The following is a 57,671-nucleotide window of genomic DNA, read 5'->3' as shown; positions in this document are numbered from 1 at the left end:
CGATACATCGCCTCTTGGAGTACTCATACACAGAAGAAGAAGGACGAGGCTTTGGCAAAGACGACAAGAATCCATTGACAGAAGATGTCATAATAGTGGACGAGGCTTCGATGATAGATATATTGCTTATGAATGCTCTACTTAAAGCTATCCCATTAAGCTCAAGGCTTATACTTGTAGGTGATGTCGATCAGCTTCCATCTGTTGGAGCTGGCAATGTGCTTAGGGATATCATAGATAGCGGCTTGGTAAAGGTGATAAGGCTTAATAAGATATACAGGCAAGGGAAGGAAAGTTTGATAGTAGTAAATGCCCACAAGATAAACAATGGCGAGTATCCTGTGCTAAACGATAAAGAAAATGACTTTTTCTTTATAAATGCTTCATCGCAAGACGAAATTTTAAATACTATATTGGATTTATGTAAAAGGCGGTTGCCTGAAGCGTATGGATTCAACCCATTTACGGATATTCAAGTTTTAAGCCCTATGAGAAAAGGCTTGATAGGCGTTATAAACATGAACAATGAACTGCAAAGGTGCTTAAATCCTTCAAAAAAAGGACTGGATGAAAGGCAGATGAAAGATTTTACTTTCAGAGTGGGAGACAAGGTGATGCAAATAAAAAATAACTACAAGATGAAGTGGACAAAAGGTGATGAAAAAGGCGAAGGTGTCTTTAATGGCGATATGGGTATCATAGAGTCTATCGATAATGATTCGCAGGAGCTTACTGTCTTATTTGATGATGATAAAAGAGTTGTTTACGATTTTGCAGATATAGATGAACTAAGCCTTTCTTACTGTGTGACTGTCCACAAAAGCCAAGGAAGTGAATTTCCGGCTGTCATCATGCCTATGAGCTTTGGACCGCCTATGCTTCTCACCAGAAACCTTCTTTACACTGCTGTAACGAGGGCTAAAAAACTCGTGGTAATAGTTGGACAGGAAAAATATTTAAAAAGCATGATCGACAACAATCTCATATCAAAGAGGTATTCAGGGCTTTTGCCTAAACTTAGGAAAGTCCTTAAATTTATGGTGGAAGAAAGTTGATTAATTTCACGAATGTTAAATAAATTTTAAGATATGCCGATATAAAGATTAAATAGATGGACGGAAGGATGTACTATGATATTTCTCGATTTGCTATTTCCACCAAAGACAAATTGCATACTGTGCGGAAAGGTGATAAGAGAAGGAAAGATATGCCTTGACTGTGAAAGCAATTTACCGTTTATTGTTGGTAATAGGTGCGTTGTTTGTGGAAAGCCTATCATAGATGGCGACAAATGCCCCGACTGCATGGAGACAAACCATGTTTTTACTCGCAGCATAAGTCCTTTTGAGTATGACGATACGATAAAATCGCTGATTGCCAGATTCAAATACTACAAAGAGAGAAGTTTATCTGAATTTTTTGCAGAATACATGTATAAGTATATTAAAGAAGATGGTGTAGAATTCGATACGATAGTGCCTGTTCCGCTTCACAGGACAAAGCTGGATGAACGTGGATACAACCAATCAGAGCTTTTGGCGAGAGAGCTTTCTTATAGATTCGATGTAATCATGTCAAAGCCTTTGAGACGTATAAAAAACACTAAATCTCAAACTGAACTTAAAAGAGAAGAGCGGATGAAAAACTTAAAAGGTGCTTTTAAAGTGGTTTACGCTGATCTTGTCAAAGACAAGACCGTACTTTTAGTGGATGATGTTTTGACAACAGGTTCTACCCTTGATGAATGCGCAAAAGTTTTAAGAGAGAGCGGTGCAAAAGATGTTTTTGCAGCTACAATAGCAACAGGAAGGAATGTGTGAGGTTCTATGAATATAAGGAATTGTAAAAGGTGTGGAAAACTTTATAACTATACTGGGTTCGATTTATGCCCAGAATGTTTCAACAAAGATGAAGAGGATTTTATGAAAATCAGAGATTACATTGATAGAAATCCGCAGGCGACGGTTTTAGAGGTGTCCAAAGCTACAGATGTTGAGGTGAAAAGAATATTAGACTTTTTAAAAGAAGGCAGACTCATATTGGGCTCTAAAAACACCAATATTTCATTGACTTGTGAAAGGTGCGGTAAAAAGATATTGTCAGGCAGATACTGTGAATCATGTTCAAGAGAACTTGAGAAATCTTTAAAAAGCGCATTAGATGTTGATAAAAGAGACGAAAGTTTTGAAAAACTTTATTTGAGAGACGATAAAAAAGACATTAAAAGAAAATATTAAGTGAAATTGAATTTAACCGATATAATATTGGGAAGGTGGGAATGGAATGAAAATATACAATAATATCAATGTTAACAATATTTACGACATGTATAAGTCTGCAAATGCCAATGCTTTAAATAAAAGTAAGGCAAACAAAGTTGACAAAGTGGAAATATCAGATAATGCTTCTAAGATCAACAAAAGTTTTGCAGAATATGACAAATTGAGAGAAGAAAAGGTGCAGGATATAAAGGCTAAGGTTGATAGTGGCAATTACAACATAAAATCTGATGATATCGCTGAGTCCATAATTAAAGGGGCTATTTTCGATAAAAAAGTTTAAAGGTGGTATAATTATGCCAAATCCGAATATAGATGAGCTTATTTCTATATTGAATGGGGAAATGCTTTTGTACAAAGATTTATACGACATAGCTGCTAAAAAGACCGATGTGATAGTGAGGGGAGAAATACATGAACTGGACAACATGACAAAAGTAGAGGGTAGTATAATAGGTAAGCTTATGGACTTGGAAGATGAAAGAGAAAAATTTTTAAACGACAATTTCGATAGTCAAATGACAATAAGTCAGCTTTGCGGTATACTGCCTGAAGATGACGCCGAAAAATTAAAAACAGTTCAAGAGGAATTTAATGATCTTTTAAGAGCGCTTAGCAATAGAAATGAGTTGAATAAATCACTTCTCAAACAATCAATCGAATTCGTAAACTATTCAATTGGTGTCATATCAAATAATTTGTTAGAGGACAATGGTATATACGGCGAAGGCGGAGTATCAAAAAAGATAAATAGAATCATCGATAAAAAAGCGTAAGAAATAATTATAGCTATGAAAGGAATGAAAGGCAGTGTCTACTTTTCAAGGATTGGAGATAGCAAAAACAGGTCTCTTTGCAAGCCAACAGGCGCTTAACTTGACGGGACATAATATCTCAAATGCAAACACGCCTGGGTATACGAGACAAGTCATAGATCTGTCTGCGATAGCACCTCCTACAACTTACGGTATGGCTGACCAATGGGGCAAAGCCATAGGAGGTGGCGTCAATGTTGATGGTTATCGACAGATAAGAGACCAATTTTTAGATCAGCAGTACAGGAGAGAAAATACTACACTTGGTGAATGGGAGACGAAATCAGATACATTGTCTTCTATAGAAGGCATCTTAAACGAGCCATCTGATACGGGAATCACAACCGTATTAGACAATTTTTTTAATTCACTTCAAGATTTGTCAAAAAACCCGGAAAGCCTTGAAGTAAGAGCTGAAGTTAGAGAAAATGGCATATCACTTACAGATACCATTAATACTATTTATCAGCATCTTGATGACCAAGAAAACCAAATAAATAGCACCATTCAAAGTCGAGTGCAGGAAATCAATTCATATGCAGAACAAATATCGAAACTGAACAATGAGATCTACAGATTTGAGCTTACAGGCCAGACTGCCAATGACTTGAGAGATCAGAGAAATTTACTTGTAGATAAGCTTTCTGAGATAGTCAACATAAATACTTATGAAGATTCAAATGGGAATTTCAGAGTAGATATAAGCGGACAAGCTCTTGTGGATGGGAACAATGCTTACACAATGAGCATAGACAATACAGGGACAATAAAGTGGGATCTTGCGGGAACACCTGTGAACCCGACAGGTGGTATATTAAGAGGACTTCTGGATATGAGAGATGGCGATGGCACAAATGGTGTGAAAGGGATACCTTACTATAAACAGCAATTGAATCAGTTTGCGTACAACCTTGCTACGGTTTTTAATGCACAGCATTCTAAAGGGTATGGGCTTGATGGAAGCACAGGCATCAATTTTTTCAACATAACAGATACTACATATAATCCAACTACTGAATATGCTAAAAATATACAAGTTTCATCAGACATACTTGCGGATGATGGGCTTCAAAAGATTGCCGCAGCATCAGATCCTAATTCATTGCCTGGAGACAATACAAATGTATTGAATCTCATAGCGCTTAGAGATGCGAAGATCAGCAGATTGAACAATGGAACGTTGGATGATTTTATAAGCTCTTTGATTTCCAACCTTGGTGTTGATGCACAGCAGGCAAATCAGATGCAGACAAATCAAAGCACAATGGTGAAACAGGTTGATTACAACAGACAATCTGTGTCTGGCGTTTCTCTGGATGAAGAGATGACGAATATGCTTAAATATCAAAAGTCTTATGAAGCATCAGCAAGGATGATAACCGTCATGGATGAGCTTTTAGATACGCTTATAAATAAAATGGGAGTAACGTAAAAGGCAGGTGTAGACAATGCGAGTAACCAATAACATGCTTGTTATGGATTTTATGAATGACTACAACAAAAATCTTGAAAGGCTTCAGAAAGATCAAAATATGCTGTCAACTGGTGAAAAAGTAAGTAAGCCATCAGACGATCCTGTTGCAGTGGCCAGTATTTTAAGGATAAAGACAGAAATTGCGAGAAATAACGCATATACGAAGAATACAGACGATGCAAAGTCGTGGCTTAGCCTTACTGATACGGCATTAGGGCAAATAGGAGATATGCTGCAAAATGCCAGAGAGTTAGCAGTGCAGGGTTCCAATGGTACGCTCACTCAAAGTGACATGCAAAACTTAGCGGCACAGGTAGATCAGTTAAAACAGCAAATTATACAAGTAGGCAATACACAGTACAATGGAAGATACATATTCGCCGGATACAAGACTGATACAAAGCCTTTTAACGATATAGACAATAGCTACGCTGGCGATGATGGCGCCATAAAGTTTGAGGTAGGCGCGGGTGGCAATACCATACAAGTGAATGTGACAGGCGATAAGGTATTTGATGTATCTGCTGGTTCATCGCAGCTTCTTGATGTGATGGACAAGCTTTCAGATAAATTAAAATCGGGAGATAACCAAGCTGTCAGCAACATAATAGGAGATATAGACAACCAATTGCAAAATATCCTATCAATCAGGGCTGATGCAGGGGCAAAAGCGAATAGGGTAGATCTTACCGCAAATAGATTAAGTGATGATAACTATAACTTTACGGCGCTACTCTCCAAAAATCAAGATGCAGACATAGCGCAGGTCATCACTAATTTAAAGATGGATGATAATGTGTACAGAGCATCATTAGCATCAGGTGCCATGATCATTCAGCCATCATTAGTAGATTTCCTGAGGTAAAGGAATGGTACTATGGATATAGCAATACATCAAACGTTCGGCAGGATAGGCATTGACACTATTCCTGCCGCAATTAATATACACAATCAGAATGCAGATCTTAATATACATCAGGAGATGCCAAAGGTAGAGATTGATCAGAAATTGCCACAGGTTCATATAGATCAGTATCAGTGCTTTTACGAGTCTGGACTTAAAAGCGTATTTGACCTTATACACGACGAAGCGGAAAGAAGCTACCAGATAGGCCTTGAAGCCATAGGGAAAATTGCTGAAGATGGGGATGCCTTGGCATCAATAGAAAACCATCAGAATGTCATACCAGAGTTAGCGTCTCAGGCAGGTGTTGAAAACATAGACTTCAATGTAGACCTTATGCCGAAATCAAGGCCTAAGATATGGTTTGACGGTTATCTCAACATAAACTGGCAGGATGGTAAAGCGTATATAGATGTTACACCAAAAAAACCTGAAATAGATGCGACAAGGGCAAATGTAAATATATATATGCTTCAGTATCCGTCTATAAAAATCGACTACATAGGTCAGAATGTGGATGCGATAGTTTGAATTTGAAAGAGAGGCATGAGCAATGGATATAGAGACAAGAAATTTTGGCGTTGTCAGCTACAGCGAAGAAGATGTAATTCACTTTGAGGAAGGTATACCAGGCTTCGAGGGACTTAAAAGCTTCATTCTTCTAAGCTCTGAAGAATTTACCCCCTTTAAGTGGCTTCAGTCCCTCGATGATACGGATATAGCATTTGTGATAATCGATCCTAAAGCTATAATAAAAGACTATAAAATCGAATTAGATGTGGAGACGGTAAAAGCGTTGGACATAAAAGACTTAAACCACATTCTCGTTTTTGCCATCGTCGTAATACCTGATGAAATCGAAAAAATGACTGCCAACCTAAAAGCCCCTATAATCATAAATGCAGAAAACAATAAAGGGATGCAGATACTTCTCGACAATGATGAGTACATGATAAAGCATCCTATACTTAAGGAGTTAAAAAATGCTGATACTTAGCCGTAAGACAGGGCAGTCTTTGATTATAGGGGATGATGTAGAGATAAAGATCGTTAGTATCGATGGCGACAATGTAAAAATAGGCATATCCGCTCCAAAGAATGTAACTGTCGTAAGAAAAGAGCTTTTAGAAGTAAAAGACGAAAATAAAAAGGCGATTAATATAGATAAATCATCGCTTGAGAAATTAGAAAAAATTATAAAAAAAGGCTAAAGTAAAAAAAAATAAAATCGATATATATAGTGTGAAACAAATGATAAGCAGTTGGCCAACTGTGAAAGATCTATGGTCAATATGGCATGGATGCCAAATAAAAATTCAAGGAGGAATAAAATATGGTAATCAACACAAACATAAGTGCTATAAACGCATGGAGAGCACTTGAGACAAACAACACAAACACACAAAAAGCATTGCAAAAATTATCATCAGGTTACAGAATCAACAGTGCAGCAGATGATGCAGCAGGACTTGCAATATCTGAGAAAATGAAAGCGCAGATAGCTGGCTTAGATCAAGCTCAAAGGAATGCGCAAGACGGTATATCACTTTTGCAGACAGCAGAAGGTGCATTAAATGAGACAACATCAATTCTTCAAAGGATGAGAGAATTAGTAGTTCAAGCATCAAATGATACAAATACTAATACAGACAAAGTTAATATTCAAAAGGAAATTGATCAGCTTAAACAAGAGATCAATAGAATAGCTACTACGACACAATTTAATCAAAAAAATCTCTTAGATGGCACTGCTAATGTTACATTGCAAATTGGGGCTAATGATAGTCAGACTATATCTATTACTATTGGCAAAATGAGTGCATCAGCCTTAAAAGCGTCAGCTGCTGCCATGAGTATAGCTTCTATATTTGTAGGTTCGGCAGGTGGTAGTGTTTCAGCAGCTAGTATATCAGCTCAAATTGATGTTATAGATAAAGCTATAAATCAAGTTTCAGGTCAGAGAGCTGATTTAGGTGCATATCAAAACAGACTTGAGCACACAATAAACAACCTTGGCACAGCATCAGAAAATTTGACGGCTGCAAATTCACGTATAAGAGACGTAGACATGGCTCAAGAGATGATGGAATTCACAAAGGACAACATACTAAACCAAGCAGCCACAGCAATGCTTGAGGGAATAGCTGCATAAGCTATTTCACACAGGCGTCCTGAAGAGTAATTTTCAGGATTACCACCGGGTGAATTGCTGGAAAACCCTTAAGCCTTATACCCTACAACATAATCCGAAAGGATAAATGTGACAGGTTAAAAAGTATAAGGATTGGGCAATCAGCAGCCAAGCCCCTGTACCGAAAGGTTGGGGAAGGTTCAACGATCAGGACATACCACCTAAAAGAAAAACTCATGGTGATGAAGTCCGTAGGGATGAATCCCGAAGTGCCCGGCTCCTATTTGATATAGGATGAAGATATGATCTATTCGATATCGAAAGATATCGGCCTGGAAGAGCTCAGGCAAATCAACAACCGCAGACAGTATTACAATTACTAAGATAATACAAAAGGGAGGCAGAGCCTCCCTTAAATCATATTCTTAGATTTTAGATCTCTTATTTTCCATACGATGCCCCAATACGATCTATTCAACCTATTAGCAATATCTTTGTCCTTATAGCCATTTTGCTTCATATCGATAATTTTATCGATATCTTCATCAGTGTACGATAAAAACTTCCTATTGTAAAAAGTTCTTGTGTTTATTCGCTTATCCTTTTTGCACTCATCGTCAATCCTTTTTTCTATATCCCATTTATAGTTCATACTTGCTATTTGACTAACATATGGTCTTACAATGTCTAAAAAATTAAATACTTCTTCTCTTTTTCCAATTGTTAAAATATATTTTTTGCCATCTGGATGCTTTTTTAAATTAAATTTAACATTGAAAGTTTTATAAATATGCTCCTGCATTATCATATTTTCTTCTTTACTAAAATTCAGTGTATATAATGTTATAATAGGATTTACAGTTATATTGTGTTTATTATTTTTTGAAATTACGAGGCTGCCATCATCCATATATAAACAGGCAATTCCAACAGGTTCATTAAGTAACTTAATATTATCATATGTTATGGTTTTATGCTTATTAATATAAAATTTCTCATATAAATCTGAAAATATTGGGTGCGATATTGATTGAAGAGTATTATTTCTGTTTATCTTAAAACCTAAATTCCTTAACTGTGCACATTTCCAGAATCTATATTCATATTGTTGCTGGCAAAAATGCTCTCTATAAAAAGCATTTCTACCTCTTGGCGCGTATGATAAATTTCCATCTCCCAGAATACTACCGACGATTATATTTAGCTGATAATTATTTGGATGGATATCTGGAATATTTGCAATATATTTTTCTTTACGAGCATTTGTTAGTGACTCATGCTGCTTTCTTATGTAATCAGGACTTTTTCTTATACCATATTTTGATGCTAATCGCCTCACGGATTGTTCAGTTATACCTAGTTTTTGTGCTAAAACTTTATTGTCCGTATTAGGATAATATTTTTGTATATATTCTAATTTATCCACAATAGCACCAACTTTCGAACGAATGTTTTGTTATATTATAATGTATTTTAAAAATGTAAGTCAAATATACATACGCCCATCATGGGTACGCGTCTGCCTTTTTACATTTCTTATATACCAAAAATTACAAATAGAAATATCGTGTGCGACTAATCTAAGTATAAAATAATATTGTTATAAGCTTAAACTTTCATTCTATTAAGCCGATAATTATTGTAGAAATGTAAAAATGTTAGGTGGGTTTATATGCTTAATGATATGATGAAAGAAACAGTAGAAGAGAGCCTTAAGTATGTGCCGAGGCTTATTAATGGTATAGATGATGTGATAAGGTTAATAGATGAAGGTAGGTACGCAGAAACAAATTCGTTGCTTATAAGTGTTATAGATGGGCTTAATTGGTCAATAAAAGCAATAACATTGACTATGCCTTTTCATGGCTTTGATTTGGATGTTGAAAAAGTGAATGAGAGTCTAAACGCATTAATGAATGGAATTGAAAACTCAGATTATCAATTAATATCTGATTCGCTGAATTATGAGATTAAGGATATATTATTTGGATATATGAATCACTGCAAAAAAGGAGAGCTTAACTGATGAGTTCATTCGAAATTTTAAAAGCCAAAGATGGTAATGACACTTTGGTATATATGGATGGAAGAAAAAGAAATTTTTTACATAGTTCTTATTATCCAGACAGAGAAGCAAAAGAATGGGCTGATGTCATTGAAATTAATGATGAATCTATATTGATTATCTATGGTATAGGATTAGGCTATCATGTTAATTATCTTTTAGGTAGATTATCACCCAATAATCGGCTGATATTGGTTGAACCATCAAATGAAATATTTCAATTTGCACTAAATAATGGATATTACGATAAATTTAAAAATAGACAGAATTTATATTTTATAAGTGAAGAATCAGAAGAAAAATTAAATGTAATACTGCAGGCTTATATACCGTGGGACAACTTCGAAAATGTTGTATATAAAGAATTTAAACAGTATCCTATCGTTTTTAGAGAATATTATGAAAAATTTAATAAATGCTTGCTGGAAACTATTAATTCTATGAGAATTAATAGGAATACGGCACTTTATTTTGCTGAACAATGGCAATCAAATTTTATGGAGAATTTGGAGTTTGTTTTTAGAAGTGTACCTGTTAAGTCTTTTTTTGATGTATTTAAAAATATTCCTGCAGTAATAGTTTCTGCTGGTCCTTCACTTGACAAAAACATTGATCAATTAAAAGAAGCAAAGGGTAAATGTGTCATAATATGTGTTGGGACAGCTTTAAAAGCGCTTTTGAAAAAAAATATTGAACCGGATTTTGTTGTATCAATAGATGGTGGAAAAAAGAATTTTGAGCATTTTGATGGACATAAAGTCAAATCTCCACTCGTGTACGATTTGACTTTATATCCTAAAATATTAAAAGAATATGAGGGGCCACTTATCATTGCAGAGATTGCATCAGAATATACGAAATTGCTTAGTGACAAATTATCGTTAGATTTTGGAAAATTAAGCACAGGGCCATCTGTAGCTAATTTATCTTTGGATTTTGCATATATGTTAGGATGCAACCCTATTATTTTTATGGGGCAAGATTTAGCGTATTCAGATCATAGGACACATGCATCTGGGACAACTTATGAAAAAGACAGAATAAAAGAGAATACTGACGGAAAAGAGTACATATATGTTAAAGGCAACTTTGAAGAAAAAGTTTTGACTGATCGTGTTTTGCTTTCGTTTAAGACATGGTTTGAAAATTATATATATGGGCATTCGGATAGGATATACATAAATGCTACAGAAGGTGGTGCTCTTATAAAAGGAACTAAAATAATAAGATTTAAAGAAGCAATCGAGCTGTTTATGAAAAGAGAAATAAATATAAGTGATGAGATAGACAGTACATTGAAAAACGGAAAGATTAAATTAGATAAAAGGCAGATCGATGGATTTATAAAAGAGTTTGAAGATGCAATTAAAAACTTAGAAAAAATTAAAAATGACTGTATTCGTGCTGCAAAGCTTTCAAAAAAAATGTATAATGAATATCAGAAGGATGTTAACGCAGACGTATCTCATATAGTATCAATATTAGATAAAATAGACAAAAGATTAAAAAACTCAAAAGATAGTTTTTTGTATATAACTTCTATATTAAACATAGTTACTACAAAAGTTCTAAAAGGTTTTAAACCTGAAAAGGATGAGACGGAAAAGCAAAAAAAATTAAGAATTGCAATGATGTCATATACACTTTATCAAGGAATATATGAAGCGATAGAGAAGTCATTGGAAGGTTTAAAGAAAGCATTAAAGACAGTTGACGAAATCAAACAATGATTAAGTTGAAGACTTTTTAGGAGGATATGTGATGAACTTAAAAAATAAAAAAGTTTTAGTTACAGGGGCAGGAGGATTTATTGGTTCCCATTTAGCAGAAAGATTAGTGGAAATAGGTGCAAAAGTAAAAGCGTTTGTTAGGTATAATTCTAATAATAATTGGGGTTGGTTAGAAAAGTCTAAGTATAAAGATGAGATCGAAATTTATAGAGGTGATATAAGAGATTATGATAGTGTTAGAGATGCTATGAAAGGAGTGGATGTTGTATTTCATCTGGCAGCGCTAATTGGAATTCCATATTCCTATGTATCACCTCTTGCCTATATAAAAACTAATATAGAAGGAACATACAATGTATTGCAATCTGCAAGAGAGCTTGATATAGAAAGAGTTATACATACTTCAACAAGTGAAGTTTATGGAACGGCAAGATACATACCAATTGATGAATTACATCCACTGCAACCGCAGTCACCATATTCAGCGACTAAAATAAGTGCTGATAATTTGGCTTTAAGTTTTTATAATTCATTTGATTTACCTGTAACAATTGTGAGACCTTTTAATACGTATGGGCCACGCCAATCAGCAAGAGCTGTTATTCCTACTATAATAACTCAGATATTAAATGGAGAAAAATATACAAAAATTGGCAATTTAAAACCTACAAGAGATTTGAATTTTGTTTTTGATACAGTTAATGGATTTATAAAAATTGCTGAATGTGATGAACTAGTTGGGAACATTACAAATGTTGGTTCTGGACATGAAATTTCGATAGGTTCTTTAGTAGAGATGATTTTAAAGTTAATGGATGCTAATATCGAAATAGTACAAGACGAACAAAGATTTAGACCAGAAAAAAGTGAAGTTGAAAGATTAGTATGTGATAGCTCTAAAATAAAGAAATATACTGATTGGAGACCCGAATATCAACTTGAAGATGGGCTAAAAGAAACGATTAGATGGATTAAGGATAATATCAGCTTATATAAATCGGAGGTATATAATGTATAATATACAACTTGATTCGCCTAATTTAGGCGATAAAGAAAAGGACTATTTAGTGAAATGCATTGAAAGTGGTTATGTATCTACTGCTGGTCCTTTTGTTCCTGAATTCGAAAGAAGATTTGCTGAATTTTTAAATGTAAATCATTGTGTTTCGGTTCAAAGTGGAACAGCAGCACTGCACATGGCACTTTATGAATTAGGCATTAAAGACGGTGATGAGGTTATAGTTCCTTCTATTACATTTGTTGCGACTGTTAATCCGATAGTTTACTGCGGAGCAACTCCTGTATTTGTTGATGTTGATAAAGACACATGGAACATAGATCCAAGAGAAATAGAAAAAGCGATTACACCTAAAACAAAAGCAATTATTCCTGTACATTTATATGGCAATCCATGTGATATGGATAAAATAATGGAGATAGCAATGGAGAACAATATTTATGTTATAGAAGATGCAACGGAAAGTCTTGGAGCTTCATATAAAGGAAGTATGACAGGGACAATAGGCCATGTAGGATGTTTTAGCTTTAATGGTAATAAAGTAATAACTACAGGAGGAGGGGGTATGGTATCTTCGAATAATGAAAAATGGGCCTCACATATAAGATTTTTGGTAAATCAGGCGAGGGATATGACTCAAGGCTATTTTCATACAGAAATAGGTTTTAATTATAGAATGACAAATTTAGAAGCATCTTTAGGAATTGCTCAACTTGACCGATTGGCAGGATTTTTAGAAAAAAAGCGGATGTATTTTGAGATTTACAAGGAAATTTTTGATGGGATTGAAGAAATTTCTTTGCAAAAAGAATATGAAAGTGCAGAAAGTTCTGCTTGGTTACCTTCAGTAAAAATTGATTGTAAAAAAGTAGGTATGGCTATACCTCAAATTCAAGATGAATTAAAAAGAAGGGGCATTCCAACAAGAAGAATATTTAATCCTATAGTAGATTTTCCTCCTTATAAAAAATACAAGAAAGGAAGCTATAGTAATTCTTATGAAATATATGAAAACGGCTTAAATTTACCTGGTTCAACATTAAATACTTATGAAGATATAAAATATGTTGCAAAAACTTTATTAGATATTTTAGGTATAAAAAAGAGGTGAGTATATGAAGAAGATTGCAGTTGTTACAGGTACAAGAGCAGAGTATGGTTTACTTTATCCTCTATTAAAAAAAATTAAAGAAACAAATTTATTTGATCTTCAAATAATAGTTACAGGAATGCATTTATCGCCTGAATTTGGATTAACTTTTAAAGAAATTATTGATGATGGATTTGAGATAAATGAAAAAATAGAAATGCTATTATCAAGTGATTCAGAAATAGGCATTACAAAATCAATAGGGTTAGGAATAATTGGTTTTGCAGATGCATTGAATAGATTAAGGCCTGATATAGTAATTTTATTGGGTGATAGATTTGAAACATTTGCTGCTGCTGTAGCATGTTTAGTTGCTAAAATACCAATAGCTCATCTTTATGGAGGAGAATTAACTGAAGGTCTAATTGATGATGCTATTAGACATTCGATAACAAAAATGAGTACATATCATTTTACATCTACCGAGGTTTATAAAAATAGAGTTATTCAACTTGGAGAGAATCCTGAAAGAGTTTTTAATGTGGGGGCTTTAGGAATTGACAATATAGAAAATATTAAGTTGCTTTCAAGGGAAGATTTACAAGAAGAATTGTCGTTTAAGTTAGGAGAAGTAAATATTTTAGTTACATATCATCCTGTTACACTTGAAAATAATACTTCACAGGCCCAATTTATTGAATTATTAAAGGCTTTGGATAGTTTTAAAAATGTAAAAATAATATTTACAAAACCTAATGCCGATACAGATGGTAGAATTATATCTATGCTTATAGATAACTATGTAAAAACTAATACAGATAGGGCAGCAAGTTTTACTTCGTTAGGACGCTTAAAGTATTTATCTTTGATGAAAAATGTTGATGTTATATTAGGGAATTCATCAAGTGGAATAATTGAGGCACCAACATTTAAAAAGCCAACAGTAAATATCGGAGACAGACAAAAGGGAAGAATAAAGGCGAAAAGTGTAATAGATTGTGAAGCGAATTCTGAAAAGATAGTATTGGCACTAAAAAAAGCATTGTCTACAGAATTTAAAAAATTATGTAAAACTATTGATAACCCATATGGTGATGGCAAATCATCAGAAAGAATAATAAATATACTTAAGAAGATTTTAGATACAAATATATCAATTAAGAAGACTTTTTATGATATGGTGATGTAAAGTGAGGATATTATTTATTGGAACTGTTGAATTTTCAAAGAGGATATTAGAAAAATTAATAGAATTAAACTGTAATATTGTGTCTGTATTAACAAAAGAAAAATCTAAGTATAATTCTGATTTTGTAAATTTATCTGAATTATGTATTCACAATAATTTGGAATATAAATATTTTAATAATATTAACGAATTTGAAACTATAAAGTATATAAAGAGTAAAGAACCAGATATTATATTTTGTTTTGGCTTATCACAGCTAATAGGAAAGGAACTATTGAATATACCTCCAATGGGAGTTTTAGGCTATCATCCAGCTTTGTTGCCGCAAAATAGAGGTAGACATCCGATAATATGGGCATTGGCGCTAGGCTTAAAGGAGACAGGATCTACATTCTTCTTTATGAATGAGGATGCAGATAGTGGTGATATCTTATCACAGGAGAAAATTGAAATAAATTATTCAGATGATGCCAAAAGTTTATATGAAAAGATTACATCCATTGCACTTAAACAAATTGAAAATTTTATTCCTTTATTGGAAAATGGAACTTATAAAACAATTAAACAAGATAATGTTATATCCAATTATTGGAGAAAGCGAAGCGAAAAAGACGGAGAGATAGACTGGAGAATGTCATCATATACAATTTATAATTTAGTCAGGGCTTTAACTAGGCCTTATCCTGGTGCATATTTTTTTTATAAGAATAAAAAAGTTAGGGTTTGGAAAGTAAATGAGGTAAGAACTAATAGATATGACAATTTAGAACCTGGCAAAGTTATTAAAAATAACAATGGTGTATTATTAATAAAAGCAGGAGATAATTGCATTGAGATTACGGATTGTGATTTAGGAGAAATAATTATGGAAGGTGAATATTTATGATTTTAATGGTAGTTTCTCCACATCCAGATGATGAAACACTTGGAGCCGGAGGCACAATACTTAGATATAAGAAGAATGGATATAAAATTGCTTGGTTAAATTTTACTGATAAGAAGGAGGAATATGGATATTCTATAACTGAAGTAGATAAGAGAACTAGTCAAATTAATAATGTGATTAAATCGTATGATTTTGATTACTTTTACAATTTAAAATTGCAACCATCCGGTTTAGATAAGTATCATAAAAAAGATTTAATAGAGGAGGTATCAAATATAATAAGACAAATTGAGCCTAATAGAATAATTTTACCGTATAGATACGATATTCATTCAGATCATAAAGTCGTTTTTGATGTTTTAAATTCGTGTACGAAAGTTTTTAGATTTCCTTTTATTAAATGTATTTTAATGATGGAAATTCCATCTGAATCTGATTATGCAAATTCTGATAATGGTTTTGTTCCAAATTACTTTATAGATATTAGTGATTTTATTGAGAAAAAGATTAAAATATTAAATATTTATGATGATGAGATTAAAGAGCACCCTTTTCCAAGAAGCGAAGATAGTGTAAAGTCTTTAGCTCTAATTAGAGGTTGTGCTTCAGGTTGTAGATATGCTGAAGGTTTTAGAATTTTAAAATTTATAGAAGATTAGATGTTGGAGCGTGATGATATAATGCTTAAAATAGCAAATAGAACAATATCAGAAAATTCTTCTGTATTTGTTATAGCTGAAGCAGGAGTGAATCATAATGGTGATTTAGAAACAGCTATGAAATTAGTTGATGCGGCGTCTAAAGCAGGTGCAGATGCAATAAAATTCCAAATATTTCAAACGGAAAATTTAGTAAATAAAGATGCAGAGAAAGCTGAATACCAGAAATTGACTACATCTCCAGATGAAACACAGTATGATATGTTAAAAAAGTTAGAATTGTCTTATGATGATCATATCAAAATAATGGAATATTGCAAAAGGCGAAATTTAATCTATTTAGCAACTCCTTTTGATTATGAAAGTGCCGATATGTTGGAACAAGCTGACGTACCTGCATTTAAAATTGGTTCTGGTGATATTACAAATATTCCCTTCTTAAAATACATTGCAAAAAAAAAGAAACCAATAATACTTTCCACGGGAATGTCTAATTTAGGTGAAATCGAAGAAGCGATAGAAGTGATTAAAAATACTGGTAATAAGAGTATAATCTTATTGCATTGTACATCAAATTATCCAACTGAATACAAAGATGTTAATTTAAATGCAATGATCACTATGAAAAATGCTTTTAAGCTACCTGTTGGTTATTCAGATCATACTCTTGGCATTGAAGTTGCAATAGCAGCAGTTTCGATGGGAGCATTGATTATTGAAAAACATTTTACTCTTGATAAAAGAATGATAGGCCCTGATCACAAGGCTTCACTTGAGCCAAGCGAACTTAAGCTTATGATTAAAAGCATTAGAAACATAGAGGCGGCATTAGGAAATGGGATAAAAAGATGTAGAGAGAATGAAAAAAATGTTAGAGATGTAGCAAGGAAGTCAATTATTGCAGCTAAAGATATACCCAGTGGCAGTGTCATAACGGAAGAGATGCTAATTACAAAAAGGCCAGGAACTGGTTTGCCTCCTAAGTTTTTTGATTATTTAATTGGTAAAAAAGCCAGAATTCATATTTTAAAGGATACAATTATTGACTTTTCTATGCTTGAATAATAATTATATGCTTTTTCCAAGGAGGAATTCTTTTGGATAAATTAATTTTAATTGGTGCAGGTGGTCATGCAAAAGCGGTGATAGATATACTGAAAAAAAATAATAAAATACATATTGAAGGACTAATAGGCAAATCTGATGAGATTGGCAAAAAAGTTTTAGGCGTACCGGTTATTGCAACTGATGAGCAATTAAATGATTTATTAAAACGTGAGATAAATTATGCACTAATAGTTGTTGGAAGTGTTGGAGATAATTATTTGCGAAAAAATTTGTATGAAAAAGTAAAGGAGATCGGCTTTACCTTTATTAATGCATTTCACCCATCAGCTATTATTTCAGAGCATGTAAAATTCGGGCGAGGAAATGTTGTAATGGCTGGTACTTTTATAGGTCCTGATACCCGAGTTGGAAATAACGTGATAGTAAATACAGGATCTATTATTGAACATGATTGCATAATAAGCGATCATGTTCATATTGCTCCAGGCGTTAAAATTGCAGGAGGAGTTAAAATAGGTGAAGCAAGTCATATTGGAATTGGGTCTGTTATTATTGAGGGAATAAAGATAGGTAAAAATTCTTTAGTTGGAGCTGGTACTGTTGTCTTAGATGATGTACCTGATAATGCTGTTGTTGTAGGTATTCCAGGGACAATAAAAAAATATAGGTATGATATGGGGAGAAATCAATAATGGAGAATAAGGTTAAATCCGTTGTTATTAGCGATAAATGTATTATTAAAAATGCTATAAAGCAGTTAAATGAAAATAGATTACAAATTCTTTTAGTTGTTGATGATGATGATAGGTTTGTTGGAACTGTTACAGATGGAGATATAAGAAGGGCGATATTGGATAATGTATCATTGGAACAGCCTGTTTCTACCATTATGAATAAGAAACCAAAATATGTTTATAGAGGACAAGAAGAAGTTGCTAAAGAGTTGATGATAAAGTATAAAATAAAAACTATTCCTGTAATAGATAATGAAAAAAGAGTTATCGATTTAATACTGATGGAAGAATTTATTGGAGTAAAATGTGAATATTCAAAGAAGAATAACAGTGTTTTTATTATGGCTGGCGGTAAGGGTACAAGGTTAGATCCGTTTACAAAAATACTTCCGAAACCATTGATACCTATAGGTGATAAGCCTATAATAGAGATTATAATGAAAAATTTTAAAAATTACGGTTTTAATGATTTCATAATTTCACTTAATTATAAAGCCGAAATTATAAAATTATATTTTGCAGAAAATCCAGACGGATATAATATAGATTTTGTTCATGAAAAAGAATTTCTCGGAACAGCAGGCTCATTAAGGCTTGCAATTGATAAGTTAAATAATACATTTATAGTATCGAACTGTGACGTAATCATAGATATTGATTTCGATGAACTTTTAAAATACCATGAGAAAAGTGGCAATGATGCTACAATAGTAGGTGTAGTTAAAAATATGCAGATTCCATATGGCGTTATGGATGTTAACAATGGTGAATTAATAAATATGATAGAAAAACCAGAGTATAATTTTGTAATAAATTCAGGTGTATATGTTTTAGAACCCGAATTGATCAGGTTGATTCCAGATGGACAATCTTTTAATATGCCGGATTTGTTATTAAAGTCAAAAGATTATGGATATAAAGTTGGTGTATATCCTGTAAGCTCGAAGTGGTTTGATGTTGGACAATGGGAAGAATATCGTAGTACATTGGAATATTTCAAAAAGGTGGATAGTGTATAAGATGTATAAAGGAAAATCAATATTAGCGATAATACCTGCAAGAGGCGGTTCAAAAGGGGTTAAAAGAAAAAATGTGAGACCTTTATTGAACAGGCCTCTAATAGCATATACTATTGAGGCTGCGTTGCAAGCGAATTTTTTAGATAAAATAATTGTTTCGACAGAAGATCCAGAAATAGCAAGTATATCAAAGGAATTTGGAGCAGAAATTCCTTTTATGAGGCCCGTTGAATTAGCTTCTGACGATGCAAAAGCGATAGATGTTATTTTTCATGCGATGAATTGGCTGGAAAAAAATCATGCTGTATATGATTTAGTTATGCTTTTACAACCAACATCACCGTTAAGAAAAGCGTATGACATAAAAAATGCGATTGACATTTTGTATGAAAAAAAAGCAAGGGCGGTGGTTTCGGTTTGTGAGGCTGAGCATTCTCCTTTATGGATGAACGTCTTAAACGAGGATTTGTGTATGAAAGATTTTCTAAGAAAAGATGTTTTAAATAAAAATAGGCAAGAAATAAGTAAATATTATAGAATAAATGGAGCAATATATGTATCGGATTGGAATTATTTAATACAAAATAAAGGCTTCTTTGGTGAAAAAACATATGCGTATATTATGCCTAATGAAAGATCTATAGATATTGATACAGAACTGGATTTAAAATTTGCTGAATTTTTGATGAATAATTTTCATATACAAAAATAGACATATATTAAAATTTTTATAATCATTAAATATCCATGGAGGTGTTCTATATTATACCCAATACAAAGTTAGAGATGCTTGATGCCGAATACTGGATAGAAAAGATACCCGATGCTGATAGCCTTATAATGACGCAAAATAATATTATGAAGTTCAATCAAAAGATTGTAGAAAAATGCGGTAGCGTATATGATTTAAAAAGCTATAGGGATAGTCTTACTTATGATGAATTGTTGTCTTTGATAAAAGAATATAAGTTGCCAGAAAAAGAGATGTATTTTAGAAATGGTGAAGTAGTGAAAAGAGATTTTTATTATCACATAAATGGCAATTTAAATATCACTGAAATAAAAGAAGTTAATCCAGTACAGTACGGTATCACCAGAAGAAAAACATCTCTTAGAAGCTTTCCTACGGAGATAGCGGTATACAGCAAGAAAGGCGATATCGAATTTGATAGATTTCAAGAGACATCGTGTCAAGCATTAGAGCCTGTTTTGGTGCTTCATGAAAGCAAGGATAAAAAATGGAATTTTGTACAGATATACAACTACAGAGGTTGGGTAAAGGCATGTGATATAGCAATCGCCAAAAATAAGGAAGAAGTGTTTGATTATGTTGATACAGATGACTTCATAATGGTGATTGGAAATCATGTCAAAACGCAGTTTAATCCTTATGATAGAAATGTATCTGAAATTCAGTTTGACATGGGGACGAAAATACCACTGGAAAAGAATATGATTTACAGTGTAGGTAATCAATCTACTTATGGCAATTATGTTGTTAAGCTTCCTTCAAAGGATGATAAAGGTAATTTAGTATTTAAAGATGGCCTTATATCGATAAAAGAAGATGTCCATTGGGGCTATGTCCCATACACGAGAGCCAATATTTTAAATCAGGCGTTTAAACTTATTGGCGATAGATATGGATGGGGAGATAGCTTCAATGGCAGGGATTGCTCCAGCTTTGTCATGTATGTATACAAGACATTTGGATTTAAGCTTCCAAGAAATGCTGATGAGCAGGAAAAATGTCCAGGAATAGTCTATAAATTTTCTGATGGATTATCATTAGATGAGAGAATAAAGGTTTTTGATAAGATTAAGCCTGGCGCAGCTTTATACATGCCGGGTCATGCTATGATGTACGTTGGAATGGATGGCGGAGTGCCTTACATCATACATGATTTTACTGGATATGGAGCAAAAAATGGAGATAAGTATGATTTTGTGCCTGTTAATGAAGTCATGGTCACATCATCACTTCTACCTACATCAAATGGCATGCCATTTATAGATAGATTTTCTTCTGCCATTCAGTTTGAGATGTAGTTATTGCTTTTCTGTAAGCATATCCCAGTATTTTTTAGGCATGTGTTGTCTTTGAAGCCTTAGGTTTTTTCTTTCTTCTATAGAGATGCTTTTATGATACATTTTCCATAGGATTTCGTAGTCTTCTGTGTCTTTCATATTAGATATATTTTCAAGAGGCATGTCGATGATTATCCATGCTTTTTTATCATATACAGCCGACAAGTTCCTCTTTTCGTCGTGTATTATGAAATACTGGTCTTGAAATCTTTCAGCAAAGTGAGGCATTATGATAGGCAGTACGTTGTAGTCTGGATGTATCTTTGCAATAAACAATCCTTTTTTGACTTCTTTAAATCTGATTAATTCTATCATCTTGTACGCTTCATGTTTTACTCTTTGGCTTAATTTTGTCACTTCATGGACTACGTCATTTTGAATGAAGTAGTCTATTTTTTTGCCTATTTTAAAGCCCAATCTGACATATTTATATATCAGCATGTAAGACGACTCCAACTCTGACAGATAAACATAGTAAATATTTCTGAGTGCTTCTTTTGATATTTTTGTCGTAATGGCATTTTGCACCTTATCTGATTTATCTATATCCGTTGCTACAAATACACCATGGCCAAGAAAGTTTATTTGATGATTGACTTCAGAAAAAATGTCATTGGGATGTTGGTGACTGTAATACGATTCGTATACAACAGTCATGAGGCCATCAAATGTCCCGTCGAATATGTAGTTTATCATATATCTACTCTCCTAACTAAGCTATACGATTATCGGCAAATTCTTAAATTTATTATTGATGTCGAATATGCTAAGCTGTCCATCTAAAATGCGATTCTTATTGGTAGTTAGTTTGTTTTTTATTTTGTCTTTTTCCATTTCGCATTCACCGTAGTACTTCCCATTGCATGTTATAAAATACTTTGCCCTTTTTAATACGACTCCCAGTTTTTTAAGTGAATCATAGTTAAGGTTAGCAGCTTTCCGCGCCTTCACAATCCGCTTTGCTGTCCTTAAACCTATGCCTGGTACTCGTAAAAGCATGTTGTAGTCTGCAGTGTTGACTTCGACAGGAAATAGGTTTAGATTTTTCATGGCCCAGTTGATTTTGGGGTCCAATGATACATCAAAATTTGGCTCTTCTTCAGTCAGCAATTCATCAGCTTTGAAATTGTAGTACCTTAAAAGCCAATCAGCTTGATACAAGCGGTGCTCCCTTAAAAGAGGAGGTGATGATACTCCCAAAAGATTGTTGCCATTAAAAACCGGAATGTATGCGGAGTAATACACTCTTTTAAGGTCATAATATTTATACAGATTCTCTGATAATTTTAATATAGTCCTATCGCTTTCTGGTGTTGCACCTATGATAAGCTGTGTCGTCTGTCCTGCAGGCACAAATTTATCTGTGTGGCGCATCAGCTTTTTTGACTCACTCTTTTCCAACAGTTGACTGTGTATGAAACTCATTGGCTTTATTATTGATTCTTTTGTCTTTTGAGGTGCCAATAATTTTAAAGACTTTTCTGATGGAAGCTCGATATTTACACTCATGCGATCTGCGTAAAGGCCGGCCAGCCTAATGAGATTTACGTCTGCACCTGGGATAGCCTTTAAATGTATGTATCCGTTAAAATTGTATTCCTCCCTCAGTTTTTTGACAGTCTTAATGAGAAGCTCCATCGTGTAGTCAGGGCTTTTGTATACAGCCGAGCTTAAAAACAATCCTTCTATGTAATTTCTGCGGTAAAAATTTATCGTAATGTCAGCAAGCTCGTCTGGGGTGAATATTGCTCTTTCTACGTCATTTGAACATCTGTTTACACAATATGAGCAGTCGTAGATGCAGATATTTGTAAAAAGTATTTTAAGAAGGGATATGCACCTGCCGTCTTCAGACCAACTGTGGCATATGCCATAGAAAGCTGCGTTCCCTATTCCGCCATTTTTGTTTTCTCTATCGCTTCCGCTGGATGAGCATGATACATCGTATTTTGCTGCATCAGCCAATATCCTTATCTTTTCGAGAAGATCCATATTAAAACACCTCAATGATATTATAACACAAACATATGTTCAGATAAAAGCGTTTATATAGTGTTTGAAAAAAATTTAATAAAAATTTCTTAAAGCCGATATATAAAAATGAAGTAAGTTACAATAGCTTATATGGAGGAGAAAATGGCGAAGATCATAAAAGAACATTACTATAAAAATGATTCAGTGGAGGAGAAGATAAAGCTATTGAAGAAAGAGCTTAATAAGAACATAGTAGATATGGCGAAAGCGCTGGAGATAAGTCAGGAATTAGATAAGCTTATTGTAGAATACATGTCTTGCGAAAAAAGCGCCAAATAAATTCACTAATTTTTTTAAATATTTTGCCGATATAGAAATTAACATGTGAGTTATTTTTAGGGAGGTATATAGATGATTCAAAATATATCATTAGAAGGAGGAAGTGGAAAGCTAAATAGCTTATTGACTGACAAGATTGATGACGTAAAAGAGATTTTCAAAAATCCGGTTGATGAGAAAACGGTAAAAGACGAAATAAACGACGTCAACAATAAAATCAAGAAAAATGACGGTACATATTTTGAATTTTCTGTTCACAAACCTACAAATACAATAGTGGTGAAAATTGTAGACAGCAAGACAAATGAAGTCATAGACGAGATCCCGCCAGAAAAAATATTGGATTTGGTGGCGGGATTGTGGAAAATAGCAGGGCTTTTTGTTGATAGAAAAATTTAGGAGGAGTGTAGTATGGATCCTATTACAATGCAAAACTCTACTACCAGCAACTTGCTTAGAATAAGCGGACTTGCATCAGGAATTAATACTGATCAAATCGTGAGTCAGCTTATGCAGGCTGCGAGTCAGCCCCTTTATCAATTGGAGCAGCAAAAGCAGTGGCTTCAGTGGCAGCAGCAGGATCTTCAAGACATAAATACAAAGCTTTTGACACTAAGGGACAATACACTGTTTAGCATGAAGTTACAAGGGACATATCTTGCAAAAACAGTTTCATCAAATACCTCAATTGCGACGGCTACAGCGGGTGTAAATGCTGTAAATGGGACATATCAATTAACTGTAAATCAACTGGCTACAGGAGCAACTTCTGCCAGCACTGCTGCCATTGGTGCTTACACGAAAAATTCTGATGGTAGTGTGACTTATAATCCTTTAATAAGCTCGGATGTCACAATTCGATTAAATAACAATAGTATTACATTCAAAGCAGGATCAACCATAAACGATATTGTTTCAACAATTAATAGCGTATCAAGTACAACCCACGTTAATGCGACTTATGATACGACCACAGATAGACTATTCTTAATAACAAATTCAACAGGTTCAAGTTCAAAGATTGATTTTAGCGGTACAGATTCTACAGGACTTACATTCTTGACAAGCACATTGAAATTAGGTTTCAATTCCAGTTCATACACTGGAACAGCAGCGTATACTACATATACTGGAAGTGGTACAAGCATATCAATAAATGGTACACAAATAAATATATCAACTAATGAAGATATTAATAGTATAATTAGTGATATAAACAACAATGTTTCTTCTGTAAATGCAAGTGTTGATAGCAATGGTGTTATAACAATAAGTAGCAAAAATGGTTCACAGGTTAGTATATCTGGAGATTATGATTTTTTGTTGAATAATCTTCATTTGCCATTTTCTCAAGGTACAGATGCTTCGTTTTCATTTAATGGAGTCAACATGACTACTTCGACAAACAATGTATCTGTTGCAGGTATCAATATAAATCTTACAGGTATAGGTTCAACAACCCTCTCTGTTCAGACGGATACAGATACCATATACAATAGCATAAAGAGTTTCGTTGATGCGTATAACGACGTGATCACAACTATAAATTCAAAATTGACAGAGCAAAGGTATTATGACTATCAGCCATTGACAGATGATCAGAAAAAGCAGATGACGCAAGACGACATTACCGCATGGCAACAGAAAGCCAGAAGCGGTGATTTAAGCGGAAATGACAACCTTACATCCATATATTACAGCATGAGAAATGCCATATCAGGCACTGTAACAGCTACTGACGGTACACAGATGACACTGAGTTCTATAGGGATAACTACAGGTCAATGGTATGAAGGCGGTAAGCTCTACATAGACGATACAAAACTTAAAAATGCGATACAAAATAATCCTCAAGAGGTAATGGATCTTTTCACAAAAATAACGGAATCTACTACGGATGTAAATGCTACACCTGGTTCAAGCTCAAACGATGGTATTGCTGCAAGGCTTTACTACATAGTAAATAATGGCATAAACTCTATAACGCAAGAAGCTGGTGGGGGGCAGTATCAGCTATATGACAACAGCTTTTTGGGTCAGCAGATTAACGATATAAACCAGAGGATGTCTGACATGCAAGATCAGCTAAATACATTAGAGCAACAGTATTATGATCAGTTTACGCAATTAGAGACGTACATGTCGCAGATGAATTCTCAAAGCCAGTGGCTAAGTCAGCAGCTTAATGGATAGAGATTATTTGTTTTATGTAGGAAGGGGAATTGATAAATGATCGATCCGTATATGGAGTACAAGCGAAATTCTGTCATGACGGCAAGTCCGGAAGAATTGGTCTTGATGCTCTACAATGGAATTATTCGCTTTGCAAATGAAGCGAAACAAGCGATAGATGATAAAAATATCGAAAAAGCTCATAATAGCATAACAAGAGCGCAGGACATAGTATTAGAGCTTATGGCGACTCTTGACATGCAGTATGATATATCGAAAAATCTTTACAGCATTTATGATTTTATTTCAAGAAGGCTGATAGATGCCAATTTAAAAAAAGATAAAAAGCCGTTAGACGAAGTGATATCCTTGATAACAGAGCTTAGAGATACATGGGGAGAAGCGATGGGAAAAGTTCGAGCAAAAGTTTATTCTAAAGGTTGATATAGTATGGTAAGCGATGTAAAAAAATTGATAGAGTTGGCTGAAAAAAAATTAAATTATTTAAATGAAATGCTTCAACTAAATAATCAGTTAAACATGGCCATAAATTCACAAAGGCTTGATGACATAAAAAACATATTGGAGAAAAAACAAGAAATCATAGCAAGCATTGATGAGATAGACAGTGAATTTTTGCCTATGTACAATCTGTACAAGAAAGTAAACAGGATTGACAGCATTTTTAATACGCCCAGCAATAGTGCAGATAAAAGCGTGTTAAAGGGAATACTGATAGATATAAAAGGTACATTAGAAAAAATAAAAGAAGTTGAGGATAAAAATTTAGAGGATATAAACTGTGCTTTTAAAAATCTTGAAGAAAAAATAAATGACGTAGCAAAAGGGAAAAAAGGATATATAGAGTATCTTAAGTATTACACACCTGGCAGCTATTTTGTGGATAAAAAGCGTTAAATGTTTATGCAGTAATAATTATACAATTTTTAAAATTTTAAAATTTATTGATAAAACTCTTAGCCGGTGGTATAATATTACTGTATAGTCTAATTGGCTATACAGTAAATAAATGTCAAAGTGAGGGGATTATTTATTATGTATCAAGACAAGACATTGGTCTGCAAAGACTGTGGGGCAGAATTCGTGTGGACTGCCGGTGAACAAGAATTTTATGCTCAGAAAGGCTTTCAAAATGCGCCAGTAAGGTGCAAATCATGCAGAGATGCTAAAAAGCAGAGAAACAATCAATTTAACTCCAGGAGAGGAAGAGTTGCTGGAGCAAATAAGTAATCCCCTTCACTTTTGCAAGAAGTAAAGAGGATTATTGAGGGCATTCCAAAAGGGATGCCCTTTAATCATTTTTCCACCAGAAAATTTTTTGATGCGTTAAAAAATATATTGCAATATTATGCATGTGATAGTATAATTATTTAGTAAATTATCTATTGTCGGGAGGAGAAAAAATTGAAAAAAAGATTGATAATATCTCTAATTCTTATCACTATTATGTCTATCGCATTAAGCGGTTGTTCGAAACAGACTACGCTAAGCAGAGTGAAAAAATCAGGGGTTATCGTCATGGGTACCAGTGCTGATTTTCCACCGTTTGAATTTCACAAAGTTGTCAATGGTAAAGACACTATAATGGGCTTTGATGTAGATCTGGCCAATGCAATTGCCAAAAAGTTAGGTGTAAAACTAGAGATAAAAGATATGGATTTTACAGGGCTTATTCCAGCTCTTCAAAGCGGACAGATTGACATGGCTATTGCAGGTATGAATGCCACACCAGAGAGAAAGAAAAACGTTGATTTTTCTGATGAGTATTATAATTCTGAGCAGGTTTTAGTCGTGAAAAATTCCAGTAGTATAAATAACTTAAATGACTTGAAAGGCAAGACGGTAGCTGTACAGCTTGGCACTACGTCTGATGATGCGGCTAAGAAGATAAAAGGAATAGACATAAAAGAGCTAAATAGATTAGGCGATGCATTTTTGTCATTAGAAAACGGCAGAGTAGACGCTATATTGATGGAAAGCACAATTGCGGATGCATACTTAAAAGAGTATAAAGACATGAAGATGCTTCACATAAAAGAGATAAATGAAGCTGTGCCAGGATACTCAGTCGCTGTCGCAAAAGGAAATCAGGATCTGGTAAACCAGATAAATAGCGTAATAAAAGAGCTTAAAGACAGCGGTGAATACGACAAGATGTTAAACAAATGGATGGGAAAATAAAGCCTCTTGAAAGGAGAAAAAAAGGTTAATGAATCTTGATTTTTCAAGTATGCCACAATACACACAGCTTTTTATAAATGGACTTATAATGACAATAGAGCTTACTATTATATCTGTGGCAATAGGCGCTGTATTGGGATTGATTGTTGCTTTAATGAAAATGTCCAGCGTGAAAATATTGAGCTTTATTGGTTCAGCATACGTTGAGATAATAAGAGGCACACCTCTTTTGGTGCAGATACTCATTATATACAACGGTTTGCCTCAATTTGGCATAAAATTCCCTGGATTTGTAGTAGGCATAATAGCCCTTTCTATGAACAGTGCAGGCTATGTGGCGGAGATAATACGCTCAGGCATTCAGGCAGTGGATCCGGGACAGATGGAAGCCTCTCGCTCTTTAGGCATGTCCCACAGCATGGCGATGAGGTACGTCATAATTCCCCAGGCAATAAAGAATATTTTGCCGGCTTTAGGCAACGAATTTGTCGTAATGTTGAAAGAATCGTCTATAGTGTCTGTCATAGGCTTTGCAGATCTTACAAGGCAAGCAGAGATAGTATCAAGTGTCACATACAGGGCATTTGAGCCGCTTATAATAATAGCAGCTATTTACTTTGTGATGACACTGGTATTCTCAAGGCTTTTAAGCAAGTTTGAAAGGAGGTTAAGGACAGGTGATACGCGTTGATAACCTCCATAAAAGATTTGGCAATTTAGAAGTCTTAAAAGGTGTAAGCTTAGAAGTAAAAAAAGGTGAAGTTTTGGTAATAATCGGTCCAAGTGGTTCTGGGAAAAGCACTATATTAAGGTGCATAAACCTTCTTGAGGAGCCGACAAAAGGTGACATATACATCGAAGGGGAAAAAATTAACGACAAAAAAGCTGATATAAATAAGATACGTCAAAAAGTCGGCATGGTTTTTCAGCACTTTAATTTATTTCCGAATATGACGGCTATCGGCAATATAACGCTGGCTCCTATCAAAGTAAAGAAGATGGACAAAAAAACTGCAGAGGATATTGCAATGAGATTGTTAAAGAAAGTTGGTCTGGAAGACAAAAGAGATGCATATCCTGTGAAGCTATCTGGAGGTCAAAAGCAAAGGCTTGCTATTGCCAGAGCACTGGCTATGCAGCCAGATGTGATGCTTTTTGATGAGCCTACATCTGCACTGGACCCAGAGATGGTTAAGGAAGTATTGAATGTCATGAAAGAGCTGGCAAATGAAGGCATGACGATGGTAGTAGTGACACATGAGATGGGTTTTGCAAGAGAGGTTGCAGATAGAGTCATTTTTGTAGATGACGGAGTGATTGTGGAGGAAGGTTCGCCTGAAGAGCTTTTTATCAATCCTAAAAGCCCAAGAACAAAAGAATTTTTCAGCAAAATACTGTAAGTTTTACCGGGTGCAGAAGCACCCTTTTTTATTTATCATTATATTTTGCAAAATTCGCAAAATATTAATAAGAATTTATGCAGGAATATTAGATTTCATGTAGAATTATAATAATATAGACATAAAGAAAGGAGTTGTATTGTATGAGGATTACAGTAAGCGGTAGAAATGGCATGGCTATAACAGATGGACTTAGAAATGCAGCTATAAAGAGTTTAAGCAAGATAGAGAAGTTTTTTGCGGATGACACAGAAGCACGTGTCGTCATGAGTGTTCAGAAAAATAACCAGATTGCAGAGGTTACGATACCTTTTAGAGGGATGATATTTAGAGCTGAAGAGGTAAGCGACGATATGTACGCTTCGATAGATAATGTCGTTGATAAGCTTGAAAAACAAATACTCAAGTACAAGACGAAACTGAAAAACAATTTTACACCAGATTCTATAAGATTTGATGTTCAACAGGATTACATAAAAAATGATGTTCAGGATGAATCGGAGTTTGAAGTTGTAAAGACTAAGAGATTTGCTGTAAAACCTATGTCGGTTCAGGAAGCTATACTTCAAATGAATCTTTTAGGACATAATTTCTTCGTATTTACGAATTCCGAGACAGACGATTTTACAGTAGTGTATAAGAGAAAAGACGGTAAATATGGATTGATAGAGCCGACAATGTGAAGATAAAATTGAGGGTTAAAAAAACCCTCAATTTTTTTATGCGATAAAGAAGGAAAATAGAATTTTTTGTAGAATATTATTCCTGTATGTGTAAAAGTTGATTGAAAAAATGGAGTGTGAGCACGTTGATTGAATTTACAAAAGAAGTTATCAATTCTATGGAAGAATTGATAAATAGGGTACAAAGTGTAATATCAAGTAGAGTTATAGCTGAAAACGGACAGATTGCGGAGATTCACGTTTTAGCTGATACATCAAGAAATGCGAAGCAGATTGCAAGAGATGTACAATCGGTTTTAATGGCTGAGTTCAAAGTAGATGTAAACTACAAGATAATTAGCGTTGCACAAGTGGAGACAAGTGGCAGATACTATAACGATGAGAGGATTGCTTTTACAAATTTAACGTTTGCCAACAATGGAGTGAACTTAGAAGCAACCGTTGTCCTTACAAAGGGTTCTGAAATGTATGAAGGTGTATATAAAGGTGTAAATACAGAGAGGAATAAAAACAGGATAATCGTGAATGCCACACTTGAGTGTGTATCCAAAATACTTCCAGATGATCACAATCTCATTTTAGAAGATGTTGATATATATTCTTTTGCCAAAAAGCGTATAGCCATAGTCGCAGTGACACATGCAACACCTCAAGGAGAGGAGCTTCTTGTAGGCTCCAGCATCGTAAAAAAAGATGAAGGTGAAGCACTTGTAAAAGCGACATTAGACGCTTTAAACAGGCGTGTCATTTCGACAGTTGATAATTAAATAGCTTATTTTTACCCAAACCTTTATTAAGCGTAGCGTTTCGCCTGAAGCTTGAGAAGCTTGAGAGCATCTTTGGTAAAGGAGGGTTTCAGGATGAAAAAAGCAACAATCATAAAAGTACTTCTTGCTTTATTGGCATTAGCACTTGCTGGAGGAGCAAACTTACAATGGAATTAAGGTTTGGGTGGTAATTTTTGAATTTTGGGGAGGATATAATGCTTAATAATAAAACAAAAGTGTATATTACATTAATAACAACAATAGGTATAACATTTATAATATATTCTATATTAAACATAAACTACAATTACATTGGAGAAATTATTGTTTTTGGACTAATTGCTGCAATAACAGAATCATTGCCTATATATATTAATAAGCAGGTAACTGTTTCGGTTGGATACGCTATTGATTTAATGGCGTTACTAATATTTGGTCCATATGAAGCAGCCATAATAGGGACATTAGGATATCTTTTAGAAATTGTAAAAAAAAGGGATAACAGTATTGAATGTGTTTTTAATAAACCATATTATAAGACTTTATTTAATATTTCTCAAATAGCTATTAGCGTTGGGTTAGGTGGTCTGATATATAAATATTTAGGTGGTAAAACAGGCACTTTGGTATATCCAAATTATATTTTGCAAGCTATTGTTGCTGCAATAGTATATTATTTTTTAAATAATATATTGGTAACTGTATTAGTTTCGTTACTATTAAGTAAATCTTTTATAAAGACGTGGCTCAAAGATTTTAGTTGGATGGTAACAAATTTCTTATTTTTAGCATTTATAGGTATTTTAATGGCATTTACATTTGTTGCTTATGGATATATTTCTTTGGTAATCTTTTTTGTACCACTGTTGATGGTTAGATATATGTTTAAACTATACATGGAGCTTAAACAGTCTTACTATGACACCATAAATGCTCTTACAAAGGCTTTGGAAGCCAAAGACAGGTACACTTTGGGACATTCTAAAAGTGTTGAGAAATTAGCCGTTTATCTTTGCAGGGAAGCTGGATTCAGCGAGGCACACACTGAAATGGTGCGTATAGCTGCGCTTTTGCATGACGTAGGCAAGATAGGCATTGTTGAAAATATTTTAAACAAACCTGGGAAACTATCGAAAGAAGAATACGATCATATCAAACAGCACCCTGTAAGCGGTTATGAGATATTGAAAGATGTGCCTTTTTTAAAAAACGTAAGGTATTGGGTTAGGTATCACCATGAATGGTACAATGGGAATGGATATCCTGATGGTATAAGCGGAAGGCAGATACCACTGGAGGCAGAGATACTGGCCATTGCAGATGTGTTTGATGCGCTTGTATCAGATAGGCCTTACAGAAACGCCTACACGAGAGAAGAAGCGTACAAGATAATAGTTGATAATGAAGGTACGCAGTTTAGCCCGAGAGTAATAAAGCTATTTAAAAAGGCATACGAAAAGAACAAGGAGGATTTCAAACATGATTTTTGATTCTCTTGGCGCTTCATTTATATACGGTTTTCTATTAAGGAGAGGGAAAATAAGCGGCATTGCCGACATAGATATAAAAATGCCTATTTTTTTTATACTTGGCTTTGGACTTGAGTTTGGAGTGCTTAATTTAACGGATAAATACCCAATCATAATGACGTATAGAGCGTACATACATTTTTTGGATTATTTGATGCTTTTTATAGGATTGTGGTACAATCGACATAACAAATACATGAGAATAATAGCCATAGGCATCATTTTAAATTTCATAGTCATTTTTGCAAATGGTGGAAGGATGCCTGTATCGGTTAATTCCCTTAAAGCGGCAGGTATCGGCTATTTAGTGCCTGAGCTTACAAAAAACATCATTCCGACTCATCAAGCCATGACTTCATCTACGAAGCTTAAATTTTTGTGTGATGTTCTATACCTGCCAAAGCCATATCCTCTTCCAAAGACTTTCAGCGTAGGTGACTTATTTATAGCAACTGGGATTTTTCTAATGGTTTCAAATGCCATGATAAATGCCTCTAAGAGAGTTAAAATATAAATGTGCATTTTGTAACTTTAAGAGGTGTAGATGGATGAATTCGGCAGAGAGAAGAGATAAGATATTAGAGATTTTAAAAGCGGAGAAAGAACCTGTAAAAGGCAATAGATTGGCGGATGTTTTGGGTGTCACGAGGCAGGTAATTGTGCAAGACATAGCCATATTAAGAGCAGAGGGCATAAAGATATTGTCTACTCCGCAAGGCTATATATTAAGCTCAAGCGATAAAGGCAAATATACAAGAGTAATTGCAAGCAAACATTATTTTGATAGAACTGAGGAAGAACTGAATACTATTGTGGATAACGGAGGAAAAGTCTTAGACGTGATTGTCGAACATCCACTTTATGGCGAAATAAGAGGACTATTGATGATTTCATCTCGGTATGATGTTGAAAGATTTATGGAAAGCGTGAAAAATGCAAAAGCAACCCTTTTGTCATCTTTGACAGAAGGCGTTCATCTGCATACTGTAGAAGCTGATTCAAAAGAAGTTTTAGATAGAATCGAGAGAAAACTTAAAGAAAAAGGATTTTTTGTCGAATAAATATATATTATAATTATTATGTAACAAGAATTTTCGAGAGGAGGATTTGAAGTGATAAAGTGGCAGCAGTCATTGTCTGTCGGCATAGACATGATAGATGAGGAACACAAAGAACTTTTCAATAGGGTTAACGATGTTTTTGACGCATGTATGAAACAGCAAGGTCAAGACAAAGTCTATGAGATACTGGGGTTTTTAAGAGAATACACAGTGAAACATTTTGGTGATGAAGAAAGACTTTTAGAAAAATACAAGTACCCAGAATTGCCTCAGCATAAAAAGCTTCATGAGAAATTTATAAGTGACATACAAGAAATAGAAAACGACGTTAAAAAGAATGGTGTCAGCGTATCAATAATAACCACTTTAAACCGCAAGTTAGTCGATTGGCTTATAAATCATATAAGCAAAGTGGACAAAAAATACGGTGAATACATAAAGGCACATCCGTTAAATTGAGATATTAAAGATCCATGTTAGACAATTAGAATAACATGGATCTTTTTATATTTAAGGACAATACCTCATTTCCTTGATATGGTCACGATATAATGATATAATATATACTTGAATGATAATAACCTTGAGAAGGTGAGTTAATGTTAGGAGTTTTGGAAAAGATATTTGGCAGTTACAGTGAGAGAGAAGTAAAGAGAATAGAACCTATAGCAGATGAGGTTTTGTCATACGAGGAAGAGATGTCAAAGCTTTCAGATGATGAGCTAAGAGGCAAGACTCAGGAATTTAAAGATAGGCTTAAAAATGGAGAAACCCTTGACGATATATTGCCGGAAGCTTTTGCGGTCGTTAGAGAGGCTGCATGGCGTACGCTTAAGATGAAGCATTTCAGAGTGCAGATAATAGGTGGTATTGTACTACATCAAGGCAGAATAGCTGAGATGAAGACTGGTGAAGGAAAGACGCTTGTTGCGACACTGCCAGCCTATTTAAATGCCTTGGAAGGAAAGGGAGTTCACATCGTCACAGTCAACGACTACCTTGCTAAGAGGGATCGTGACTGGATGGGTAAAATATATGAATTTCTGGGTTTAAGCGTTGGCGTCATACTTCACGATATGGACTCAGAGGAGAGAAAGAAAGCTTACGCTGCTGATATAACTTACGGTACAAACAATGAGTTTGGCTTTGACTACTTGAGAGACAACATGGTGATATATAAAGAGGAAATGGTGCAAAGGCATCTAAATTATGCAATCGTGGATGAGGTCGACAGCATATTGATAGATGAAGCCAGAACACCGCTTATCATTTCTGGTGTTGGCGAAAAGTCTACGGATCTATATAAAAGAGCCGATGCTTTTGTAAGAACTTTGAAAAATGAAGAAGATTATACAATAGATGAAAAGGCGAGAGCAGTAAGCTTGACTGAAAAAGGTGTGGAAAAAGCTGAGAAATTTTTCAACTTGGATAATCTGGCTGATCTTGGAAATATAGAGATTTCCCACAATATAAATCAGGCTTTAAAAGCACATGCCATAATGAAAAGGGATAAGGACTACGTTGTAAAGGACGGAGAAGTCATAATAGTAGATGAGTTTACTGGAAGGCTTATGTTTGGCAGGAGGTACAGCGAAGGTCTGCATCAGGCAATAGAGGCCAAAGAAGGCGTAAAAGTCGAGAGAGAAAGCAAGACTCTTGCCACAATCACTTTTCAGAATTATTTCAGGATGTACGATAAATTAGCAGGTATGACTGGTACTGCTCTTACCGAAGAACAGGAATTCAGAGCTATATATGGTCTTGATGTTGTGGTAATACCTACCAATAAAGAAATGATAAGGATAGATCATCCTGATGTCATATACAAGACGGAAGAAGCAAAATTTAAGGCTGTCGTTGAAGATATAGTGGAACATCATAAAAAGGGACAGCCTGTGCTTGTGGGTACTATTACCATTGAAAAATCAGAGAAATTAAGCAATATGCTTAAGAAACTGGGCATAAAGCATCAAGTTTTAAATGCTAAGTACCATGAAAAGGAAGCAGAGATTATAGCGCAAGCAGGACGAAAAGGCGCTGTTACGATAGCTACAAACATGGCTGGGCGTGGTACTGATATCATTTTAGGCGGCAATCCCGAATTTTTGGCAAAGAAAAAGATGATTGAAGAAGGATATTCTCCAGATGTCATAAACGAAGCATCTGGGTACGGGCCATTGCACAGCGAAGAACTTGTAAAGGCCAGAGAGAGATATCAGGAGCTTTTAAATGAGATAAAGAAGGAAACGGAAAAAGAGCATGAAGAAGTTGTTAAACTGGGTGGATTGTATATAATCGGCACAGAAAGGCACGAGTCCAGAAGAATAGACAATCAGTTGAGAGGGCGTTCTGGACGTCAAGGCGATCCTGGAGAGTCCCGTTTCTACATTTCTCTCGAGGATGACCTTATGAGGCTTTTTGGCTCTGAGAGAATAAAAAACATGATGAATACTTTAGGCATAGAAGACGATCAGCCTATCGAGCATAAGATATTGACAAAACAGATAGAACAAGCACAGAAGAAAGTTGAAGGCATAAACTTCGATGTTAGGAAAAATGTCCTTGAATACGATGATGTAATGAATAAACAAAGGGAAATAATATACAAAGAGAGAAGAAAGGTATTAGAAGGAGAAGACTTAAGGCAGTACATCCTTGACATGGTAAAAGACATCATAAGAAGGAATGTGGAAATCTACACTGCAGGTAGCAAATATCCTGAAGAGTGGGACATAGAGGGATTATTGAATCATCTTTACGATTTATTTTTGGAAAAAGATAGCGTAGTAATAGATGTTGATTTTGGTAGGCTCGATAAGGAGATGCTTACAGATATAATATATGAAGAAGCTGTAAGGCAGTATGAGAAAAAAGAGCAGCAAATAGGTCCACAGATGAGAGAGATAGAAAGGATAGTCCTCTTAAAAGTTGTGGATACGAGGTGGATGGATCACATCGACGAGATGGATCAGCTTCGCCAAGGCATAGGATTGAGAGCTTACGGACAAGTAGATCCTGTCATAGAGTACAAGAAAATAGGATATGAGATGTTTGAGGATCTTGTGAATTCTATACAGGAAGATACGGTGAAGTTCCTGTACCACATAGAGATAAGAAATGACAATATGCCACATAGAGAGCAGGTGGCTAAGCCTATCGCTACAAATCAAAGTGGCGATGAACCGAAGAAGCCTGTAGTCAAGAAAAAGAAAGTTGGAAGAAATGATCCATGCCCATGCGGCAGTGGTAAGAAGTACAAGAAATGCTGTGGAGCAAATCTTTAAAAATTTTAGAAGGAGATGATTGAGTGTTAGCAGATTATAAGACAGAAGTTTTGAACATGATAGATACTATAAAAGAAATGGGGGCTTCTCTTTGACATCGAAGGATTGAAAAGAGAAGTAGCAGAGATTGACAAAAAGATGTCGGAGCCTGATTTTTGGAGTGATTTAGAGAAATCTCAAGAGCTTTCGAAAAAGCAGAAAGATTTAAAAGAGATTATTTCAGAATACGAGGCTTTGGAAAAGCAGTGGGAAGATCTTCATACACTTATCGAATTGGGTTTGGAGGAAGGGGATGAATCCCTTTCACAGGAAGTCCACGAGGAGTACAAAGCTCTTTCCAAAAAGGTAAACGACATGAAGATAAAGACGCTGCTAAGCGGTCCTTACGATAAAAACAATGCCATCCTTTCTATACACGCAGGTGCAGGTGGTACAGAAGCGCAGGATTGGACTGAGATGCTTTTGCGGATGTATATGAGGTGGGCATCATCGAAAAATTACGATGTGGAGACGGTAGACTACTTGCCTGGTGATGATGCCGGTGTAAAAAGCGTGACGATTATGGTAAAAGGTCCTTTCGCGTATGGATATCTTAAAAGCGAAGCAGGTGTTCACAGGTTAGTCAGGATTTCCCCGTTTGATGCTGCCGGAAGGAGGCATACTTCATTTGCGCTTGTTGAAGTTTTGCCGGAGATAGACGATGATATTAAGGTGGATATAAGGCCTGAGGATTTGAAGATAGATACCTACAGGTCATCTGGTGCAGGTGGTCAGCACGTCAATAAGACAGAATCGGCTATCAGGATAACTCATATACCAACGGGCATTATCGTGCAGTGTCAGACAGAAAGATCGCAGATGCAAAACAGAGAAACTGCGATGAAGATGCTTAAGGCGAAATTGATGGATATGATGATAAAAGAGCAGAAGGAAAAAATAGAAGACTTAAAAGGCGAGCACAAAGAAGCAGGTTGGGGAAATCAGATAAGGTCCTACGTATTTCAACCTTACACGCTGGTTAAAGACCATAGGACGAATTTTGAGGTTGGCAATGTAAATGCTGTTATGGATGGGGAGATAGACGACTTTATCAACGCATATTTAAAGCAGAAGGTGTCATAAAGGGATATCGGAGGATATCCCTTATTTTAAATTTTAAAAATGAAGGGAAGGTTTTATGGATAAGATTGCATTAGCACTTAAGCAGGAATTTGGATTGAAAGATTTTCAGGTACTGAATACCATCAAACTCATTGACGACGGGAATACTATACCATTTATCGCAAGGTACAGGAAAGAAGCGACAGGAAGTTTGTCAGATGAAGTTTTAAGAAATTTTTACGATAGGCTTTTGTACCTAAGGAATTTAGAGGAGAAAAAAGCCGATACGATTCGCTTGATTGATGAACAGGGTAAGCTTACGGATGAGATAAGAGAAAAAATAGAAAACAGCAAGACACTGCAGGAAATAGATGATATCTACAGGCCTTTTAGACCAAAAAGAAGGACAAGGGCAACTGTGGCGAAAGAAAAAGGGCTTGAAGATCTGTCTAAGTTGATATCTGAAGGCAATGTCAAAGAAGGAAATCCAGATGACTATGCTTTGAAGTTTTTAAATGACAAAGTGGTAACTTTAGAAGAAGCTTATCAAGGCGCGATGGACATAGTGGCAGAGGACATATCTGATGATGCAGATACGAGAAAGTACATAAGGGATACCATTTGGGAAAATGGCAGTATTGTTACAGAAAAGCTTAAAGATGAAAAATCTCCTTATGAGATGTACTACAGCTACAGAGAGTCAATTAAAAAGATACCTCCTCACAGGATTCTAGCTATTAACAGAGCTGAGAGAGAAGGGTATATTTCTGTCAAGATAGACGTAGATGATGAAAAGATAGTGAATAGATTAATCGCAGAAAGTGTAAATAATCAATCGATTTTTAAAGAGTATCATGTAAGTGCAATAGTTGATTCATACAAAAGGCTTATCAAACCATCTATAGAGAGGGAAATAAGAAATAAGCTTACTGAGATTGCTGAAGATAAAGCTATAAAAGTGTTTAAGATGAACTTAAAGAGCCTCCTTTTAGAGCCACCTGTCAAAGGATATGTTGTGATGGGGTTTGACCCAGCGTATAGGACAGGGTGCAAGATTGCCGTTGTAGACGAAACAGGAAAACTTTTAGATACTGCCACTGTCTACCCTACGCCGCCTCAAAACGATGTAGATGGAGCAAAGGCGGTTTTGAAAGACTTGATAGAGAAGTACAATGTTGGTCTTATTTCATTAGGAAATGGAACTGCATCGAGAGAAAGCGAAATTTTTATAGCAGATCTAATCAAAGAGATGGACAGAGATTTGAAGTACGTCATAGTAAATGAGGCTGGTGCATCGGTGTACTCGGCGTCAGAGATAGGGACAGAGGAATTTCCTGACGTAAATGTAAGCTTAAGAGGGGCTATATCGATGGCGCGAAGGCTTCAAGACCCCCTTGCTGAGCTTGTAAAGATCGATCCTAAGTCTATTGGAGTAGGGCAGTACCAACACGATGTAAACCAGAAGATGTTGGGCGAAGCTTTAAATGGTGTTGTTGAAGACTGCGTAAATAGCGTAGGAGTTGACTTAAACACTGCATCTGTATCGCTTTTAAAGTACGTAGCAGGTATAAATGGGACCATAGCGAAAAACATAGTTGAGTATCGAAATACGGTTGGCAAGTTTAGAAACAGAAATGAGCTGAAAAAAGTCAAAAGGTTAGGTGAAGGGACTTTTACGCAATGTGCAGGCTTTTTAAGGATATTAAATGGTGACGACATATTCGACTCTACAGGTGTACATCCAGAGCGTTATGATGTATTAGAGAAGCTTCTTTTGAAGTTTGGTTATGTTAAGGATAAGTTAGATATTAAAAGCTTGAGGGATTTTGCTTACAAACTTGAGGAGTATGGACTTTTGAAGTTATCACAAGAATACGATATAGGAATTCCTACGCTTAATGACATTGTAAATGAATTGAAAAAGCCTGGCAGAGATCCCAGAGAAGACCTTCCAAAGCCAATCTTGAGATCTGATGTGATGACGATAGAGGAGCTTAAAGTTGGGATGGAATTGATGGGGACTGTAAGAAACGTCGTTGACTTTGGGTGCTTTGTAGATATAGGTGTTCATACTGATGGACTCGTCCACATATCTGAGATGTCTCAAAAGTACGTAAATCATCCTTTGGATGTGGTATCTGTAGGCGATGTAGTTAAGGTAAGAGTAATTGACGTCGATGTAGAAAGAAATAGAATATCACTTTCAATGAAATGATATATGTATGATATGAATAAATGGAAGTTGGGATACGGTTAAAATAAGTTTATAAAATTCTATAAATCTCTATATATGATTTATAGATTATGTACTATAATATTATATATAGAGGTGATAATGTGAAGTATTATAGCATAGGGAAATTTGCAAAATTAATAGGAAAAACAGAACAAACTTTAAGAAACTGGGATAAAAATAACAGATTAAAACCTGCTTATATTGCACCATCAGGATTCAGATATTATTCAGAAGAACAACTTAATCATTTTCTTGGCATAAACAAACAATTTTTAAAGAAGAAAATAATAGGATATTGCAGAGTATCAAGCCAAAAACAAAAAGATGATTTAGAAAGACAAATAAAATATGTTAAAGAATATATGATAGCAAAGGGCTATCAGTTTGAAATAATAACTGATATAGGAAGCGGAATTAATTACAACAAAAATGGCTTAAATAAACTTATTGATATGATAACTAATGGTGAGGTTGAGAAAATAGTAGTTTTATATAAAGACAGACTTGTTAGATTTGGCTACGAGCTCATAGAAAATATATGTAATAAATATGGGACTGTTATTGAAATAATAGATAACACAGAAAAAACTGAAGAACAAGAACTTGTAGAGGACTTGGTTCAAATAATAACTGTATTTAGTTGCAAACTTCAAAGCAAAAGAGCAAATAAAGCCAAGAAGATGATTAAGGAGCTGACTGAAAATGATTAAAACATATAAGGTTATGCTTCTTCCAAATAATAAGCAAAAAACTAAACTATTTGAATGTGCTGGAGTTGCAAGATGGGCGTATAATTGGGCCTTAGAACAAGAACAAATTAGTTATAAAAATAGTGGTAAGTTTATAAATGACAGAGAGTTAAGAAAAAGATTAACAGAGCTTAAACAAACAGAAGAATATAAATGGCTCAATAATTATTCAAACAATATTACAAAACAGGCAATAAAAGATGCCTGTACAGCTTATAAAAATTTCTTTGAAGGTAGAAATAACTTCCCAAAGTTTAAGTCAAAGAAAAGAAGTAAACAGAGTTTTTATCAGGATACAGTTAAAATAGTTATAACAGAAACTCAAATTAAATTAGAAAAATTAACTACTTCTAAAAAGAAAAATAAACAAAAACTAAATTGGATTAAGTTGGCTGAAAAAGGAAGAATACCGACAGGTAAAAACATTAAATATTCTAATCCAAGAGCAACATTTGACGGACTTAATTGGTGGTTAAGCATTGGGGTAGAAATACAACAAGAAGTCAATGAAAGTTTAACAGAGGGAATAGGTATAGATTTAGGTATAAAGGATTTAGCAGTAGTCAGCACAGGACAAAAGTTTAAAAATATAAATAAATCTAAAAAAGTAAAGAAACTTGAGAAAAGGCTTAAAAGATTACAAAGGAAACTATCTAAAAAATATGAACTAAATAAAATTCAAATAGAAGGAGGTGAAGCCCGTTACAGAAAAACTAAAAATATTAAGAAGTTAGAATCCCTTGTTTTAAAGATACGAAGAAGGCTTAAAAATATAAGACATAATTATATTCATCAAATAACTACATCTTTGGTGAGAACCAAGCCAAAATATGTAGTTATGGAGAGTTTAAACACCTGTGGAATGTTGAAGAACAGAAAGTTATCAAAATCAATACAAGAACAGCTATTCTATGAGTTTAAAAAGCAGATGGAATATAAGTGTGCGTGGAACAACATTAAGTTTATACTTGCAGATAGATTTTACCCTTCAAGCAAAACCTGTAGCAATTGCGGATATATAAAAGACAATATATCTTTATCAGAAAGAGTTTTTGTATGTGATGAATGTGGGTATGAAATAGATAGAGACTTAAATGCAAGTATAAATCTTAAGAATTATGGTAAATCAATAGCATAGCACTAAAAGCGACTATTGATATGTACCCATACGTTAGTGGGGAATTTAAGCCTTTGGAGTGTCAAATAAACATGAGTAGGTTTATCCGAAAGTGGACACGATGAACAAGGAAAGAAACATAAACTTTAATAAATGATTTATAAAAGTTTTATAAGTTTTCTGTAACGGTTTTATATTGACAGCTTATGACGTTATCGGAGATGTTCACGGCTGCTATAAAGAGCTTACAGAATTAATAGATTTATTGGGCTACACATTAAAAGACGGTGTATACTTCCATAAAGATGATAGAAAACTTGTGTTTTTAGGCGATATTACAGATAGAGGACCTAATTCTGTAGGTGTCATTGAGCTTGTGTACAGGAATGTTAAAGCTAAAAAAGCCCTTTACACCCCTGGCAACCACTGTAACAAGCTTTACCGCTATCTTTTAGGGCACAATGTGAAAATCATACACGGATTAGAGACGACTGTAGCGGAGCTAAATGACTTAAGGGAGAAACAAAAAAGAATTGTCGTTTCAAATTTTAAAGAGCTTTACGAAATGGCTCCAATGTACCTTGTTTTAGATGATGGCAAGCTTGTTGTGGCACATGCGGGAATTAAAGAAAAATACATAGGCTTTTACGGGAAATACGTAAGGCAATTTGTCTTATATGGAGATATAACAGGTGAAAAAAATCCAGATGGCACGCCAGTAAGGCTTGACTGGGCAAAGGACTATAAAGGCAAACCGATTGTCGTGTACGGCCATACGCCTGTGAAAGAGCCGAGGTTTTTAAATAATACGGTTAATATAGATACAGGGTGTGTATTTGGAGGGAAGCTTTCTGCTTTAAGGTATCCTGAAATGAAGGTATACAGCGTAAAATCTTCGATGCCTTACGATGAAAGCAGGTTTAGAAATCTTTAGGAGGAAAATAGATGAGGAGAAATAAAAATAAGCTTTTCGTAAATAGCTTGTTAATAGGGGCTTTTGTATTTTTGTTTTTTTGGGTACTGTTTCGGTATGGCGACTACCTTACGTACCTTTTAAAAGACCCTGCAAAGTTTGAAAAGTGGATTTTAGGCTTTGGTGCAAAAGGCGTGCTGGTGTTTATACTTATACAGGTGCTGCAGGTTGTAATATTTATAATACCTGGTGAAGTGGTGCAGGTAGCTGGTGGATACCTTTATGGTGCTGTTTTAGGTTCTCTCTATTCTTTGATCGGCATAACCATTGGCTCTGTTTTGTGCTTTGCCATAGCAAGGTTTTTGGGTTATGAGTTTGTGAGGGGAATGATTTCAGAGGATAAGCTAAAAAAGTTTGACTACATCATAAACAACAAAAAAGGCGAGATGGGGCTTTTTATTGTATTTTTGATGCCAGGGCTTCCAAAAGATGCTTTGTCTTATGTGGCAGGATTAACACCAGTCAAATTTGTAAACTATTTTCTCATAACGGCTTTAGCTCGACTTCCGGGAATAGTTATTTCTTCATATATTGGTTCAAACATTGAACATAAAAACTACATGGTTTCTGCCGTTGTTTCAGTGATAGCGGTTATTCTATTTGTCATAGGATTTTTAAATAAAGACAAGATAATCAAGAAGATAAATTAAACTTGCTACTCTGTTTACAATTTTTATCAGTGTAGTATAATATCTTTTAGGTTCTTTTCATTTGAAAAATTCTAAAGACGGGGGGTTTTACGGTGTATCTTTTAAAAGGCGGCAAAGTATTGACTATGGCAGGAAAAAACTATGAAAAGGCTGATGTACTTATAGGAGATGGAAAGATATTAGATGTAGGTGAGGAAATAATAGCACCGCTTGATGCGGAAGTCATAGATGTATCTGGGCTTACAGTGATGCCAGGCATGATAGATGCTCATTGCCACTTGGGCATGTGGGAAAATGCCGTAGGGTTTGAAGGGGCAGATGGAAATGAGGAGACAGATCCTATCACACCACAGTTGCGGGCTATTGACGGCATAAACCCTATGGATAAGTATTTTCAAGAAGCATACGAGACAGGCGTGACTACGGCTGTTACAGGCCCTGGCAGTGCTAATGTCATAGGTGGACAATTTGTAGCCATCAAGACTTATGGCAGACGCATCGACGATATGATAGTAAAAGAACCTGTGGCGGTTAAAGTGGCCTTTGGAGAAAACCCGAAATCTGTCTACAATGAACAGCACAAGATGCCTATGACCAGAATGGGCATTGCTGCACTGCTTAGACAGGAGCTTATAAAGGCCCAAGAGTACATGGAGGACATGGAGAAAGATCCTTCTGATGATGAGAAAAAGCCGTCAAGAGATCTGGGGCTTGAGATTTTGGTTAAAGTATTAAAAAGAGAGATACCTTTAAAGGCACATGCCCATAGGGCTGATGACATATTCACTGCTTTAAGGATAGCAAAGGAATTTAACGTGGACATAACCATTGACCATTGCACTGAAGGCCATCTTATAGCTGATTACCTTGTCATGGAAAAGGCAAAAGTCATCGTTGGTCCGTCATTATCTGAAAGATCAAAGGTGGAGCTTGCAAACCTTACTTTTAAGACGCCGGGGATTTTATCAAAAGCAGGGTTGGATGTAGCCATTATGACTGACCATCCTGTCATTCCGCTTAATTACTTGCCGATTTGTGCAGGTCTTGCAGTAAGAGAAGGTATGGATGAGATGGAGGCATTAAAGGCTATTACGATAAATCCAGCTAAGATCGTCGGAATAGACGATAGAGTTGGCAGCATAGAAAAGGGAAAAGATGCTGATATAGCCGTATTTGACGGAAATCCAATTGAGATAAAGACTAAGACAAAGTTTGTATTCATAAATGGACAATTGGTATTTAAAAGATAAATATAGTTTTGAAAGGAGTAAAGTAAATGGGATTTAATTTAAAAGGCAGGAGTTTATTATCTTTAAAAGACTATACACCGCAGGAGATAAGGTATCTTCTGGACATTTCAAAGCAGGTTAAAGCAGAAAGAAAGGCAGGAATAGTCCATCAAAGGTTTTTGGGAAAGACAATTGCACTGATATTTGAAAAGCGCTCAACAAGGACCAGGTGTGCATTTGAGACAGCATTTGGCGAAGAAGGAGGACACCCTGTCTTCTTGTCGACAGATGATATTCAGCTTGGGGCAAAAGAATCCATAGAAGACACTGCGAGAGTTCTTGGCAGGATGTTTGATGCCATCGAATTTAGAGGATACAATCAAAGCACTGTTGAAGCTCTTGTAAAGTATTCAGGCGTCCCTGTATACAATGGGCTTACAGACGAATACCATCCTACACAGGTTTTGGCTGATTTAATGACGATAGAAGAGGAGTTTGGACACTTAAAAGGCACAAAATTGGTGTTTGTCGGCGATGGAAGAAACAACATGGCAAATACGCTGGCTATCGGTTGTGCCAAGATGGGCATGGACTACGTGATTAATTCGCCAAAAGAGCTTTGGCCTCAAGAGGACTACATAAATGAGATTAGAGAAATGGCTGTCGAAAATGGAGGGACATTTACTCTGACAGATGTGCCTGGTGAAGGCTTAGAAGGCGCACATGCAATTTACACAGATGTATGGGCATCTATGGGAGAAGAATCAAAGCAAAAAGAGAGAGAAATGCTGTTAAGGCCATTCCAAGTGAACGACGAGCTTATGAAAAAGACAAATAGGCCTGACACGATATTTTTGCACTGCTTGCCTGCTGTAAAAGGACAGGAAGTAACGTACGAAGTGATCGAAGGAAAGCAGTCGAGGGTATGGGACGAGGCTGAAAACAGAAAGCATACCATTAAGGCTGTCATGATAGCGACGATTCTCTAAAAAAGTCAAGGCAATTTGCCTTGGCTTTTTCACATACTATTCAAATCGCGAATAAAATGATATAATGTAGAATGTCATTATTTGCGTAAGTAGGAGGATACGATGAAAGGAAAAGTAGTAATTGCGCTTGGGGGAAATGCACTGCAAGACAAGGATATGGTGCCTACAGCCGAATCACAATTGAATACAGTTAGAAAGACGGCTATGTACATTGCAGACATCATAAAAGAAGGGTATTCTGTCATTGTGACACATGGAAATGGGCCACAGGTAGGAAACATCATAATACAGAACGAGACAGCGTCTAACATAATACCAGCCATGCCCTTTGATGTGTGCGGCGCGGAAAGCCAGGGAATGATAGGCTATATGATTCAGCAATGTTTAGGCGAGGTTTTTAAAGAGAAGAATATACAAAAGGATGTTGCAACAATCGTTACACAGGTTGTTGTAGATAAAGATGATGCTGCATTTTCACATCCTACAAAGCCAATAGGACCGTTTTACTCTAAGGAAGATGCGGAGCTATTGGAAAAGGAAAAAGGATATCAGATGGTAGAGGACAGTGGAAGAGGATATAGGAGAGTCGTAGCATCACCAGAGCCTAAAGAGATAGTTGAATTAAACACAATAAAGCTTTTGGAGAGAAACGGTGTCGTTGTAATAACGGCGGGTGGCGGAGGAATACCTGTAGTAAGGAAAAATGGCAGCTTAAAAGGTGTGGCTGCTGTGATAGATAAAGATTTGGCATCTGAGAAATTGGCAGAAGATTTGGATGCAGATATTTTATTGATATTGACCGCTGTAGAAAAAGTGTACATCAACTACAAAAAGCCTGATGAAAAGCCTCTGGATGTGATTTCAAGCCATGATATAGAGATGTATTTAAACGAAGGTCATTTTGCAGAAGGCTCAATGATGCCGAAAGTCAAGGCTGCAATAAGGTTTGCCAGGTCAAGAAAAGGAAGGCGAGCCATAATAACGTCTTTAGAAAAGGCACATGATGCTTTATCAGGAAATACAGGCACTGTTGTGGTTGACGATTAAAAAATACTTGACAAATTGATATATTTGTGACATTATAATATTTAGAATTGAATAAACCAGTGGAGAATATCTTCAGGGCAGGGTGAAATTCCCGACCGGCGGTAAGCGTAAGCGAGCCCGCGACCCGCAGATGCGGTGGACTTGGTGAGATTCCAAGGCCGACAGTACAGTCTGGATGGAAGAAGATTTATTTTTGTTTGCTTTCATCCTGAAGATGTTTCTTCGGGATTTTTAAATTTGGAGGTGTCATTTATGGAACACAGCAAGACAAAAGTGATTGTGACTGTAGGGCTGCTTTCCGCAATAGCATTTGTACTGATGTACTTAGAATTTCAATTGCCACTATTTCCAAGCTTTTTAAAATTTGATTTTAGCGATATACCGCCTCTTTTAGCGGCATTTGCATTAGGGCCTGTATACGGCATCTTTGTGGAGATTGTAAAGAATGTGATACATCTTCCAGTTAGTCAATCTGCAGGTATAGGAGAAGTGGCCAATTTCGTTGTAGGCTCTATTTACGTATTTACTGTTGGCGTAATCTACATGAGAAACAAATCTAAAAAGTCAGCGTTATTTGCAATGATTTTAGGAACTATTGTCATGGCTATTGCGGGATCAGTATTAAACTACTATGTATTTTTGCCATTATATCAGAAGATAATGGGTTGGCCGTTAAGCGCCATCGTTGGAATGGGAAAAGCGGTAAATAGCCATATAGTTGATTTGAAGACATTGATAGCGTACGGTATTTTTCCTTTCAACATCTTGAAAGGCTTAGTAATATCTCTAATCACGTTCCTCATTTACAAGAAATTATCTCCAATGTTGAAGATGTAGTTACTTAAAATAACGGACAGTGTTCCGTTATTTTTTTGCGCTTTTTTATTCAGCCATTAGGCGTTTGTTTTATGGTATACTTGGTATATAATATTTGTATAAATTTCACGGTGGTGTTCTCAATGAAAATACATTTTAGGACAAAAAGCTCTGATGAAACGGAAAAGATAGGGTTTAAATTAGGCGGTTTGCTAAAAAGAGGAAGTATTGTGCTTATATCTGGAGATTTAGGTGTAGGCAAGACAGTTTTGACAAAAGGCATTGCTAAAGGCATGGGTATATGCGACTATGTCACAAGCCCTACATTCATGATTGTAAATGAGCATATGGGAGAAATTCCTCTTTACCATTTTGACGTGTATAGAATTGACGACTACATGGAATTGTACGATATAGGCTATGAGGAATATTTTTACGGTGATGGTGTTTGTGTCATTGAGTGGCCTGAAAAGATAATGCCTCTTATCCCGGAGGAAAATATATTTGTGCATATTTTCATGAGCGATTCTTTCGATGAGAGGATAATAGAGATAGAATCACATGGTGCAAAATACGATGAAGTGATTAAGGAGATGAAGTGATGAAGATACTTGCAATAGACTCATCGTCAAAGACGGCTACTGTCGCTTTAGTGGATGAAAGTGGCTTAATAGGTGAATTTTCTATAAATCATCTGAGACATTCTGTTATATTGATGCCAATGATGGATGAACTTTTAAAAATGGCGGAGGTAAAAAAGGAGGAAATAACCCATATAGCTGTATGTGAAGGACCAGGATCTTTTACAGGTTTAAGGATAGGTGCCGCTACTGCGAAGGGATTAGCTCAATCTTTTGATGTGCCAATTGTTGGCGTATCATCATTAGATGCCCTTGCCTATAACGTAGGAGAATTTAAAGGCATCATCTGCCCTATTATTGATGCGTTAAGAGGAAACGTCTATATGGCTTTTTATAAAGGTGGAAGTGAGTTAAATAGACTAAAAGATGTGTCACTGGAAGAAGTAGGCGTAGTTATGGACATAGTAAAGGGATACGGTGAAGAAGTTTTATTCGTCGGAGATGGTACTATTGCTTATAAAGACACATTAAAAAGTGCGTTGCCAGATGCCTTTTTTGCATCGCCGATTAACAACATATCAAGAGCGTCATCGGTTGGAATGATGGCACTTAAAAAAATATCAAAGGGCGAGATATGCACATATCTTGACTTTAAACCGTATTATATTAGAAAGCCTGCACCGTTGGAAAATTCTAAGTGATGTTTTGGAGGGTTTTATGGATATAAAGATTCGCCCTATGGTAAAAAGCGATATAGACAAAGTCATGGAAATTGAGTATTTAAGCTTTTCTGTGCCATGGTCTTTTGAATCATTTGTGATGGAAGTTACGAAAAATAGTTGTGCACACTACATTGTTGCTGAGGTAGATGGCAAGGTGGCTGGATACGGTGGTTTTTGGGTGGTTGTGGACGAAGGACATATAACAAACATTGCCGTTCATCCGGATTTTCGAGGGAAAGGTGTAGGTTCTGCCATTGTTGAAGGGCTTATTGAACTTGCAAAAAATAAAGGCATAACGTCTATGACGCTGGAAGTGAGAGAATCTAACCTTGTAGCACAATCGCTTTATAAAAAATACGGATTTAGACCTGTTGGCAAGAGAAGAGGGTATTATCAGGACAACAATGAAGATGCAGTTATAATGTGGAAATACGATATGTAAGGAGAGATTGTATGAGGGAAAACACGATAGTATTAGGGATTGAAACATCCTGCGATGAGACATCGGCAAGTGTCGTAAAAGATGGCAAAATCGTGATGTCTAATGTCATATATTCGCAGATAAATATACACAAGGAATTTGGCGGTGTTGTCCCTGAGATAGCATCAAGAAACCACATTGAAGCCATTGGAAATGTGGTGAAAGAGGCTCTTTTGAAGGCAGATGTGACGCTTGATGACGTTGATGTTGTTGCTGCTACATACGGTCCGGGACTTGTAGGTGCATTGTTGGTAGGGCTTTCGTACGGAAAGGCTTTGGCATACGGGAAAGGCGTGCCATTTGTTGGCGTAAACCACATTGAAGGGCATATATCTGCAAATTACCTTGACAGCGATTTTGAACCGCCATTTATTTGCCTTATAGCGTCAGGTGGACACAGTCACATCGTATTTGTAAAAGACTATGGACAGTATGAGGTTCTCGGTAGAACGATGGATGATGCTGCAGGAGAAGCATTTGACAAGGTGGCAAGAGCATTAGGTCTTGGATATCCTGGCGGTCCTAAAATAGATGAGATCTCAAAAAGCGGTGATCCATATCGCTATAACTTTCCAAAGTCTTTTATGGAAAAGGACAATTTTGATTTTAGCTTTAGTGGATTGAAGACAGCAGTCATAAATCAATTGCACAAAGAAAGGCAAAATGGCATTGAGATAAATGTGGCAGACTATGCTGCCAGCTTTCAGATGAATGTAGTCGATGTTTTGTCATCAAAGCTTATTGAGGCTGCTAAGTTTAAAAACATAAAAAAAATATCCATAGCAGGCGGTGTGGCTTCTAACAGCCTTCTTCGAGAAAGATTAAAAAAACTGGCAGATGAAGAAGGGTTTGTGATTCATTTTCCAAAACAAGTGTACTGCACAGACAATGGCGCTATGATAGCAAGTGCAGGGTATTTTGACTTTATTCGCGGAAAAGTTTCAGGATTAGACTTAAATGCTGTCCCGTATTTAAAACTTTTTTGATTGTTGGCGAAAAATCTGTGCATATTGTGGAAAATTGTCTTTAAATCTGCCATGATGCTGTTATGTGTCTGTGGATAACTTTGTGGATACTGTGATTAACTTTAATAGTTTGGATATTATGTAATCAAATGGAAAAAAGAAAGGGGCTTTCTATTATGAATAACATGCTTTTTCTGTCAAAGGTAGGCAAAAAGTATATTGAGGAGATACAAAGCATTGCGCCAAATTTTAATGTAATAAGCAAAGACGATGTAGAGGACATTTCCAAATATATTGAAGATGTGGAAGTGCTGGTTTGCTTTGATGGAGATGCTAAAAAGGAATTGATAGACGATGCCAAAAACTTAAAGTGGATTCACCTATTGAGTGCTGGTGCTGATGCGATGCCGTTTGATATACTTAAGCAGAGGAATATAATCTTGACCAATTCAAAAGGTGTTCACAAGTATCAGATATCTGAACAAGTTTTAGGGTATATGCTTTTATTTGAAAGAGGATTAAATTACTTCATAAGAAAGCAAATCAATAGAGAATGGGACAAATCTGTAAGGGTTTCTGAATTGTACGGAAAGACTGTTTGCATACTTGGCGTCGGAAGCATTGGAGAAGAAATAGCAAGGATTGCACGGGAATTTGGAATGAAAACCGTTGGAGTAAGAAAATCAGGCAAGTCAAGTCCCTTTATAGATGAGATGTACACAGATAAAAATATGATATATGCAGTTTCAAATGCTGATTACGTAATATGTGCGCTGCCTTTGACTGATGACACATACCATCTTTTAGATGCTGAGTTTTTTAAGAGCATGAAAAGCGACAGCGTATTTATAAACATCGGCAGAGGAAGCGTTGTCGATGAGGTATCCCTAATTGATGCGTTGAGGCAAAAAAACATAAGAGGCGCTGCATTGGATGTATTTGGAAATGAACCACTTTCAAAAGATAGTCCTCTGTGGGACATGGAAAATGTGGTGATCACACCGCATACGGCAGGCATATCGCCTCGATACATGGAAAGGGCAGTACAGATATTGAAACACAACCTTAAAGCATATATGGGCGATGGTGATTACATAAACGTCATCGATTTGAAGAAGCAATATTAAAGCGGGTATAATTTACCCGCTTAAAATTTCCCATTCTTCATACAGTTTTTCTAATTTTTCTTTTAACATATTGTATTTTGACTGTGTGTCGACGATTTCTCCAGTTTTGTATATATCGGGATTGCACATTTTTTCTTCCAGTTCTTTTATGGCGTCTTCAGTTTCTATTATCTCGTTTTCTATTCGTGCCATGTATTCCCTTTGCTTTTTGGCTTCTTTCTGCTTTAGCTTTTCTCGCATTTTTTCGTTCTTAAGCTGTGTCTTTGTCTTTTTTTCCTCTTCGTCTTCTTTTGTATTATTTTCATTTCTTTTTTCTACGTAGTACGAATAATTCCCATAGTATTCCTTAATAGAATCGCTGGACATTTCCAATACTTTTGTGGCTATTTTGTCTATAAAGTACCTGTCGTGTGACACGAATAGAAGTGTGCCACCAAAATCTAACAATGCCTTTTCCAGCACTTCCTTTGACTTCAGGTCGAGATGGTTTGTAGGCTCGTCTAAAAGTAGAAAGTTGGCTTTTGAAAGGATAAGCTTTAAAAGGGAAACTCTTGCTTTTTCCCCGCCACTTAACTTGCCTATTTGTTTAAACACATCATCGCCGCTGAACAAAAAAGAGCCCAGCATAGTCCTTACTTCTGTTTGAGTCAGATAAGGATTTTCATCCCATATTTCGTCGATTATTGTTTTCTCATCGTTTAGATTTGAAAACTCCTGTTGATAATAGCCTATCGATACATTTGTGCCTAAGCTTATGCTTCCTTCGTAATTTGCAATCTCGCCTACGATGGTTTTAAGGAGAGAAGTTTTTCCTACGCCATTAGGCCCTAAGATAGCTATTCTATCTCCTTTGTAGACTTCAAAGCTTATATTGTGAAATACAGGTTTATCGAAAGACAATGAGAGGTCAGATACCTTTAAAACATCATTTCCGCTTTTTTCTATAAAATCAAACGAAAGCTTAATTGTTTCATTGTTTATAGAAGGCTTATCTATTTTCTCCATCTTGTCCAGAAGTTTTTGCTTGCTTTCAGCCATTTTTACTGATTTTTCGCGGCGGCGATTTTTCTGTATCATTATCATTTCCTGTATTCTCTTGATTTCCTTTTGCTGTTCTTCATAAGCCTTCATCATTATGCTTATTTCTTCATTCTTTTTCTTTACGTACTCTGTGTAATTTCCATCGTAGGATTTCAATGTCTTATTTTCTATCTCAAATATTCGAGTTACGATTCTGTCGAGAAAAAATCTGTCATGTGATATGACCATTACAGTTCCTCTAAAAAATCTCAAATACTGCTCAAGCCACTCTATGGAAGGTATATCAAGATGATTTGTAGGCTCGTCTAAAAGAAGAAGGTCAGGATCTTTTAAAAGAGCCTTTGCCAGCATAAGCCTTGTCTTTTGGCCACCGCTTAAGGTAGAAACAGGTTTATCAAATTCTTCTTGGCTAAAGCCTAATCCTATAAGCACGCCTCGCACTTTGCTGTCAACCGAATAACCCTCTTTTTTGTTGTATTCATCTGTCAACTTTGAATATTCGTCAAGAAGCTTATATAATTTAGATTCATCTTTTGTATCTGCTATCAATTTTTCCAGCTTCTTTATTTCATTTTCAAGATTTTCAATGTCTTGAAAGACTGTCTTGACTTCATCGTAAATAGACTTGTTGCTTATTATATAGGCGTTTTGCTCAAGATATCCTACGCTTATTAGTGGCATCGATATGTTTCCGATGTCAGGCTGAAGATCTTTTACTATAAGCTTAAATAGAGTCGATTTTCCAGCTCCATTATCTCCTACAACACCTATTTTATCTCCTTCATTTACAATGAAAGATATATTTTCTAATATGCTATTTATTCCGTATGATAAATTTACGTTATTTGCTGATATTATAGCCATTTAATACTCCTCCTGTTATAATATAATATATCAAAGATTATGTCCTATTTAAAGTGCAATTGATATTTAATTTTTATGGTTTTGTTGCCGATATTATATATGTCAAAATTAACGAGGTGAATGTGTATGGATTTTTCGACGTTATTAGGGATTTTGTTAGGGTTTGGCTCTCTCATCTTAGCATTTGTCATGGAGGGTGGAAGCGTTGCATCTTTAATAGGTGTATCGGCAGCACTTATAGTTTTAGGTGGAACGATAGGCGCTACTATGACCTCTTTTTCGATGAAAGATATGTTGAAACTTCCGAAATTGATTGGGAAGGCTTTTAAAGAGGAAGGCAACAAATACGGTGATATAATCAGGTATTTTGTGTATCTCGCTCAAAAAGCCAGAAGCGAAGGACTTTTAAGCCTTGAACAGGAGTTGCAGTCAGATGAAATTAAAAACTACGATCCTATTTTAAAAGACTGCATTGAGCTTGTCATAGATGGTGCGGATATTGAGCTTATAAGGACTACTATGGAAAATAGGATATACATAGAAGATAAAGAGCTTAAAAGAGAAGCCAGCATCTTTGAAGCTGCTGGAGGATATTCCCCAACCATGGGTATCATAGGTACGGTTATGGGACTTGTTCACGTCTTGGGAAATCTCAGTGAACCAGATAAGTTGGGGCCTTCAATAGCTGTTGCTTTTATAGCTACACTTTATGGTGTAAGTATGGCTAACCTTGTATGGCTGCCTATAGGCAATAAGCTTAAGAACAAAGCGCAGATCAAAAAGACGGAAAAGGAGATAATCTTAGAAGGCAGCCTTTCACTGCAGGCTGGTGAGAATCCTAAGATCGTGGAGAAGAAGTTGCTGACATTTGTAGTTGAAAGGGAATCAGTTGCTAAAGCAAAAGAACAAAGTGTGAAAGGTGAAATTGCTGATGATAAGGCATGAAGAAGATGAAGGGAAAAAGGAAAACAGCGAAAGATGGTTGCTTACTTATTCTGACATGATAACGCTGCTTATGATATTTTTTATCGTGCTTTATACTATAAGTACGGTTAATTCTCAGAAATTTCAGCAAATTGCTGCATCACTTGGTAAAACTTTTGATGGGACGAATTACGTCATAGGTCAACAAAGTGGAAACAGCATACTTGACAGCATTAAGACTACAGGTACAAATGGCACTAACGACAATTCGATTGCATCACAGCTCGACAAGCTTATAAAGCAGTACAACCTTCAAAACATGGTGACTTACAAGGTGGACGAGAGAGGTTTTGTCATAAGCCTAAATGATACATTGCTATTTGATACTGGTTCAGCAGATGTCAAACCTGAGCAGAAAGAGACATTGATAAAAATAGGAAACATATTAAAATCGATGCCCAATTACATCCGCGTCGAGGGATATACAGATAATGTGCCCATAAACAATAATCAATTTCATTCAAACTGGGAGCTTTCTGTCATAAGAGCCACAAATGTGGTTGAGATTTTGGTGAATGACGTAAAGATGGATCCGGCAAAAATTTCGGCTGTAGGGTATGGTGAGTATCGTCCAATAGTGCCAAACGACAGCGATAAAAATAGGCAGCTTAACAGGAGAGTTGACATAGTGATAATGAACAGCGATTACAACAAGTGGGAACCTGCTCAGTAAAAAATAGATATTTCCAGGTTGACATATTATTTACAATGTAATATAATTTCTTTATTAGGATTTTGTCTGGGGTGATTTTATGACAAAAAAAACAATAGTGCCAATGCCTGTAATAAGGAGATTGCCGAGATACCATAGATATTTAGAAGAATTATTGAAAAATGATGTAAAAAGGATTTCATCCAGAGAGTTAAGCGAAAGGATGGGCGTGACTGCCTCGCAGATAAGGCAGGACCTCAATAATTACGGCGGATTTGGACAGCAAGGTTATGGTTACAACGTAGAAGAGCTTTACAATACTCTGACAAAGATTTTAGGCTTAGATAAGACATACAGCACTATTATCATTGGTGCAGGTAATCTTGGACAGGCCATAGCAAACTACACAAATTTTGAGAGAACTGGATTTAGCTTAAAGGGAATTTTTGATGTCAATCCAAGATTGTTTGGACTTAAAATAAGAGATATAGAGATAATGGATGTGGAGACATTAGAGGATTTTTTGTCTAAAAATAAGATAGACATTGCCATACTTTGCATACCAAAAGATAATTCGCAGATTATGGCCGATAGATTGGTGAAAGCAGGCATAAAAGCTATATGGAACTTTTCTCCTATAGATTTAAAGGTTCCCGATGACGTGATACTGGAAAATGTGCATTTAAGCGATAGCTTATTGACATTGTCGTATCGCATAAATGAAGAAAATCTGCTTAAAGCTAAAGTCGAAGAAAAATAAATGGTACAATCCATTTATTTTTTTGTATTGCTTTGGAGGCAAACATGAAAAGATTTATAAAAACCATTGGGGATTTTCTTAAGGAAGATAGAAGTGTCGTCCCTTTCGTCAATTTTCTGAAATACGTTGGACCAGGGATATTGGTTACGGTAGGCTTTATAGATCCGGGGAATTGGGCCACGAATGTCTCTGCAGGTTCAATATATGGGTATAAGCTGCTGTGGGTTATAACATTGTCAACAATAATGCTCATCATATTGCAGCACAATGCAGCGCACCTTGGAATCGTCACAGGCTACTGTTTGTCTGAAGCTACATCCATATTTATAGACAGCAGGCTTTCGAAATTTATTCTGCTGTCGGCTGTTGCTGCATCAGTATCTACATCTACAGCAGAACTATTAGGTACGGCTATAGCTCTAAAGATGCTTTTCAATATACCTGTAAAAATCGGGGCGGTTTTAGCGCTATTAGTCATATCTTTAGTGCTTTATACAAATTCTTACAAGCGCTTAGAAAAGATCATAATCGGGTTTGTGTCACTTATAGGACTTTCATTTTTGTTTGAGGTATACATGGTGAAGATAGATTGGAAAGCAGCAGCTATAAGTTGGATAAATCCATCAATACCTCATAGTTCCATGGTTGTAATCATGAGCGTTTTAGGTGCTGTCGTAATGCCACACAATTTGTTCCTCCACTCGGAAATCATTCAAAGCCGCCAATGGAACTTGCAGGATGAATCGGTTGTCAAAAAGCAGCTTAAATTTGAATTTCTTGATACATTGTTTTCGATGATTATAGGTTGGGCTATAAATAGTGCTATGATACTTCTTTCGGCTGCGGCATTTTACACTAAAGGCATTGCTGTGGACATGCTGGAGCAAGCAGGAGAGCTTTTGAAGCCTATTGTTGGAGGGAAGGCATCTTTGGTATTTGCAATAGCACTTTTGTTCTCAGGTTTTTCGTCAACGGTAACATCTGGAATTGCAGGTGGTTCCATATACGCTGGGATTTTTAAAGAACCTTACAACATAAAAGACAAACACACGCTTACAGGAATCTTTATCTCGCTTTTTGCAGCGATTATTGTAATATTTTTATTTAAAGACTCATTTCAAGTTTTGATATTTTCTCAGATGATACTAAGCATACAATTACCGATTACAGTGTTTACTCAAATTTATCTGACATCATCGAAGAAGGTCATGGGCGATTATTCAAATGGCAAAGCCAGTAAAGCTGTTTTAATTATTTTAGCGGTGATTATAACTGCTCTAAACGTAAAACTTTTAATCGATACATTGGTTTGATGGTATATTGCATTTTCGTTCCTTATTTTGTCATTTTCGTTCTAAATCGATTTTAGTTTTAAAAATTATTATATAATTAGTGTAGAACATATTAGATGTACAATTAAATAGGCATTTTCATTTCTGCATAAGGGAATGAGGACATCTTATTCTCTTTTTTCTATTGGTTATCATTTTTTGAAGGAATTCTCTCTTTTATATCGAATATTTATATTGTTGGAAAATCATAAAGGGATGTGATGTTATGTTAAAAGCCATAATCGCTGAAGATGAAGATTCGCTTAGAAAAGAGATAAGCAAAAGGGTCATGGAGATAAGCGATGTTCAAGTTGAATACATCACGAACGAAGGAAGAGATTTATTAAATGCCATACTAAAGGTGAAACCTGACTTAGCCATATTGGATATAAAACTGCCACAAATGACAGGAATAGAAGTCGTTAAAAATATTCGAGATTTGCTGCCAAATACAGAGGTCATATTCGTAACGTCGTATGATGAATATATAAAAGATGCTGTAAAACTATATGCTGCTGACTATATTGTAAAGCCTATAAATTACAACAGGTTGATTAATACTATTGAAAGGGTAAAGAGAAAATTTAGCGATTCATCTTTTGTAATAGAGGTAAGATGCGGTGAAGACGTGAGGTTAGTCAATACAAATGACATATACTTTATTGAGGCTAACAGGAAAAAAACCTTTTTCTGCAC

General features: G+C 35.5%; 63 protein-coding genes and 1 riboswitch (2 of these 64 only partly in view). Of the genes, 59 read left to right on the top strand and 4 right to left on the bottom strand.

Annotated elements, in window-relative coordinates; genetic code table 11:
* The 11 genes from recD2 to BVF91_RS01250 form a co-directional block, all read left to right on the top strand.
* On the top strand, window positions 1-1,055 hold the end of the coding sequence (gene recD2, locus BVF91_RS01300) for an SF1B family DNA helicase RecD2 (RefSeq protein WP_085111734.1). The gene continues 1,162 nt to the left of window position 1, outside the view; only the last 1,055 of its 2,217 coding nucleotides appear in the window; its start codon lies beyond the left edge, outside the window; it ends in the stop codon at window positions 1,053-1,055.
* A 75-nt stretch (window positions 1,056-1,130) separates the two neighbouring features.
* Entirely contained in the window at window positions 1,131-1,820 is a 690-nt protein-coding gene (locus tag BVF91_RS01295; RefSeq protein ID WP_085111733.1) for a ComF family protein, read from the top strand.
* A 6-nt stretch (window positions 1,821-1,826) separates the two neighbouring features.
* Window positions 1,827-2,237, top strand: a complete 411-nt coding sequence (locus tag BVF91_RS01290) for a TIGR03826 family flagellar region protein (protein WP_085111732.1) — start codon at window positions 1,827-1,829, stop codon at window positions 2,235-2,237.
* A 46-nt stretch (window positions 2,238-2,283) separates the two neighbouring features.
* Window positions 2,284-2,562 (top strand): flagellar biosynthesis anti-sigma factor FlgM, encoded by a 279-nt coding sequence (gene flgM, locus BVF91_RS01285; protein WP_085111731.1) that lies wholly within the window; start codon window positions 2,284-2,286, stop codon window positions 2,560-2,562.
* 13 nt (window positions 2,563-2,575) lie between these two features.
* On the top strand, window positions 2,576-3,055 hold the full coding sequence (locus tag BVF91_RS01280; RefSeq protein WP_085111729.1) for a flagellar protein FlgN: 480 nt from the start codon (window positions 2,576-2,578) through the stop codon (window positions 3,053-3,055).
* A gap of 34 nt (window positions 3,056-3,089) precedes the next feature.
* Window positions 3,090-4,526, top strand: a complete 1,437-nt coding sequence (flgK, locus tag BVF91_RS01275) for a flagellar hook-associated protein FlgK (protein ID WP_085111728.1) — start codon at window positions 3,090-3,092, stop codon at window positions 4,524-4,526.
* 16 nt (window positions 4,527-4,542) lie between these two features.
* Window positions 4,543-5,433, top strand: coding sequence for a flagellar hook-associated protein FlgL (gene flgL / locus BVF91_RS01270; RefSeq protein WP_085111726.1), 891 nt, complete (start codon window positions 4,543-4,545; stop codon window positions 5,431-5,433).
* Window positions 5,434-5,445: 12 nt separating this feature from the next.
* Window positions 5,446-6,003, top strand: coding sequence for a DUF6470 family protein (locus BVF91_RS01265; protein WP_085111725.1), 558 nt, complete (start codon window positions 5,446-5,448; stop codon window positions 6,001-6,003).
* 22 nt (window positions 6,004-6,025) lie between these two features.
* Window positions 6,026-6,469, top strand: coding sequence for a flagellar assembly protein FliW (fliW, locus tag BVF91_RS01260; protein WP_085111723.1), 444 nt, complete (start codon window positions 6,026-6,028; stop codon window positions 6,467-6,469).
* Window positions 6,456-6,683, top strand: a complete 228-nt coding sequence (gene csrA / locus BVF91_RS01255; RefSeq protein ID WP_085111722.1) for a carbon storage regulator CsrA — start codon at window positions 6,456-6,458, stop codon at window positions 6,681-6,683. The genes fliW and csrA overlap by 14 nt, the downstream gene beginning before the upstream one ends.
* 122 nt (window positions 6,684-6,805) lie before the next feature.
* The gene (locus BVF91_RS01250; protein WP_085111721.1) at window positions 6,806-7,624 is read left to right on the top strand and encodes a flagellin N-terminal helical domain-containing protein; all 819 of its coding nucleotides are present in this window, start codon (window positions 6,806-6,808) and stop codon (window positions 7,622-7,624) included.
* Window positions 7,625-8,015: 391 nt separating this feature from the next.
* Here the strand turns inward: BVF91_RS01250 and BVF91_RS01245 are convergent, their stop codons facing one another.
* Window positions 8,016-9,029, bottom strand: a complete 1,014-nt coding sequence (locus tag BVF91_RS01245) for an endonuclease (protein ID WP_085111719.1) — start codon at window positions 9,027-9,029, stop codon at window positions 8,016-8,018.
* A 246-nt stretch (window positions 9,030-9,275) separates the two neighbouring features.
* On the opposite strand from BVF91_RS01245, the gene BVF91_RS01240 reads away from it, so the two are divergent.
* Genes BVF91_RS01240 through BVF91_RS01185 form a run of 12 tightly spaced genes read left to right on the top strand, consistent with a single transcriptional unit; the run spans window position 9,276 to window position 21,110 of the window.
* Window positions 9,276-9,629 (top strand): DUF8042 domain-containing protein, encoded by a 354-nt coding sequence (locus tag BVF91_RS01240; protein WP_085111718.1) that lies wholly within the window; start codon window positions 9,276-9,278, stop codon window positions 9,627-9,629.
* Entirely contained in the window at window positions 9,629-11,398 is a 1,770-nt protein-coding gene (locus BVF91_RS01235; protein WP_085111717.1) for a motility associated factor glycosyltransferase family protein, read from the top strand. Before BVF91_RS01240 ends, BVF91_RS01235 begins: the two co-directional genes overlap by 1 nt.
* Before the next feature lie 31 nt (window positions 11,399-11,429).
* Complete coding sequence (locus tag BVF91_RS01230) at window positions 11,430-12,416, top strand: NAD-dependent 4,6-dehydratase LegB (RefSeq protein WP_085111716.1); 987 nt, start codon at window positions 11,430-11,432, stop codon at window positions 12,414-12,416.
* On the top strand, window positions 12,409-13,527 hold the full coding sequence (locus BVF91_RS01225) for a LegC family aminotransferase (protein WP_085111715.1): 1,119 nt from the start codon (window positions 12,409-12,411) through the stop codon (window positions 13,525-13,527). Before BVF91_RS01230 ends, BVF91_RS01225 begins: the two co-directional genes overlap by 8 nt.
* Before the next feature lie 4 nt (window positions 13,528-13,531).
* Window positions 13,532-14,695: a UDP-N-acetylglucosamine 2-epimerase gene (gene neuC, locus BVF91_RS01220; protein WP_085111714.1), complete on the top strand. Its 1,164-nt coding sequence runs from the start codon at window positions 13,532-13,534 to the stop codon at window positions 14,693-14,695.
* A 1-nt stretch (window position 14,696) separates the two neighbouring features.
* Window positions 14,697-15,581, top strand: a complete 885-nt coding sequence (locus BVF91_RS01215) for a methionyl-tRNA formyltransferase (RefSeq protein ID WP_085111712.1) — start codon at window positions 14,697-14,699, stop codon at window positions 15,579-15,581.
* Window positions 15,578-16,240, top strand: a complete 663-nt coding sequence (locus BVF91_RS01210; protein ID WP_085111711.1) for a PIG-L deacetylase family protein — start codon at window positions 15,578-15,580, stop codon at window positions 16,238-16,240. The genes BVF91_RS01215 and BVF91_RS01210 overlap by 4 nt, the downstream gene beginning before the upstream one ends.
* Window positions 16,241-16,243: 3 nt before the next feature.
* Complete coding sequence (gene neuB / locus BVF91_RS01205; RefSeq protein WP_276204884.1) at window positions 16,244-17,305, top strand: N-acetylneuraminate synthase; 1,062 nt, start codon at window positions 16,244-16,246, stop codon at window positions 17,303-17,305.
* Window positions 17,306-17,337: 32 nt separating this feature from the next.
* A complete protein-coding gene (locus BVF91_RS01200; protein WP_085111710.1) occupies window positions 17,338-18,000 on the top strand; it encodes an acetyltransferase in 663 nt (220 codons plus the stop codon).
* A complete protein-coding gene (locus BVF91_RS01195; RefSeq protein WP_085111709.1) occupies window positions 18,000-19,061 on the top strand; it encodes a nucleotidyltransferase family protein in 1,062 nt (353 codons plus the stop codon). Before BVF91_RS01200 ends, BVF91_RS01195 begins: the two co-directional genes overlap by 1 nt.
* A 1-nt stretch (window position 19,062) precedes the next feature.
* A complete protein-coding gene (locus BVF91_RS01190) occupies window positions 19,063-19,773 on the top strand; it encodes an acylneuraminate cytidylyltransferase family protein (protein WP_085111707.1) in 711 nt (236 codons plus the stop codon).
* A 35-nt stretch (window positions 19,774-19,808) separates the two neighbouring features.
* Window positions 19,809-21,110: an SH3 domain-containing protein gene (locus BVF91_RS01185; protein WP_085111706.1), complete on the top strand. Its 1,302-nt coding sequence runs from the start codon at window positions 19,809-19,811 to the stop codon at window positions 21,108-21,110.
* Here BVF91_RS01185 and BVF91_RS01180 read toward each other — a convergent pair whose 3' ends face one another.
* On the bottom strand, window positions 21,111-21,845 hold the full coding sequence (locus tag BVF91_RS01180; RefSeq protein WP_085111705.1) for a TIGR03915 family putative DNA repair protein: 735 nt from the start codon (window positions 21,843-21,845) through the stop codon (window positions 21,111-21,113). It lies immediately after the preceding gene.
* 21 nt (window positions 21,846-21,866) lie between these two features.
* Complete coding sequence (locus BVF91_RS01175; RefSeq protein ID WP_085111703.1) at window positions 21,867-23,141, bottom strand: putative DNA modification/repair radical SAM protein; 1,275 nt, start codon at window positions 23,139-23,141, stop codon at window positions 21,867-21,869.
* A 144-nt stretch (window positions 23,142-23,285) separates the two neighbouring features.
* On the opposite strand from BVF91_RS01175, the gene BVF91_RS01170 reads away from it, so the two are divergent.
* The 31 genes from BVF91_RS01170 (at window position 23,286) to BVF91_RS01020 (ending at window position 51,343) form a co-directional block, all read left to right on the top strand.
* On the top strand, window positions 23,286-23,462 hold the full coding sequence (locus tag BVF91_RS01170) for an aspartyl-phosphate phosphatase Spo0E family protein (RefSeq protein WP_085111702.1): 177 nt from the start codon (window positions 23,286-23,288) through the stop codon (window positions 23,460-23,462).
* Window positions 23,463-23,534: 72 nt separating this feature from the next.
* The gene (locus tag BVF91_RS01165) at window positions 23,535-23,861 is read left to right on the top strand and encodes a flagellar protein FlaG (protein WP_085111701.1); all 327 of its coding nucleotides are present in this window, start codon (window positions 23,535-23,537) and stop codon (window positions 23,859-23,861) included.
* A 12-nt stretch (window positions 23,862-23,873) separates the two neighbouring features.
* A complete protein-coding gene (fliD, locus tag BVF91_RS01160; RefSeq protein ID WP_085111700.1) occupies window positions 23,874-25,655 on the top strand; it encodes a flagellar filament capping protein FliD in 1,782 nt (593 codons plus the stop codon).
* Between the two features lie 36 nt (window positions 25,656-25,691).
* Window positions 25,692-26,078 (top strand): flagellar export chaperone FliS, encoded by a 387-nt coding sequence (gene fliS, locus BVF91_RS01155; RefSeq protein WP_013788616.1) that lies wholly within the window; start codon window positions 25,692-25,694, stop codon window positions 26,076-26,078.
* A 6-nt stretch (window positions 26,079-26,084) separates the two neighbouring features.
* Window positions 26,085-26,552: a flagellar export chaperone FlgN gene (gene flgN / locus BVF91_RS01150; RefSeq protein WP_085111699.1), complete on the top strand. Its 468-nt coding sequence runs from the start codon at window positions 26,085-26,087 to the stop codon at window positions 26,550-26,552.
* Window positions 26,553-26,690: 138 nt separating this feature from the next.
* Window positions 26,691-26,885, top strand: coding sequence for a zinc-ribbon domain-containing protein (locus BVF91_RS01145; protein WP_014759476.1), 195 nt, complete (start codon window positions 26,691-26,693; stop codon window positions 26,883-26,885).
* A gap of 174 nt (window positions 26,886-27,059) precedes the next feature.
* A complete protein-coding gene (locus tag BVF91_RS01140) occupies window positions 27,060-27,836 on the top strand; it encodes a basic amino acid ABC transporter substrate-binding protein (RefSeq protein WP_085111698.1) in 777 nt (258 codons plus the stop codon).
* A gap of 28 nt (window positions 27,837-27,864) precedes the next feature.
* Entirely contained in the window at window positions 27,865-28,527 is a 663-nt protein-coding gene (locus BVF91_RS01135) for an amino acid ABC transporter permease (RefSeq protein WP_013787448.1), read from the top strand.
* Window positions 28,514-29,236, top strand: coding sequence for an amino acid ABC transporter ATP-binding protein (locus BVF91_RS01130; protein ID WP_085111696.1), 723 nt, complete (start codon window positions 28,514-28,516; stop codon window positions 29,234-29,236). Before BVF91_RS01135 ends, BVF91_RS01130 begins: the two co-directional genes overlap by 14 nt.
* A gap of 143 nt (window positions 29,237-29,379) precedes the next feature.
* Complete coding sequence (hpf, locus tag BVF91_RS01125; protein WP_085111694.1) at window positions 29,380-29,919, top strand: ribosome hibernation-promoting factor, HPF/YfiA family; 540 nt, start codon at window positions 29,380-29,382, stop codon at window positions 29,917-29,919.
* A gap of 125 nt (window positions 29,920-30,044) precedes the next feature.
* Complete coding sequence (locus BVF91_RS01120; RefSeq protein ID WP_085111693.1) at window positions 30,045-30,686, top strand: hypothetical protein; 642 nt, start codon at window positions 30,045-30,047, stop codon at window positions 30,684-30,686.
* A gap of 215 nt (window positions 30,687-30,901) precedes the next feature.
* A complete protein-coding gene (locus tag BVF91_RS01115; protein ID WP_085111856.1) occupies window positions 30,902-32,176 on the top strand; it encodes an HD-GYP domain-containing protein in 1,275 nt (424 codons plus the stop codon).
* Window positions 32,166-32,729 (top strand): DUF5317 domain-containing protein, encoded by a 564-nt coding sequence (locus BVF91_RS01110; protein ID WP_085111691.1) that lies wholly within the window; start codon window positions 32,166-32,168, stop codon window positions 32,727-32,729. Before BVF91_RS01115 ends, BVF91_RS01110 begins: the two co-directional genes overlap by 11 nt.
* Before the next feature lie 34 nt (window positions 32,730-32,763).
* A complete protein-coding gene (locus BVF91_RS01105; protein ID WP_085111689.1) occupies window positions 32,764-33,276 on the top strand; it encodes a transcription repressor NadR in 513 nt (170 codons plus the stop codon).
* Between the two features lie 51 nt (window positions 33,277-33,327).
* Window positions 33,328-33,735 carry a bacteriohemerythrin gene (locus tag BVF91_RS01100; protein ID WP_085111688.1) on the top strand — a complete coding sequence of 136 codons (408 nt, stop codon included), beginning with the start codon at window positions 33,328-33,330 and terminating at the stop codon, window positions 33,733-33,735.
* Window positions 33,736-33,875: 140 nt separating this feature from the next.
* Window positions 33,876-36,560, top strand: a complete 2,685-nt coding sequence (gene secA / locus BVF91_RS01095; protein ID WP_085111687.1) for a preprotein translocase subunit SecA — start codon at window positions 33,876-33,878, stop codon at window positions 36,558-36,560.
* Window positions 36,561-36,583: 23 nt separating this feature from the next.
* A protein-coding gene (prfB, locus tag BVF91_RS01090) for a peptide chain release factor 2 (RefSeq protein WP_240495752.1) occupies window positions 36,584-37,682 on the top strand; the annotation gives its coding sequence in 2 pieces (ribosomal slippage) (window positions 36,584-36,652 and window positions 36,654-37,682; 1,098 coding nt in all).
* A gap of 55 nt (window positions 37,683-37,737) precedes the next feature.
* Entirely contained in the window at window positions 37,738-39,876 is a 2,139-nt protein-coding gene (locus BVF91_RS01085; RefSeq protein WP_085111686.1) for a Tex family protein, read from the top strand.
* A gap of 122 nt (window positions 39,877-39,998) precedes the next feature.
* A complete protein-coding gene (locus tag BVF91_RS01080) occupies window positions 39,999-40,607 on the top strand; it encodes an IS607 family transposase (RefSeq protein WP_085111685.1) in 609 nt (202 codons plus the stop codon).
* Window positions 40,600-41,784, top strand: a complete 1,185-nt coding sequence (locus BVF91_RS01075; RefSeq protein ID WP_085111683.1) for an RNA-guided endonuclease InsQ/TnpB family protein — start codon at window positions 40,600-40,602, stop codon at window positions 41,782-41,784. Before BVF91_RS01080 ends, BVF91_RS01075 begins: the two co-directional genes overlap by 8 nt.
* 175 nt (window positions 41,785-41,959) lie before the next feature.
* A complete protein-coding gene (gene prpE, locus BVF91_RS01070) occupies window positions 41,960-42,697 on the top strand; it encodes a bis(5'-nucleosyl)-tetraphosphatase PrpE (protein WP_085111682.1) in 738 nt (245 codons plus the stop codon).
* 11 nt (window positions 42,698-42,708) lie between these two features.
* Complete coding sequence (locus BVF91_RS01065) at window positions 42,709-43,386, top strand: TVP38/TMEM64 family protein (protein WP_085111681.1); 678 nt, start codon at window positions 42,709-42,711, stop codon at window positions 43,384-43,386.
* Window positions 43,387-43,478: 92 nt separating this feature from the next.
* Complete coding sequence (locus BVF91_RS01060; RefSeq protein ID WP_085111679.1) at window positions 43,479-44,636, top strand: amidohydrolase; 1,158 nt, start codon at window positions 43,479-43,481, stop codon at window positions 44,634-44,636.
* Window positions 44,637-44,662: 26 nt separating this feature from the next.
* Window positions 44,663-45,604, top strand: a complete 942-nt coding sequence (gene argF, locus BVF91_RS01055) for an ornithine carbamoyltransferase (RefSeq protein WP_085111678.1) — start codon at window positions 44,663-44,665, stop codon at window positions 45,602-45,604.
* 102 nt (window positions 45,605-45,706) lie between these two features.
* Window positions 45,707-46,651, top strand: a complete 945-nt coding sequence (gene arcC / locus BVF91_RS01050; protein WP_085111677.1) for a carbamate kinase — start codon at window positions 45,707-45,709, stop codon at window positions 46,649-46,651.
* 64 nt (window positions 46,652-46,715) lie between these two features.
* Window positions 46,716-46,842: riboswitch (FMN riboswitch) on the top strand.
* A gap of 61 nt (window positions 46,843-46,903) precedes the next feature.
* A complete protein-coding gene (locus tag BVF91_RS01045) occupies window positions 46,904-47,488 on the top strand; it encodes an ECF transporter S component (protein WP_085111855.1) in 585 nt (194 codons plus the stop codon).
* 122 nt (window positions 47,489-47,610) lie between these two features.
* Complete coding sequence (gene tsaE, locus BVF91_RS01040; RefSeq protein WP_085111676.1) at window positions 47,611-48,069, top strand: tRNA (adenosine(37)-N6)-threonylcarbamoyltransferase complex ATPase subunit type 1 TsaE; 459 nt, start codon at window positions 47,611-47,613, stop codon at window positions 48,067-48,069.
* Window positions 48,069-48,749 carry a tRNA (adenosine(37)-N6)-threonylcarbamoyltransferase complex dimerization subunit type 1 TsaB gene (gene tsaB, locus BVF91_RS01035; protein ID WP_085111675.1) on the top strand — a complete coding sequence of 227 codons (681 nt, stop codon included), beginning with the start codon at window positions 48,069-48,071 and terminating at the stop codon, window positions 48,747-48,749. Before tsaE ends, tsaB begins: the two co-directional genes overlap by 1 nt.
* Window positions 48,750-48,765: 16 nt before the next feature.
* Window positions 48,766-49,212 carry a ribosomal protein S18-alanine N-acetyltransferase gene (gene rimI, locus BVF91_RS01030; RefSeq protein ID WP_085111674.1) on the top strand — a complete coding sequence of 149 codons (447 nt, stop codon included), beginning with the start codon at window positions 48,766-48,768 and terminating at the stop codon, window positions 49,210-49,212.
* 11 nt (window positions 49,213-49,223) lie between these two features.
* Complete coding sequence (gene tsaD, locus BVF91_RS01025) at window positions 49,224-50,237, top strand: tRNA (adenosine(37)-N6)-threonylcarbamoyltransferase complex transferase subunit TsaD (RefSeq protein WP_085111673.1); 1,014 nt, start codon at window positions 49,224-49,226, stop codon at window positions 50,235-50,237.
* A 155-nt stretch (window positions 50,238-50,392) separates the two neighbouring features.
* Window positions 50,393-51,343 carry a D-2-hydroxyacid dehydrogenase gene (locus BVF91_RS01020; protein ID WP_085111671.1) on the top strand — a complete coding sequence of 317 codons (951 nt, stop codon included), beginning with the start codon at window positions 50,393-50,395 and terminating at the stop codon, window positions 51,341-51,343.
* A gap of 12 nt (window positions 51,344-51,355) precedes the next feature.
* Here BVF91_RS01020 and BVF91_RS01015 read toward each other — a convergent pair whose 3' ends face one another.
* Window positions 51,356-53,248: an ABC transporter ATP-binding protein gene (locus BVF91_RS01015; protein ID WP_085111670.1), complete on the bottom strand. Its 1,893-nt coding sequence runs from the start codon at window positions 53,246-53,248 to the stop codon at window positions 51,356-51,358.
* Window positions 53,249-53,374: 126 nt separating this feature from the next.
* Between BVF91_RS01015 and BVF91_RS01010 the strand changes: the two genes are divergently transcribed.
* The 5 genes from BVF91_RS01010 to BVF91_RS00990 all read left to right on the top strand — a co-directional run.
* Window positions 53,375-54,193, top strand: a complete 819-nt coding sequence (locus BVF91_RS01010; protein ID WP_045411191.1) for a flagellar motor protein — start codon at window positions 53,375-53,377, stop codon at window positions 54,191-54,193.
* The gene (locus BVF91_RS01005; RefSeq protein ID WP_085111669.1) at window positions 54,180-54,905 is read left to right on the top strand and encodes an OmpA/MotB family protein; all 726 of its coding nucleotides are present in this window, start codon (window positions 54,180-54,182) and stop codon (window positions 54,903-54,905) included. Before BVF91_RS01010 ends, BVF91_RS01005 begins: the two co-directional genes overlap by 14 nt.
* Window positions 54,906-54,984: 79 nt before the next feature.
* Window positions 54,985-55,644 (top strand): redox-sensing transcriptional repressor Rex, encoded by a 660-nt coding sequence (locus tag BVF91_RS01000; protein WP_013787472.1) that lies wholly within the window; start codon window positions 54,985-54,987, stop codon window positions 55,642-55,644.
* 44 nt (window positions 55,645-55,688) lie between these two features.
* Window positions 55,689-56,957: an Nramp family divalent metal transporter gene (locus BVF91_RS00995; RefSeq protein WP_085111668.1), complete on the top strand. Its 1,269-nt coding sequence runs from the start codon at window positions 55,689-55,691 to the stop codon at window positions 56,955-56,957.
* A gap of 244 nt (window positions 56,958-57,201) precedes the next feature.
* On the top strand, window positions 57,202-57,671 hold the 5' portion of the coding sequence (locus BVF91_RS00990) for a LytR/AlgR family response regulator transcription factor (RefSeq protein WP_085111667.1). It continues 262 nt past the right edge of the window; the window shows 470 of its 732 coding nt (coding positions 1-470); the start codon lies at window positions 57,202-57,204; the stop codon falls past the right edge of the window.

This window comes from Thermoanaerobacterium sp. PSU-2, from assembly GCF_002102475.1.
GTDB lineage: Bacteria > Bacillota > Thermoanaerobacteria > Thermoanaerobacterales > Thermoanaerobacteraceae > Thermoanaerobacterium.
This window is presented reverse-complemented; position numbering and strand designations above follow the sequence as displayed.

Coding starts and splice junctions, on each gene's coding strand:
- BVF91_RS01295 (WP_085111733.1), top strand. CDS start 1,131: ATGATATTTCTCGATTTGCTATTTCCACCAAAGACAAATTGCATACTG.
- BVF91_RS01290 (WP_085111732.1), top strand. CDS start 1,827: ATGAATATAAGGAATTGTAAAAGGTGTGGAAAACTTTATAACTATACT.
- flgM (WP_085111731.1), top strand. CDS start 2,284: ATGAAAATATACAATAATATCAATGTTAACAATATTTACGACATGTAT.
- BVF91_RS01280 (WP_085111729.1), top strand. CDS start 2,576: ATGCCAAATCCGAATATAGATGAGCTTATTTCTATATTGAATGGGGAA.
- flgL (WP_085111726.1), top strand. CDS start 4,543: ATGCGAGTAACCAATAACATGCTTGTTATGGATTTTATGAATGACTAC.
- BVF91_RS01265 (WP_085111725.1), top strand. CDS start 5,446: ATGGATATAGCAATACATCAAACGTTCGGCAGGATAGGCATTGACACT.
- fliW (WP_085111723.1), top strand. CDS start 6,026: ATGGATATAGAGACAAGAAATTTTGGCGTTGTCAGCTACAGCGAAGAA.
- csrA (WP_085111722.1), top strand. CDS start 6,456: ATGCTGATACTTAGCCGTAAGACAGGGCAGTCTTTGATTATAGGGGAT.
- BVF91_RS01250 (WP_085111721.1), top strand. CDS start 6,806: ATGGTAATCAACACAAACATAAGTGCTATAAACGCATGGAGAGCACTT.
- BVF91_RS01240 (WP_085111718.1), top strand. CDS start 9,276: ATGCTTAATGATATGATGAAAGAAACAGTAGAAGAGAGCCTTAAGTAT.
- BVF91_RS01235 (WP_085111717.1), top strand. CDS start 9,629: ATGAGTTCATTCGAAATTTTAAAAGCCAAAGATGGTAATGACACTTTG.
- BVF91_RS01230 (WP_085111716.1), top strand. CDS start 11,430: ATGAACTTAAAAAATAAAAAAGTTTTAGTTACAGGGGCAGGAGGATTT.
- BVF91_RS01225 (WP_085111715.1), top strand. CDS start 12,409: ATGTATAATATACAACTTGATTCGCCTAATTTAGGCGATAAAGAAAAG.
- neuC (WP_085111714.1), top strand. CDS start 13,532: ATGAAGAAGATTGCAGTTGTTACAGGTACAAGAGCAGAGTATGGTTTA.
- BVF91_RS01210 (WP_085111711.1), top strand. CDS start 15,578: ATGATTTTAATGGTAGTTTCTCCACATCCAGATGATGAAACACTTGGA.
- BVF91_RS01195 (WP_085111709.1), top strand. CDS start 18,000: ATGGAGAATAAGGTTAAATCCGTTGTTATTAGCGATAAATGTATTATT.
- BVF91_RS01190 (WP_085111707.1), top strand. CDS start 19,063: ATGTATAAAGGAAAATCAATATTAGCGATAATACCTGCAAGAGGCGGT.
- BVF91_RS01185 (WP_085111706.1), top strand. CDS start 19,809: ATGGAGGTGTTCTATATTATACCCAATACAAAGTTAGAGATGCTTGAT.
- BVF91_RS01180 (WP_085111705.1), bottom strand. CDS start 21,845: ATGATAAACTACATATTCGACGGGACATTTGATGGCCTCATGACTGTT.
- BVF91_RS01175 (WP_085111703.1), bottom strand. CDS start 23,141: ATGGATCTTCTCGAAAAGATAAGGATATTGGCTGATGCAGCAAAATAC.
- BVF91_RS01170 (WP_085111702.1), top strand. CDS start 23,286: ATGGCGAAGATCATAAAAGAACATTACTATAAAAATGATTCAGTGGAG.
- BVF91_RS01165 (WP_085111701.1), top strand. CDS start 23,535: ATGATTCAAAATATATCATTAGAAGGAGGAAGTGGAAAGCTAAATAGC.
- fliD (WP_085111700.1), top strand. CDS start 23,874: ATGGATCCTATTACAATGCAAAACTCTACTACCAGCAACTTGCTTAGA.
- fliS (WP_013788616.1), top strand. CDS start 25,692: ATGATCGATCCGTATATGGAGTACAAGCGAAATTCTGTCATGACGGCA.
- flgN (WP_085111699.1), top strand. CDS start 26,085: ATGGTAAGCGATGTAAAAAAATTGATAGAGTTGGCTGAAAAAAAATTA.
- BVF91_RS01145 (WP_014759476.1), top strand. CDS start 26,691: ATGTATCAAGACAAGACATTGGTCTGCAAAGACTGTGGGGCAGAATTC.
- BVF91_RS01135 (WP_013787448.1), top strand. CDS start 27,865: ATGAATCTTGATTTTTCAAGTATGCCACAATACACACAGCTTTTTATA.
- hpf (WP_085111694.1), top strand. CDS start 29,380: ATGAGGATTACAGTAAGCGGTAGAAATGGCATGGCTATAACAGATGGA.
- BVF91_RS01115 (WP_085111856.1), top strand. CDS start 30,902: ATGCTTAATAATAAAACAAAAGTGTATATTACATTAATAACAACAATA.
- BVF91_RS01110 (WP_085111691.1), top strand. CDS start 32,166: ATGATTTTTGATTCTCTTGGCGCTTCATTTATATACGGTTTTCTATTA.
- BVF91_RS01105 (WP_085111689.1), top strand. CDS start 32,764: ATGAATTCGGCAGAGAGAAGAGATAAGATATTAGAGATTTTAAAAGCG.
- secA (WP_085111687.1), top strand. CDS start 33,876: ATGTTAGGAGTTTTGGAAAAGATATTTGGCAGTTACAGTGAGAGAGAA.
- BVF91_RS01085 (WP_085111686.1), top strand. CDS start 37,738: ATGGATAAGATTGCATTAGCACTTAAGCAGGAATTTGGATTGAAAGAT.
- BVF91_RS01075 (WP_085111683.1), top strand. CDS start 40,600: ATGATTAAAACATATAAGGTTATGCTTCTTCCAAATAATAAGCAAAAA.
- BVF91_RS01065 (WP_085111681.1), top strand. CDS start 42,709: ATGAGGAGAAATAAAAATAAGCTTTTCGTAAATAGCTTGTTAATAGGG.
- argF (WP_085111678.1), top strand. CDS start 44,663: ATGGGATTTAATTTAAAAGGCAGGAGTTTATTATCTTTAAAAGACTAT.
- arcC (WP_085111677.1), top strand. CDS start 45,707: ATGAAAGGAAAAGTAGTAATTGCGCTTGGGGGAAATGCACTGCAAGAC.
- BVF91_RS01045 (WP_085111855.1), top strand. CDS start 46,904: ATGGAACACAGCAAGACAAAAGTGATTGTGACTGTAGGGCTGCTTTCC.
- tsaE (WP_085111676.1), top strand. CDS start 47,611: ATGAAAATACATTTTAGGACAAAAAGCTCTGATGAAACGGAAAAGATA.
- tsaB (WP_085111675.1), top strand. CDS start 48,069: ATGAAGATACTTGCAATAGACTCATCGTCAAAGACGGCTACTGTCGCT.
- rimI (WP_085111674.1), top strand. CDS start 48,766: ATGGATATAAAGATTCGCCCTATGGTAAAAAGCGATATAGACAAAGTC.
- tsaD (WP_085111673.1), top strand. CDS start 49,224: ATGAGGGAAAACACGATAGTATTAGGGATTGAAACATCCTGCGATGAG.
- BVF91_RS01020 (WP_085111671.1), top strand. CDS start 50,393: ATGAATAACATGCTTTTTCTGTCAAAGGTAGGCAAAAAGTATATTGAG.
- BVF91_RS01015 (WP_085111670.1), bottom strand. CDS start 53,248: ATGGCTATAATATCAGCAAATAACGTAAATTTATCATACGGAATAAAT.
- BVF91_RS01010 (WP_045411191.1), top strand. CDS start 53,375: ATGGATTTTTCGACGTTATTAGGGATTTTGTTAGGGTTTGGCTCTCTC.
- BVF91_RS01005 (WP_085111669.1), top strand. CDS start 54,180: ATGATAAGGCATGAAGAAGATGAAGGGAAAAAGGAAAACAGCGAAAGA.
- BVF91_RS01000 (WP_013787472.1), top strand. CDS start 54,985: ATGACAAAAAAAACAATAGTGCCAATGCCTGTAATAAGGAGATTGCCG.
- BVF91_RS00995 (WP_085111668.1), top strand. CDS start 55,689: ATGAAAAGATTTATAAAAACCATTGGGGATTTTCTTAAGGAAGATAGA.